Annotated in this window: 52 protein-coding genes and 4 tRNA genes (2 of these 56 only partly in view); 16 read left to right on the top strand and 40 right to left on the bottom strand. The window is 68.6% G+C overall.

The window, feature by feature from the left end:
• The 13 genes from fusA to PV679_RS11365 form a co-directional block, all read right to left on the bottom strand.
• Positions 1-1404: the 5' portion of an elongation factor G gene (gene fusA / locus PV679_RS11425; RefSeq protein WP_319680011.1), read on the bottom strand. It extends 723 nt beyond the left edge of the window; only the first 1404 of its 2127 coding nucleotides appear in the window; the start codon lies at positions 1402-1404; its stop codon lies beyond the left edge, outside the window.
• Between the two features lie 38 nt (positions 1405-1442).
• On the bottom strand, positions 1443-1913 hold the full coding sequence (gene rpsG, locus PV679_RS11420; protein WP_030742163.1) for a 30S ribosomal protein S7: 471 nt from the start codon (positions 1911-1913) through the stop codon (positions 1443-1445).
• 2 nt (positions 1914-1915) lie between these two features.
• Positions 1916-2287, bottom strand: coding sequence for a 30S ribosomal protein S12 (rpsL, locus tag PV679_RS11415; protein ID WP_003948652.1), 372 nt, complete (start codon positions 2285-2287; stop codon positions 1916-1918).
• Positions 2288-2792: 505 nt separating this feature from the next.
• Positions 2793-6710, bottom strand: coding sequence for a DNA-directed RNA polymerase subunit beta' (locus tag PV679_RS11410; RefSeq protein WP_319680010.1), 3918 nt, complete (start codon positions 6708-6710; stop codon positions 2793-2795).
• Positions 6711-6837: 127 nt separating this feature from the next.
• Positions 6838-10320, bottom strand: a complete 3483-nt coding sequence (rpoB, locus tag PV679_RS11405) for a DNA-directed RNA polymerase subunit beta (protein WP_319680009.1) — start codon at positions 10318-10320, stop codon at positions 6838-6840.
• Positions 10321-10898: 578 nt separating this feature from the next.
• Complete coding sequence (gene rplL, locus PV679_RS11400) at positions 10899-11282, bottom strand: 50S ribosomal protein L7/L12 (RefSeq protein ID WP_319680008.1); 384 nt, start codon at positions 11280-11282, stop codon at positions 10899-10901.
• A gap of 108 nt (positions 11283-11390) precedes the next feature.
• Positions 11391-11951: a 50S ribosomal protein L10 gene (rplJ, locus tag PV679_RS11395; protein ID WP_319680007.1), complete on the bottom strand. Its 561-nt coding sequence runs from the start codon at positions 11949-11951 to the stop codon at positions 11391-11393.
• Between the two features lie 260 nt (positions 11952-12211).
• Complete coding sequence (locus PV679_RS11390) at positions 12212-13096, bottom strand: DUF6612 family protein (RefSeq protein WP_319680006.1); 885 nt, start codon at positions 13094-13096, stop codon at positions 12212-12214.
• A 157-nt stretch (positions 13097-13253) separates the two neighbouring features.
• A complete protein-coding gene (gene rplA / locus PV679_RS11385) occupies positions 13254-13976 on the bottom strand; it encodes a 50S ribosomal protein L1 (RefSeq protein ID WP_319680005.1) in 723 nt (240 codons plus the stop codon).
• 83 nt (positions 13977-14059) lie between these two features.
• Positions 14060-14494 (bottom strand): 50S ribosomal protein L11, encoded by a 435-nt coding sequence (gene rplK, locus PV679_RS11380; protein WP_023539372.1) that lies wholly within the window; start codon positions 14492-14494, stop codon positions 14060-14062.
• A 174-nt stretch (positions 14495-14668) separates the two neighbouring features.
• Entirely contained in the window at positions 14669-15568 is a 900-nt protein-coding gene (nusG, locus tag PV679_RS11375; protein WP_319680004.1) for a transcription termination/antitermination protein NusG, read from the bottom strand.
• A 71-nt stretch (positions 15569-15639) separates the two neighbouring features.
• Positions 15640-15924 carry a preprotein translocase subunit SecE gene (secE, locus tag PV679_RS11370; RefSeq protein WP_319680003.1) on the bottom strand — a complete coding sequence of 95 codons (285 nt, stop codon included), beginning with the start codon at positions 15922-15924 and terminating at the stop codon, positions 15640-15642.
• A 108-nt stretch (positions 15925-16032) separates the two neighbouring features.
• Positions 16033-16105 (bottom strand) — tRNA-Trp (locus tag PV679_RS11365).
• 249 nt (positions 16106-16354) lie between these two features.
• Between PV679_RS11365 and PV679_RS11360 the strand changes: the two genes are divergently transcribed.
• Both PV679_RS11360 and PV679_RS11355 read left to right on the top strand, forming a co-directional pair.
• Entirely contained in the window at positions 16355-17581 is a 1227-nt protein-coding gene (locus PV679_RS11360) for a pyridoxal phosphate-dependent aminotransferase (RefSeq protein ID WP_319680002.1), read from the top strand.
• A gap of 131 nt (positions 17582-17712) precedes the next feature.
• The gene (locus tag PV679_RS11355; protein WP_319680001.1) at positions 17713-18756 is read left to right on the top strand and encodes an adenosine deaminase; all 1044 of its coding nucleotides are present in this window, start codon (positions 17713-17715) and stop codon (positions 18754-18756) included.
• Here PV679_RS11355 and PV679_RS11350 read toward each other — a convergent pair.
• The 8 genes from PV679_RS11350 to PV679_RS11315 form a co-directional block, all read right to left on the bottom strand.
• A complete protein-coding gene (locus PV679_RS11350) occupies positions 18734-19801 on the bottom strand; it encodes a UDP-N-acetylmuramate dehydrogenase (protein WP_319680000.1) in 1068 nt (355 codons plus the stop codon). The two genes, PV679_RS11355 and PV679_RS11350, sit on opposite strands and share 23 nt — an antisense overlap.
• 69 nt (positions 19802-19870) lie before the next feature.
• Positions 19871-21304, bottom strand: coding sequence for an MFS transporter (locus PV679_RS11345; RefSeq protein ID WP_319679999.1), 1434 nt, complete (start codon positions 21302-21304; stop codon positions 19871-19873).
• 100 nt (positions 21305-21404) lie between these two features.
• Positions 21405-21956: a TetR/AcrR family transcriptional regulator gene (locus PV679_RS11340; protein ID WP_416069698.1), complete on the bottom strand. Its 552-nt coding sequence runs from the start codon at positions 21954-21956 to the stop codon at positions 21405-21407.
• 195 nt (positions 21957-22151) lie between these two features.
• The gene (locus PV679_RS11335) at positions 22152-22580 is read right to left on the bottom strand and encodes a MaoC family dehydratase (protein ID WP_319679997.1); all 429 of its coding nucleotides are present in this window, start codon (positions 22578-22580) and stop codon (positions 22152-22154) included.
• Positions 22581-22585: 5 nt separating this feature from the next.
• The gene (locus PV679_RS11330; RefSeq protein ID WP_319679996.1) at positions 22586-23038 is read right to left on the bottom strand and encodes a MaoC family dehydratase N-terminal domain-containing protein; all 453 of its coding nucleotides are present in this window, start codon (positions 23036-23038) and stop codon (positions 22586-22588) included.
• An 86-nt stretch (positions 23039-23124) separates the two neighbouring features.
• On the bottom strand, positions 23125-23289 hold the full coding sequence (gene rpmG / locus PV679_RS11325) for a 50S ribosomal protein L33 (RefSeq protein ID WP_003956487.1): 165 nt from the start codon (positions 23287-23289) through the stop codon (positions 23125-23127).
• Between the two features lie 92 nt (positions 23290-23381).
• Positions 23382-23454 (bottom strand) — tRNA-Met (locus tag PV679_RS11320).
• Between the two features lie 47 nt (positions 23455-23501).
• Positions 23502-23574: transfer RNA gene (locus PV679_RS11315), tRNA-Thr, on the bottom strand.
• Between the two features lie 388 nt (positions 23575-23962).
• On the opposite strand from PV679_RS11315, the gene PV679_RS11310 reads away from it, so the two are divergent.
• Together PV679_RS11310 and PV679_RS11305 are read left to right on the top strand one after the other, a co-directional pair.
• Entirely contained in the window at positions 23963-25225 is a 1263-nt protein-coding gene (locus PV679_RS11310; protein WP_319679995.1) for an amidohydrolase family protein, read from the top strand.
• Between the two features lie 34 nt (positions 25226-25259).
• Positions 25260-25916, top strand: a complete 657-nt coding sequence (locus PV679_RS11305; protein WP_319679994.1) for an SDR family oxidoreductase — start codon at positions 25260-25262, stop codon at positions 25914-25916.
• A gap of 195 nt (positions 25917-26111) precedes the next feature.
• Here PV679_RS11305 and PV679_RS11300 read toward each other — a convergent pair.
• Positions 26112-26193 (bottom strand) — tRNA-Tyr (locus PV679_RS11300).
• Between the two features lie 238 nt (positions 26194-26431).
• On the opposite strand from PV679_RS11300, the gene PV679_RS11295 reads away from it, so the two are divergent.
• Together PV679_RS11295 and PV679_RS11290 are read left to right on the top strand one after the other, a co-directional pair.
• A complete protein-coding gene (locus PV679_RS11295) occupies positions 26432-26920 on the top strand; it encodes a YajQ family cyclic di-GMP-binding protein (protein ID WP_319679993.1) in 489 nt (162 codons plus the stop codon).
• Between the two features lie 262 nt (positions 26921-27182).
• Positions 27183-27842: an alpha-ketoglutarate-dependent dioxygenase AlkB gene (locus PV679_RS11290; RefSeq protein ID WP_319679992.1), complete on the top strand. Its 660-nt coding sequence runs from the start codon at positions 27183-27185 to the stop codon at positions 27840-27842.
• A 6-nt stretch (positions 27843-27848) separates the two neighbouring features.
• Here PV679_RS11290 and PV679_RS11285 read toward each other — a convergent pair whose 3' ends face one another.
• From PV679_RS11285 to PV679_RS11225, 13 genes are all read right to left on the bottom strand, one after another.
• The gene (locus PV679_RS11285) at positions 27849-28124 is read right to left on the bottom strand and encodes a GlsB/YeaQ/YmgE family stress response membrane protein (protein WP_319679991.1); all 276 of its coding nucleotides are present in this window, start codon (positions 28122-28124) and stop codon (positions 27849-27851) included.
• 178 nt (positions 28125-28302) lie between these two features.
• Complete coding sequence (locus PV679_RS11280) at positions 28303-28695, bottom strand: YccF domain-containing protein (RefSeq protein ID WP_319679990.1); 393 nt, start codon at positions 28693-28695, stop codon at positions 28303-28305.
• Positions 28692-29555, bottom strand: a complete 864-nt coding sequence (htpX, locus tag PV679_RS11275) for a zinc metalloprotease HtpX (protein WP_319679989.1) — start codon at positions 29553-29555, stop codon at positions 28692-28694. The genes PV679_RS11280 and htpX overlap by 4 nt, the downstream gene beginning before the upstream one ends.
• A 213-nt stretch (positions 29556-29768) precedes the next feature.
• A complete protein-coding gene (locus PV679_RS11270; protein ID WP_319679988.1) occupies positions 29769-31328 on the bottom strand; it encodes an NADH-quinone oxidoreductase subunit N in 1560 nt (519 codons plus the stop codon).
• Positions 31325-32905, bottom strand: a complete 1581-nt coding sequence (locus tag PV679_RS11265; protein WP_319680065.1) for an NADH-quinone oxidoreductase subunit M — start codon at positions 32903-32905, stop codon at positions 31325-31327. The genes PV679_RS11270 and PV679_RS11265 overlap by 4 nt, the downstream gene beginning before the upstream one ends.
• Positions 32906-32932: 27 nt before the next feature.
• The gene (locus tag PV679_RS11260; protein WP_319679987.1) at positions 32933-34939 is read right to left on the bottom strand and encodes an NADH-quinone oxidoreductase subunit L; all 2007 of its coding nucleotides are present in this window, start codon (positions 34937-34939) and stop codon (positions 32933-32935) included.
• Positions 34936-35349 (bottom strand): NADH-quinone oxidoreductase subunit NuoK, encoded by a 414-nt coding sequence (gene nuoK, locus PV679_RS11255; protein WP_319679986.1) that lies wholly within the window; start codon positions 35347-35349, stop codon positions 34936-34938. Before nuoK ends, PV679_RS11260 begins: the two co-directional genes overlap by 4 nt.
• Complete coding sequence (locus PV679_RS11250) at positions 35349-36005, bottom strand: NADH-quinone oxidoreductase subunit J (RefSeq protein WP_319679985.1); 657 nt, start codon at positions 36003-36005, stop codon at positions 35349-35351. The genes nuoK and PV679_RS11250 overlap by 1 nt, the downstream gene beginning before the upstream one ends.
• Positions 36002-36565: an NADH-quinone oxidoreductase subunit I gene (locus PV679_RS11245; RefSeq protein ID WP_319679984.1), complete on the bottom strand. Its 564-nt coding sequence runs from the start codon at positions 36563-36565 to the stop codon at positions 36002-36004. Before PV679_RS11245 ends, PV679_RS11250 begins: the two co-directional genes overlap by 4 nt.
• Entirely contained in the window at positions 36565-37533 is a 969-nt protein-coding gene (locus PV679_RS11240) for a complex I subunit 1 family protein (RefSeq protein ID WP_319679983.1), read from the bottom strand. The genes PV679_RS11245 and PV679_RS11240 overlap by 1 nt, the downstream gene beginning before the upstream one ends.
• The gene (locus tag PV679_RS11235; protein WP_319679982.1) at positions 37530-38714 is read right to left on the bottom strand and encodes an NADH-quinone oxidoreductase subunit C; all 1185 of its coding nucleotides are present in this window, start codon (positions 38712-38714) and stop codon (positions 37530-37532) included. The genes PV679_RS11240 and PV679_RS11235 overlap by 4 nt, the downstream gene beginning before the upstream one ends.
• Positions 38711-39322, bottom strand: a complete 612-nt coding sequence (locus PV679_RS11230) for an NADH-quinone oxidoreductase subunit B family protein (RefSeq protein ID WP_319679981.1) — start codon at positions 39320-39322, stop codon at positions 38711-38713. The genes PV679_RS11235 and PV679_RS11230 overlap by 4 nt, the downstream gene beginning before the upstream one ends.
• Complete coding sequence (locus tag PV679_RS11225) at positions 39313-39705, bottom strand: NADH-quinone oxidoreductase subunit A (RefSeq protein WP_319679980.1); 393 nt, start codon at positions 39703-39705, stop codon at positions 39313-39315. Before PV679_RS11225 ends, PV679_RS11230 begins: the two co-directional genes overlap by 10 nt.
• A gap of 174 nt (positions 39706-39879) precedes the next feature.
• Between PV679_RS11225 and PV679_RS11220 the strand changes: the two genes are divergently transcribed.
• The 5 genes from PV679_RS11220 (at position 39880) to PV679_RS11200 (ending at position 46636) form a co-directional block, all read left to right on the top strand.
• Positions 39880-41058, top strand: coding sequence for a sensor histidine kinase (locus PV679_RS11220; protein ID WP_319679979.1), 1179 nt, complete (start codon positions 39880-39882; stop codon positions 41056-41058).
• A gap of 160 nt (positions 41059-41218) precedes the next feature.
• A complete protein-coding gene (locus tag PV679_RS11215; RefSeq protein ID WP_319679978.1) occupies positions 41219-42532 on the top strand; it encodes a sensor histidine kinase in 1314 nt (437 codons plus the stop codon).
• Between the two features lie 168 nt (positions 42533-42700).
• Positions 42701-43360: a response regulator transcription factor gene (locus tag PV679_RS11210; RefSeq protein ID WP_319680064.1), complete on the top strand. Its 660-nt coding sequence runs from the start codon at positions 42701-42703 to the stop codon at positions 43358-43360.
• A gap of 260 nt (positions 43361-43620) precedes the next feature.
• Positions 43621-45585 (top strand): 2-oxoacid:acceptor oxidoreductase subunit alpha, encoded by a 1965-nt coding sequence (locus PV679_RS11205; protein ID WP_319679977.1) that lies wholly within the window; start codon positions 43621-43623, stop codon positions 45583-45585.
• Entirely contained in the window at positions 45578-46636 is a 1059-nt protein-coding gene (locus PV679_RS11200) for a 2-oxoacid:ferredoxin oxidoreductase subunit beta (protein ID WP_319679976.1), read from the top strand. The genes PV679_RS11205 and PV679_RS11200 overlap by 8 nt, the downstream gene beginning before the upstream one ends.
• A 32-nt stretch (positions 46637-46668) precedes the next feature.
• Here PV679_RS11200 and PV679_RS11195 read toward each other — a convergent pair whose 3' ends face one another.
• Complete coding sequence (locus PV679_RS11195; RefSeq protein ID WP_319679975.1) at positions 46669-47112, bottom strand: helix-turn-helix domain-containing protein; 444 nt, start codon at positions 47110-47112, stop codon at positions 46669-46671.
• Between the two features lie 103 nt (positions 47113-47215).
• Between PV679_RS11195 and PV679_RS11190 the strand changes: the two genes are divergently transcribed.
• From PV679_RS11190 to PV679_RS11175, 4 genes are all read left to right on the top strand, one after another.
• Positions 47216-48076, top strand: a complete 861-nt coding sequence (locus PV679_RS11190; protein ID WP_319679974.1) for an SDR family oxidoreductase — start codon at positions 47216-47218, stop codon at positions 48074-48076.
• Positions 48077-48337: 261 nt separating this feature from the next.
• Positions 48338-49294, top strand: coding sequence for an EamA family transporter RarD (gene rarD / locus PV679_RS11185; protein ID WP_416069697.1), 957 nt, complete (start codon positions 48338-48340; stop codon positions 49292-49294).
• 254 nt (positions 49295-49548) lie between these two features.
• Positions 49549-49773 (top strand): hypothetical protein, encoded by a 225-nt coding sequence (locus PV679_RS11180; RefSeq protein ID WP_319679973.1) that lies wholly within the window; start codon positions 49549-49551, stop codon positions 49771-49773.
• A 355-nt stretch (positions 49774-50128) separates the two neighbouring features.
• A complete protein-coding gene (locus PV679_RS11175) occupies positions 50129-51490 on the top strand; it encodes a M28 family metallopeptidase (protein ID WP_319679972.1) in 1362 nt (453 codons plus the stop codon).
• A gap of 290 nt (positions 51491-51780) precedes the next feature.
• On the opposite strand, the gene PV679_RS11170 is transcribed toward PV679_RS11175, so the two are convergent.
• From PV679_RS11170 to PV679_RS11155, 4 genes are all read right to left on the bottom strand, one after another.
• Positions 51781-52686, bottom strand: a complete 906-nt coding sequence (locus PV679_RS11170; RefSeq protein WP_319679971.1) for an ABC transporter permease — start codon at positions 52684-52686, stop codon at positions 51781-51783.
• Positions 52673-53632: an ABC transporter ATP-binding protein gene (locus PV679_RS11165; protein WP_319679970.1), complete on the bottom strand. Its 960-nt coding sequence runs from the start codon at positions 53630-53632 to the stop codon at positions 52673-52675. Before PV679_RS11165 ends, PV679_RS11170 begins: the two co-directional genes overlap by 14 nt.
• Before the next feature lie 115 nt (positions 53633-53747).
• Positions 53748-54977 (bottom strand): sigma-E factor regulatory protein RseB domain-containing protein, encoded by a 1230-nt coding sequence (locus PV679_RS11160; RefSeq protein ID WP_319679969.1) that lies wholly within the window; start codon positions 54975-54977, stop codon positions 53748-53750.
• A 295-nt stretch (positions 54978-55272) separates the two neighbouring features.
• On the bottom strand, positions 55273-56283 hold the full coding sequence (locus PV679_RS11155; RefSeq protein WP_319679968.1) for a polyprenyl synthetase family protein: 1011 nt from the start codon (positions 56281-56283) through the stop codon (positions 55273-55275).
• 422 nt (positions 56284-56705) lie between these two features.
• Here PV679_RS11155 and fahA point away from each other — a divergent pair, with 422 nt between their 5' ends.
• Positions 56706-57088, top strand: partial view of a fumarylacetoacetase gene (gene fahA / locus PV679_RS11150; RefSeq protein ID WP_319679967.1) — the start only. 841 nt of this gene lie beyond the right edge of the window; only the first 383 of its 1224 coding nucleotides appear in the window; the start codon lies at positions 56706-56708; its stop codon lies off the right edge, out of view.

Below are 57088 nucleotides of genomic sequence, written 5' to 3'. Positions count from 1 at the left end.
CTCGCCCATACCGCCGATGACGGTCTGGCCGGTCTCCTCGTTGGTGTGCACCTGGAAGGAGGGGTCCTCCTCCGCGAGACGCTGGATGGCGACACCCAGCTTCTCCTGGTCGCCCTTGGACTTGGGCTCGATCGCGACCTCGATGACCGGCGCCGGGAAGTCCATGGACTCCAGGATCACCGGGTTCTTCTCGTCGCTCAGCGTCTCACCGGTGGTGGTCTGCTTCAGGCCCATCACGGCGACGATGTCGCCGGCGCCCACGGCCTCGATCTCCTCACGCTTGTTCGCGTGCATACGGTAGATCTTGCCGATGCGCTCCTTGCGGCCCTTCACGGAGTTCAGCACCGCGGTGCCGGACTCCAGACGGCCGGAGTACACCCGGACGAACGTGAGCTTGCCGAGGTGCGGGTCGCTCATGATCTTGAACGCCAGCGCCGACAGCGGCTCGTCGTCGGAGGGCCTGCGCTTGACGACCAGCTCCGGGTCCTTCACGTCGCGGCCCTCGATGGCCTCGACGTCCAGGGGAGAAGGCAGGTAGCGCACGACCGCGTCGAGCAGGGGCTGGACGCCCTTGTTCTTGAACGCGGTGCCACAGAACACCGGGGTGACGGTGATGCCGTCGGACTTGCCGGACGCGATGGTGATACGGCGGATCGCCGCGTAGAGCTGCTCCACGGAAGGCTCCTGGCCCTCCAGGTACAGCTCCATCAGCTCGTCGTCGTTCTCGGCGACGGTCTCCAGCAGCTTGCCGCGCCACTCCTCGGCCGCCTCGGTGTGCGTCGCGGGGATGTCGACGACGTCGTACATCTCGCCCTTGGCAGCCTCGGCGGACCAGACAAAGGCCTTCATCGTCACGAGGTCGACGACGCCCTTGAAGTCCATCTCGGCACCGATCGGAAGCTGCATGACGATCGGGGTCGCGCCGAGGCGGTCCGAGATCATGTCGACGCAGCGGTGGAACTCCGCGCCGGTCCGGTCGAGCTTGTTGACGAAACAGATGCGGGGCACGCCGTAACGGTCGGCCTGACGCCACACCGTCTCGGACTGCGGCTCCACACCGGCGACACCGTCGAACACGGTGACGGCGCCGTCGAGCACGCGGAGCGAACGCTCCACCTCGACCGTGAAGTCCACGTGACCCGGGGTGTCGATGATGTTGATGGTGTGGTCGACGTCCTCGAGCGGCCAGTGACAGGTCGTCGCGGCGGACGTGATCGTGATGCCGCGCTCCTGCTCCTGCTCCATCCAGTCCATCGTGGCAGCGCCGTCGTGGACCTCACCGATCTTGTAGCTCACACCGGTGTAAAACAGGATGCGCTCGGTGGTCGTCGTCTTGCCCGCGTCGATGTGGGCCATGATCCCGATGTTGCGGACCCTGGCCAGGTCAAGCGAAGTGGTGGCCATTTGGCTCAGTCTTCTCTCGGTCTCGATGGGGGTAGCGACTACCAGCGGTAGTGCGCGAAGGCCTTGTTGGACTCGGCCATCTTGTGCGTGTCCTCACGCTTCTTGACCGAGGCGCCGAGACCGTTGGAGGCGTCGAGCAGCTCGTTCATGAGGCGTTCGGTCATGGTCTTCTCGCGACGGGCGCGGGAGTAACCCACGACCCAGCGCAGAGCGAGGGTGGCGGCGCGACCGGGCTTGACCTCGATCGGCACCTGGTAGGTGGCACCACCGACACGGCGGGACTTGACCTCAAGCGTGGGCTTGACGTTCTCAAGCGCGCGCTTCAGCGTGATGACCGGGTCGTTGCCGGTCTTCTCGCGGAGGCCTTCCATGGCGCCGTACACGATCCGCTCGGCGGTGGAACGCTTGCCGTTGAGCAGGATCTTGTTGATCAGCGACGTGACAAGAGGAGAACCGTAGACCGGGTCGATGATGACCGGGCGCTTCGGGGCAGGGCCCTTACGAGGCATTCTTACTTCTCCTTCTTGGCGCCGTAGCGGCTGCGGGCCTGCTTGCGGTTCTTGACACCCTGGGTGTCAAGGGAGCCGCGGATGATCTTGTAACGAACACCCGGCAGGTCCTTCACACGGCCACCACGCACGAGCACGATGGAGTGCTCCTGCAGGTTGTGTCCCTCACCCGGGATGTAGGCCGTGACCTCGATGCCGGAGGTCAGACGCACACGCGCGACCTTCCGCAGGGCCGAGTTCGGCTTCTTCGGGGTGGTCGTGAACACGCGCGTGCAGACGCCGCGACGCTGAGGCGAGCCTTCGAGCGCGGGCGTCTTGTTCTTCTCGACCTTGTCCTGCCGGCCCTTCCGGACCAGCTGCTGGATCGTAGGCACTACTTCTCCGGTTTCTGTGTGCCGTTCGTAAAACTAACCTGGAACGTCACCGACCCACGCGGTCGGGTGTGTCGAATGCTGCACGACCCCGCTCGAAAGCGGATAAGGCGCAGATCACGGTGGCCGATACTCGGACCCCTCGTGCGGCTGAAGACACGCACAGGAGCCCAGGCACACCCCAGGCACAAGGTCTGAGCGTACCTACCTCATCGACTCCGGTCAAAACAAATGCCGTGGACCAGACACGCCGTACGCGCTCGCCGCTGCGGAACCTCGCGACAGCCGCCCCGACGGCCGCCAGAAGCCCAGGGTGCCAGATGCGCTATGCCCCGGCCAGTCCCTTATCGAATCAAAGTACGGAACATCCCGGTTTGACAGTGCCCGTCCGCCGTGCTGGCCGCGCTGTGCCACTTACAGCAGCCACGCGGGACAGCAGCCACGCGGGCGCGCACGCCGGAGGGCGGCCACCCCTCGCGGGATGGCCGCCCTCCGGTTCGCTCACGCCTTACTGGTTGTACGGACCGTAGTCGTAGTCCTCCAGCGGGACGGCCTGGCCGGAGCCGGTGCCGAACGGCGAGTAATCGATGTCGTCGTAGCCGACGGCCGAGTACATCGCGGCCTTGGCCTCCTCGGTCGGCTCGACCCGGATGTTGCGGTAACGGGACAGACCCGTACCGGCCGGGATGAGCTTACCGATGATGACGTTCTCCTTGAGGCCGATCAGGGAGTCCGACTTGGCGTTGATCGCCGCGTCGGTGAGGACCCTGGTCGTCTCCTGGAAGGACGCCGCCGACAGCCACGACTCGGTGGCCAGCGACGCCTTGGTGATACCCATGAGCTGCGGACGGCCGGAGGCCGGGTGGCCGCCTTCCGTGACCACACGACGGTTCTCGGTCTCGAACTTCGAGCGCTCCACCAGCTCGCCCGGCAGCAGCTCCGCGTCGCCGGACTCGATGATCGTCACACGGCGCAGCATCTGCCGGATGATGATCTCGATGTGCTTGTCGTGGATCGACACACCCTGCGAGTTGTAGACCTTCTGGACTTCGCCGACCAGGTGGACCTGGACCGCGCGCTGACCGAGGATCCGCAGCACGTCGTGCGGGTTGGTGGCACCCACGGTGAGCTTCTGGCCCACCTCGACGTGGTCACCCTCACTCACGAGCAGACGGGCACGCTTCGAGATCGGGAACGGCGTCTCTTCGCTGCCGTCGTCCGGAGTGACAACGATCTTCTTGGTCTTCTCGGTCTCCTCGATACGGATGCGGCCGGCCGCCTCCGAGATCGGGGCGACACCCTTGGGCGTACGAGCCTCGAAGAGCTCGACGACACGGGGCAGACCCTGGGTGATGTCGTCACCGGCCACACCACCGGTGTGGAAGGTACGCATCGTGAGCTGGGTACCGGGCTCACCGATGGACTGCGCGGCGATGATGCCGACCGCCTCACCGATGTCGACCAGCTTGCCGGTGGCCAGCGAGCGGCCGTAGCAGAAGGCACAGGTGCCGACCGCGGACTCGCAGGTCAGGACCGAGCGGGTCTTGACCTCCTCGACCCCGGCCTTCACGACGGCGTCGATCAGGACATCGCCCAGGTCGACATTTGCCGGCGCGATGACCTTGCCGTCGACGACGACGTCCTCGGCGAGCATCCGCGCGTACACGGACGTCTCGACGTCCTCCGCCTTGCGCAGCACACCGTCGGCGCCGCGCTCGGCGATCCGCAGCTTCAGACCGCGGTCGGTGCCACAGTCCTCCTCGCGGATGATCACGTCCTGCGAGACGTCCACCAGACGACGGGTCAGATAACCCGAGTCGGCGGTACGCAGGGCGGTGTCGGCCAGACCCTTACGGGCACCGTGCGTGGAGATGAAGTACTCCAGCACGGACAGACCTTCACGGAAGGACGCCTTGATGGGACGCGGAATCGTCTCGTTCTTGGCGTTGGACACCAGACCACGCATACCGGCGATCTGACGCATCTGCATCATGTTTCCACGAGCACCCGAGTTCACCATCATGAAGATGGGGTTGGTCTTCGGGAAGTTCGCGTTCATCGCCTCGGCGACCTCGTTGGTCGCCTTGGTCCAGATCGCGATGAGCTCCTGGGTGCGCTCGTCCTTGGTGATCAGACCGCGCTCGTACTGCTTCTGGACCTTCTCGTCCTGCGCCTCGTAACCCTGGACGATCGCCTTCTTCGCCTCGGGCACGACGACGTCGGAGATGGCCACGGTGACACCGGAACGGGTCGCCCAGAAGAAGCCCGCCGCCTTCAGGTTGTCGAGCGTCGCCGCCACGATGACCTTGGGGTAGCGCTCGGCCAGGTCGTTGACGATCTCGGAGAGCTGCTTCTTGCCCACCGAGTAGTCGACGAACGGGTAGTCCTCGGGCAGCAGCTCGTTGAAGAGCGCGCGGCCCAGGGTCGTACGCAGCCGGAACGGGTCGCCCTGCTGCCACTCGGAGCCGTTGACGCCGTCGGTGTCCGCCTCGTCGCCGGCCGGCGGGGTCCAGCCGCGCGGCGGGATGGTGCCCACCGGGAAGCGGATGTCGACCTTCGCCTGGAGCGAGAGCTCACGGTTGTCGAAGGCCATGGTGGCCTCGGCGGACGAGCCGAAGGACCGGCCCACACCGATGACCTTGCGCTCCTCCTCGTCCGTGGTGAGGAAGAAGAGACCGAGCACCATGTCCTGGGTCGGCATGGTGACCGGACGGCCGTCGGCCGGCTTGAGGATGTTGTTCGAGGACAGCATCAGGATGCGGGCCTCGGCCTGCGCCTCCGCGGAGAGCGGCAGGTGGACGGCCATCTGGTCACCGTCGAAGTCCGCGTTGAACGCGGTGCAGACGAGCGGGTGGATCTGGATGGCCTTGCCCTCGACGAGCTGCGGCTCGAAGGCCTGGATGCCCAGGCGGTGCAGGGTCGGCGCACGGTTCAGCAGCACCGGGTGTTCGGCGATGACCTCTTCGAGCACGTCGTACACGACCGTACGGCCACGCTCGACCATGCGCTTCGCCGACTTGATGTTCTGCGCGTGGTTCAGGTCCACCAGGCGCTTCATCACGAACGGCTTGAAGAGCTCCAGCGCCATGGCCTTCGGCAGACCGCACTGGTGCAGCTTGAGCTGCGGGCCGACGACGATCACGGAACGGGCCGAGTAGTCGACTCGCTTGCCGAGCAGGTTCTGACGGAAACGACCCTGCTTGCCCTTGAGCATGTCGCTCAGGGACTTCAGCGGGCGGTTACCGGGACCGGTCACCGGGCGACCGCGGCGGCCGTTGTCGAACAGCGCGTCGACGGCCTCCTGCAGCATCCGCTTCTCGTTGTTCACGATGATCTCGGGAGCACCGAGGTCGAGGAGACGCTTGAGACGGTTGTTGCGGTTGATCACACGGCGGTACAGGTCGTTCAGGTCGGAGGTCGCGAAACGGCCACCGTCGAGCTGCACCATCGGACGCAGGTCCGGCGGGATCACCGGCACGCAGTCCAGCACCATGCCCTTGGGGCTGTTGCTGGTCTGCAGGAACGCGGAGACGACCTTGAGGCGCTTGAGCGCACGGGTCTTCTTCTGGCCCTTGCCGGTACGGATGATCTCGCGGAGGCGCTCGGCCTCCTCGTCCAGGTCGAAGGACTCCAGGCGCTTCTGCAGCGCCGCGGCACCCATCGAACCGTCGAAGTACGTGCCGAAGCGGTCACGCAGCTCGCGGTAGAGGAGCTCGTCGCCCTCCAGGTCCTGGACCTTGAGGTTCTTGAAGCGGTTCCACACCTCGTCGAGGCGGTCGATCTCGCGCTGCGCACGGTCGCGGAGCTGCTTCATCTCACGCTCGGCACCTTCGCGCACCTTGCGGCGCACGTCGGCCTTGGCGCCTTCGGCCTCCAGCTCGGCCAGGTCGGTCTCAAGCTTCTTGGCGCGGGCTTCGAGGTCGGCGTCGCGACGGTTCTCGACCTGCTGGCGCTCGACGGAGACATGGGCCTCCAGCGACGGCAGATCGCGCGTACGGCGCTCCTCGTCCACGAACGTGATCATGTACGCGGCGAAGTAGATGACCTTCTCAAGGTCCTTCGGCGCGAGGTCCAGCAGGTATCCCAGGCGCGACGGGACGCCCTTGAAGTACCAGATGTGCGTGACGGGAGCGGCAAGCTCGATGTGTCCCATGCGCTCACGGCGCACCTTGGCGCGCGTGACTTCCACGCCACAGCGCTCACAGATGATGCCCTTGAAGCGGACACGCTTGTACTTGCCGCAGTAGCACTCCCAGTCCCGGGTCGGACCGAAGATCTTCTCGCAGAAGAGTCCGTCCTTTTCGGGCTTGAGCGTGCGGTAGTTGATGGTCTCCGGCTTCTTCACTTCGCCGTGGGACCAGGTCCGGATGTCGTCCGCGGTGGCAAGGCCGATCCGCAGCTCGTCGAAGAAGTTGACGTCGAGCACTTGTCGTCAATCCCTCTTTCGGGGGTTCGAGCCCCTCGCCGTCAAGCGAGAAAATGGGGCACTTCAGCAATGGTCTGAACGGGTCCGGGGAGAGCCGGCCGGATACGGGATCCGGCCGGCCAACCCGTCAGACCTCTTCGACGCTGCTCGGCTCTCGCCGGGACAGGTCGATACCGAGCTCCTCCGCCGCGCGGAAGACATCCTCGTCCGTGTCGCGCATCTCGATGGACATGCCGTCCGAGGACAGCACCTCCACGTTGAGGCAGAGCGACTGCATTTCCTTGATGAGCACCTTGAAGGACTCGGGAATGCCGGGCTCGGGGATGTTTTCGCCCTTGACGATGGCCTCGTAGACCTTCACGCGGCCGGTCACGTCGTCGGACTTGATCGTCAGCAGCTCCTGGAGGGCGTACGCGGCGCCATAAGCCTCCAGCGCCCACACCTCCATCTCACCGAAGCGCTGACCGCCGAACTGGGCCTTACCACCCAGCGGCTGCTGGGTGATCATCGAGTACGGACCGGTCGAGCGGGCGTGCAGCTTGTCGTCGACCAGGTGGTGGAGCTTGAGGATGTACATGTACCCGATCGAGATCGGGTCCGGGAACGGCTCACCGGAGCGGCCGTCGAACAGGTGCGCCTTACCGGACGGCTGGACCATGCGGTTGCCGTCGCGGTTCGGGATCGTGGCCTCGAAGAGACCGGAGATCTCGTCCTCGCGGGCGCCGTCGAAGACCGGCGTGGCGACGTTGGTACCGGCGGCGACCTCGTCGGCGCCGATCGCCTTCAGCCGCTCCATCCACTCCTCGCTGCCCTCGACCTTCCAGCCCTGGCTGGCGAGCCAGCCGAGGTGGATTTCGAGGACCTGTCCCGGGTTCATCCGGGACGGCACACCCAGCGGGTTGAGGATGATGTCGACCGGGGTGCCGTCCTCCAGGAACGGCATGTCCTCGATCGGCAGGATCTTCGAGATGACGCCCTTGTTGCCGTGACGGCCGGCGAGCTTGTCACCATCGGTGATCTTGCGCTTCTGCGCGACGTACACGCGGACGAGCTGGTTCACGCCCGGCGGCAGCTCGTCGCCCTCCTCGCGGTCGAAGACGCGCACACCGATGACCTTGCCGGTCTCGCCGTGCGGCACCTTCAGCGAGGTGTCACGGACCTCACGGGCCTTCTCACCGAAGATCGCGCGGAGCAGGCGCTCCTCCGGCGTCAGCTCGGTCTCACCCTTGGGCGTGACCTTGCCGACGAGGATGTCTCCGGCGACGACCTCGGCACCGATACGGATGATGCCGCGCTCGTCGAGGTCCGCGAGGACCTCTTCGGAGACGTTCGGGATGTCCCGGGTGATCTCCTCGGGGCCGAGCTTGGTGTCACGGGCGTCGACCTCGTGCTCCTCGATGTGGATCGAGGAGAGGACGTCGTCCTGCACCAGACGCTGGCTGAGGATGATCGCGTCTTCGTAGTTGTGGCCCTCCCACGGCATGAACGCCACGAGGAGGTTCTTGCCGAGCGCCATCTCACCCTGCTGGGTGGCCGGACCGTCGGCGAGAACCTGGTTCTCGACGACCCGGTCGCCCTCGTCCACGACAACCTTCTGGTTGACCGAGGTGCCCTGGTTCGAGCGGGAGAACTTGGCGATGCGGTACGTGGTGTACGTGCCGTCGTCGTTGGCGACGGTGATGTAGTCCGCGGATACCTCCTGGACCACACCCTCCTTCTCCGCCTTGATGACGTCACCGGCGTCGACCGCGCAGCGGTACTCCATGCCGGTGCCGACGAGCGGCGCCTCGGACGTGATCAGCGGCACGGCCTGACGCATCATGTTCGCGCCCATCAGGGCACGGTTGGCGTCGTCGTGCTCCAGGAACGGGATCATGGCGGTCGCGACCGACACCATCTGGCGCGGCGAGACGTCCATGTAGTCGACGTCCGTGCCGGGCACGTAGTCGACCTCTCCGCCACGGCGGCGGACCAGGACGCGGGGCTCGGTGAAGCGCAGGTCGTCGGAGAGGAGCGCGTTCGCCTGGGCGATGACGAACCTGTCCTCCTCGTCGGCGGTCAGGTAGTCGACCTCGTCGGTGACCTGGCCGTCGGTGACCTTGCGGTACGGAGTCTCGACGAAACCGAACGCGTTGACCCGGCCGTACGAGGCGAGCGAGCCGATCAGGCCGATGTTCGGGCCTTCAGGGGTCTCGATCGGACACATGCGGCCGTAGTGCGACGGGTGCACGTCACGGACTTCGAAGCCGGCCCGCTCACGGGACAGACCACCGGGGCCCAGCGCCGACAGACGGCGCTTGTGGGTCAGACCCGACAGCGGGTTGTTCTGGTCCATGAACTGGGAGAGCTGGCTGGTGCCGAAGAACTCCTTGATGGAGGCGACGACCGGCCGGATGTTGATCAGTGTCTGCGGCGTGATCGCCTCGACGTCCTGAGTCGTCATGCGCTCACGCACGACGCGCTCCATCCTCGCCAGACCCGTACGGACCTGGTTCTGGATGAGCTCGCCCACATTGCGCAGACGGCGGTTGCCGAAGTGGTCGATGTCGTCGGTCTCGACGACGATCTGGGTGCCGCTCTCGCCGACCGTCTCGGTCTCGCCGGCGTGCAGCTTGACCAGGTACTTGATGGTCGCGATGACATCGTCGGTGGTGAGCACGCCGGCGTCCAGCGGCTCTTCAGCGCCGAGCTTCTTGTTCACCTTGTAGCGGCCGACCTTGGCGAGGTCGTAGCGCTTCGGGTTGAAGTAGAGGTTCTCCAGCAGCGTCTGAGCCGCCTCGCGCGTCGGGGGCTCGCCCGGGCGCAGCTTGCGGTAGATGTCGAGCAGTGCGTCGTCCTGGCCCTGGGTGTGGTCCTTCTCCAGGGTGGCGCGCATCGACTCGTACTCGCCGAACTCCTCCAGGATCTGCTCGGTCGTCCAGCCGAGAGCCTTGAGGAGGACGGTCACGGACTGCTTGCGCTTGCGGTCGATGCGGACACCGACCATGTCGCGCTTGTCGATCTCCATCTCCAGCCAGGCACCCCGGGACGGGATGATCTTGGCAGAGAAGATGTCCTTGTCGGACGTCTTGTCGATGGAGGAGTCGAAGTAGACACCCGGCGAGCGGACGAGCTGGGACACCACGACACGCTCGGTGCCGTTGATGACGAAGGTGCCCTTGTTGGTCATGAGCGGGAAGTCGCCCATGAAGACCGTCTGGGACTTGATCTCGCCGGTCTCGTTGTTGGTGAACTCGGCGGTGACGAAGAGCGGGGCGGCGAACGTGAAGTCGCGCTCCTTGCACTCGTCGATGGAGTTCTTGGAGGGCTCGAAGCGGTGGTCGCGGAAGGTCAGCGACATCGACCCGGAGAAGTCCTCGATCGGAGAGATCTCCTCGAAGATCTCCTCCAGACCGGACTTCCTGGGGACGTCCTGCCCGTTCTCGAGAGCCGCCTCGACACGAGCCTTCCAAGCGGCGTTGCCGAGCAGCCAGTCAAAGCTCTCGGTCTGCAGCGCAAGGAGGTTCGGAACCTCGAGGGGCTCCTTGATCTTTGCAAAGGAGATGCGCAGCGGGGCGGTGCTGGCGCCGTTGTTCGTATTCGCGGTCGAGGCGTTGCGCGAGGCGGCCAAGAGGGGGTCCTTCCGAGGGCTCGGACTCACTACGCGCGTACCGGTCCCAAGCGGGGCACGGAGAGGGAAAGCCCAGATCGGGGCCGTTCAATCACCGATGCTCGTGCGAGGGGGTGCCCCTGGTGACGGGCAGGGAGCAGCTAACAGGCAGCGCAAAGGGTCAGTGTAGCCACTTGGCACACTGATGTCCAGAGCGGGTTTTCCGACACCCTCGTTGTTCTCAACACCCTTGTCTCAACTGCGGCAAAACCTCGCGCCGTAGGCGCACATCGATACTGCCCTCTTCGCGCTCGATCCATGCCTCGGATCCGGATCGATTGTGACGACGCGTCCTGAGAATTGCGCGCTGCGTGCGGTTCGTCAAGGCCCCCCACCCCATGCGAAACGTCACTGGGCGTACGGAGGGCACGGCGATGATCACGATACCCGGCGGCGGCCCGGCGGCAAGGCACCCCCCACGCGAACGCAAAGAGGCGACCACCCGACTGGGTGATCGCCCTTCGCGTCAACACCGCGCCTCGCGGCGCCGAGACTGCCTCCGGGCGCCTAGCGGCGCGCGGCGGCGGACTCGCGTGAGGTCACTTGACCTCGACGGAGGCGCCGGCGCCCTTGAGGGACTCGGCGGCCTTCTCGGCCTGCTCCTTGGCGACCTTCTCAAGAACGGGCTTCGGGGCGCCGTCCACGAGGTCCTTGGCCTCCTTGAGGCCCAGGGAGGTCAGCTCACGCACGACCTTGATGACCTGGATCTTCTTCTCGCCGGCACCCGTGAGGATGACGTCGAACTCGTCCTGCTCGGCCTCGGCCTCGGCGGCCGGGGCACCCGGGCCCGCGACGGCGGCGGCGACCGGGGCGGCGGCCGTGACGTCGAACTTCTCCTCGAACGCCTTCACGAACTCGGAGAGCTCGATGAGGGTCATCTCTTCGAACTGCGCGAGCAGGTCGTCCTGGCTGAGCTTCGCCATGATGGCGGTCCTTCCACTAATTCGGCTGGTGCCGTATGTACAGTTCCGCGGGCGTGTGCCTAACGGCATTACTGCGTAGACCGGCCCGCTGCGACCGAGCGAGCGTGATTACTCGGAGTCGGCCTCGACGGGAGCCGGCGTACCGGCACCGTCCTGCTCTTCCTTCTTGGCACGAAGCGCTTCCGCGGTGCGGACGAACTTCGACGGAAGCGCCTGGAAGAGCGCGGCAGCCTGAGACTGCTTGCCCTTCATGGCACCGGCCAGCTTGGAAAGCAGAACCTCGCGGGACTCGAGGTCCGCAAGCTTCTTGATCTCATCGGCGCTCAGCGCCTTACCGTCAAGGACACCGCCCTTGATGATGAGATTGGGGTTGTCCTTGGCGAAGTCACGAAGACCCTTCGCCGACTCCACCGGGTCACCGGTGACGAAGGCAACCGCCGTCGGACCCGCGAACAGGTCGTCCAGCGTGTTGATCCCGGCCTCGTTGGCCGCGATCTTGGTCAGCGTGTTCTTCACCACGGCGTACTGGGCGTTCTCACCGAGAGAACGGCGCAGCTCCTTGAGCTGCGCCACGGTGAGACCCCGGTACTCGGTCAGCACGGCGGCGTTCGAGCTGCGGAACTTGTCCGTCAGCTCGGCCACCGCGGCAGCCTTGTCGGGCCTTGCCATGAGCGTCGGCCTCCTTCCGGGTGATGAGGACCGCTCAGAAGGGGCTGGGCAAAACGAAACGCCCCGGCGCAGGCGCACGGGGCGTAGCTCGACCGAATGGGATCCGGGAGCTGTCCACAGTCACCTGCGCAGGTCGTCCGCAGCTAGCGGATCCTTCGGCCACCGCACGCTCTTCCGAGAGCACGGCAACGACCAGCGGTCTTTGGCTTCCTGCGAAGAGTACGTGAACGGATCCGCGGCAGGCAAATCGGGTGTACGCGTCAGCTCGCGTCGGCCCCGGCGCCCTGCATCAACTCGGCGAGGTCCTCCGTCTCCGCGGCCGGCGGGGCCTTGACGGCCACGGGCTTGTTGTAGTCATAGAACTTGATCATGAGGTCCAGCGGGCCCTTCTTCGAGGTGCCCTGCGTACGGAACTGCTTGGTGCGGTCGTCCTTGTCGACCCAGATGTCCATGGTCAGCTTGTCGAGGCCCATGTCCTCGTAGGACTTGATGGTCTTCTCCCGGCGCTTCTCCGCCTCCGCGTCCTCGCCCTTCGCGCTCTCGCGCATGGCGGCGAGCGTCACCGTGCCGGTGTAGTGCGTGGTGCTGACCCCGTCGACGGTCTCCTCACCGACCTTCTTGAGGTCCTTGGCCTCGGTCAGGGAGGCGGATTCGTCGGCCGGGTTCTCGCTGACCTGACTGGGAAGCTGGTCGAGCGGGCTGCCCTTGCCCAGCGTGTCCATCGGGAACTTCAGCCAGGTCTTGCCGCCCAGCTCGGCGGCGGCTTCCTTGCCGCCGTTGATGTACATGCCGTCGTCGATGATCCGGATCTCAAGCTTCTCCAGCTTTCCGTCCAGCTCGGCGTTCATCTTCATCTGAATGCCCAGCGGCTTCAGACTCATCGACGCGCTGCCCTCGACGGGGCCTTCGCCCGGGACCTTGCCGCTCATCGAGTAGCTCAGTGAGGTCAGCTTCTGACCGTTGTCCACGGCACGCTTGACGGCGGCGGCAGGCGTCACCGCGACCGGCTTCTCCGCCGCCTTGCTGTCGGCGGCGGGCTTGCTGTCGGAGGCGGGCTTGCCGCTGTCCGCCGAACAGGCCACGGAGCCGCACAGCAGCGCACCGGTGAGCGCGGCTCCGGCGAAGTTGCGGTACATCGTTTTCATGATTCCCCCCACGGGTAAACACAAGATCTTTCCAGTTCCCGTACGATACCGCGCCCCACTGACAGCTCCGTACGGGATAAAAAAGGCCGGTCTCCTCACCTCCGGAGAGATGAGGAGACCGGCCCTGCGTACGCGTGATCCGCGGCTGCCGTCAGTGTCAGACGGCGGCCGGGTCCTCCTCGACGAGGAGGTTACGAGTGCGGTTGGAGTCCAGCGGGATGCCGGGGCCCATCGTCGTCGCCAGGGTCGCCTTCTTGATGTAGCGGCCCTTCGCCGCGGACGGCTTCAGACGGAGGATCTCCTCCAGCGCCGCGGCGTAGTTCTCGACCAGCTTCGTCTCGTCGAAGGAGACCTTGCCGATGATGAAGTGCAGGTTCGAGTGCTTGTCGACACGGAACTCGATCTTGCCGCCCTTGATGTCGGTGACAGCCTTGGTGACATCCGGGGTGACCGTGCCGGTCTTCGGGTTCGGCATCAGACCACGCGGGCCGAGGACGCGGCCGAGGCGGCCGACCTTGCCCATGAGGTCCGGTGTGGCGACGACGGCGTCGAAGTCCAGACGGCCCTTCGCGACCTCGTCGATGAGCTCGTCGGCGCCGACGATGTCGGCGCCCGCGGCACGCGCGGCCTCGGCACGGTCACCGGTCGCGAAGACCAGGACCCGGGCGGTCTTGCCGGTGCCGTGCGGAAGGTTCACGGTGCCACGGACCATCTGGTCGGCCTTGCGCGGGTCGACGCCCAGACGCATGGCCACCTCGACGGTGCCGTCGAACTTGGTGCTGGTGGTGTCCTTGGCGAGACGGACGGCCTCAAGCGGGGCGTAGTTGCGCTCCCGGTCGATCTTGGCGTCCGCGCCACGGAGAGCCTTGCTGCGCTTCACTTCTTCTCCTGGTGGTTCATCAGGTGTGGAGTTCGTGGTCCGGGCCGCGCATGGCCCTGCCACTGGGACTGCCCGAGCTGGAATCAGCCCTCGACCGTGATGCCCATGGAACGGGCGGTGCCGGCGATGATCTTCTCGGCGGCGTCGAGGTCGTTGGCGTTCAGGTCGGGCATCTTGGTCGTGGCGATGTCACGCACCTGGTCGCGCGTCAGCTTCGCGACCTTCTTGACGTGCGGCTCGCCGGAGCCCTTGTCCACACCAGCGGCCTTGAGGATCAGCTTGGCGGCCGGCGGAGTCTTGGTGATGAAGGTGAAGGAACGGTCCTCGTAGACCGTGATCTCCACCGGCACGACCATGCCACGCTGCGACTCGGTCGCGGCGTTGTAGGCCTTGCAGAACTCCATGATGTTGACGCCGTGCTGACCGAGTGCGGGGCCGACCGGCGGAGCCGGGTTGGCCGCACCGGCACTGATCTGGAGCTTGATAAGCCCCGTGACCTTCTTCTTCTTGGGAGGCATTGCTCTCTCCGGGTCCTAGTGAGAGTTTTCAGCCGGCCATCCGGTCATCCGGACGGAGGCATACCGCACAACGATAACGGGTATAGTCGCGCGGCCAAAAACCGACAGGTCAGACAGCTAAGGAAGCCTGTCTGACCTGGTCGGAAGCTGCTGTTCCAGAAGTGGCCCGGAGGCTCAGTTCTTCTGGATCTGGTCGAAGCTCAGCTCGACCGGGGTCTCTCGGCCGAAGATCTCGACAAGGCCCTTGACCTTCTTCGAGTCGGCGTTGATCTCGTTGATGGTCGCCTGGAGCGTGGCGAACGGGCCGTCGGTGACGGTGACCGAGTCGCCGACCTCGAAGTCCAGCACCTGGACCTCGACCTTGCGGGACGGGACCGGCTTGCCCTCGGCCTCTGCGGCCTCACGGGCGGCCTTCTCCTCGGCCTCCGGCGCGAGCATCTTGAGGATCTCGTCCAGGGTCAGCGGGTACGGGTCGTAGGCGTTGCCCACGAAGCCGGTGACACCGGGAGTGTTACGGACGACGCCCCACGACTCGTTCGTCAGATCCATCCGCACCAGGACATAGCCCGGGAGCTTGTTCTGGCGGACGTTCTTACGCTCGCCGTTCTTGATCTGGACGATCTCTTCTTCCGGGACCTCGGCCTGATAGATGAAGTCCTCGACGTTCAGCGAGACGGCACGCTGCTCCAGGTTCGCCTTCACGCGCTTCTCGTAGCCCGCGTAGGTGTGGATGACGTACCACTCGCCGGGCAGACCACGGAGCTCCTCGCGGAGAGCCTCGACCGGATCGACGGCCACCGCGGCGGCCTCGTCCTCGACGTCACTCGCGGCTTCGTTCTCATCGGCCTCGTCCGCGAAATCGTCGCCGACGTCCTCAGCGTCCTCGTCGGCGTCCTCGGCGTTCGCGGCTTCGTCCTCGACGGTGAGCGCGGCCTCTTCGGCCGGCTCGCCCGCGGCTTCATCAGCGGCTTCGGCCTGGTCTGGCTCGACAGCGTCCGCCGCCTCGACGATGTCGGTTTCGTCCTCTACGGACTCCACCGACTCGCTGGCGTCGTTCAGTTTCGGGTCAGACACGGTGGCTGCTTCTTCCTGGCTCAATGGGTGGAACACGCGAAAGGGGCGCCGCGCGGGGCGCCCTCGCGGGATCAGCCGAAGACGTACTTGATCGCTTGGTTGAATCCATAGTCAATCACGGTCACCAGACCGATCATGATGACAACGAAGACAATCACCACTGTGGTGTACGTCGTCAGCTGGTTGCGAGTCGGCCAGACGACCTTGCGCAGCTCGGCGACGATCTGACGGTAGAAGAGCGCGAGACGGCCCAGTGGGCCCTTCTTGCCGCGCTTGCCACCTTTACGGGGCTTCTTCGACTCAGCGGCCTCATCGTCGGCATCAGGCTTGTCGATGGAGCCCACGGCGTCCGTCACGCTCTCTCACCTGATTCCGGGTCGTGGCCGTGCCGCGCCCGGGGGAGCCGCACGGCGAAGCATTGAATGTACGTACATGCGCACACATCCTGGCGGAGGAGTGTGTAGCAGGGCCGGAGGGACTTGAACCCCCAACCGCTGGTTTTGGAGACCAGTGCTCTACCAATTGAGCTACGACCCTTTGCGTTTTCCCCAACCTACCGCATCCGACCGGATGCACGGAGTGCCCGGTACGGACTTGGCTGCTGAGGGCCAACGACGAGTGAGTGTACGTGGTCGCGGCCCCCGCGTCGAACAGCTTCACCGGGAACGATTCCCGTCAGCATCGCGCGCACCCCGTCCTCTTGTGCGCCGACTCCGCCTTCCCGCTTCTGTCCGCTCCGTGAAACCTGTGTGCCGGCGAGGTTTCAGGTCTGGGACCATGGCCCGTATGAGCGCTGCAATCCCTCCCACCGAGCGCCGGGTCTCCGCCCGAATCGGCGCGATCTCCGAGTCCGCGACCCTCGCCGTGGACGCCAAGGCCAAGGCCCTGAAGGCCGCCGGGCGTCCGGTGATCGGTTTCGGCGCCGGCGAGCCCGACTTCCCGACTCCCGGCTATATCGTCGACGCCGCGGTCGAGGCCTGCCGCAATCCCAAGTACCACCGCTACACGCCGGCCGGCGGGCTTCCCGAGCTGAAGGCCGCCATCGTCGCGAAGACGCTGCGTGATTCCGGTTACGAGATCGAGCCTTCCCAGGTCCTGGTGACCAACGGCGGCAAGCAGGCGATCTACGAGGCGTTCGCGGCCGTCCTCGATCCGGGCGACGAGGTCATCGTCCCGGCTCCCTACTGGACGACGTACCCCGAGTCGATCCGGCTGGCCGGCGGTGTCCCGGTAGAGGTCGTGGCCGACGAGACCACCGGCTACCGGGTCTCCGTCGAACAGTTGGAGGCGGCCCGCACCGAGCGCACGAAGATGGTGCTCTTCGTGTCGCCGTCCAATCCCACGGGAGCGGTCTACAGCGCGGCCGACACCGAGGCGATCGGCCGCTGGGCCGTCGAGCACGGGCTGTGGGTGATGACGGACGAGATCTACGAACACCTCGTCTACGGCGACGCCGCGTTCACCTCGCTGCCGGCCGTCGTGCCGGAGCTGCGCGACAAGTGCGTCGTGGTCAACGGTGTGGCCAAGACCTACGCGATGACCGGCTGGCGCGTGGGATGGGTCGTCGGCCCCAAGGATGTCGTGAAGGCCGCGACCAACCTCCAGTCGCACGCCACCTCCAATGTCGCCAACGTCTCGCAGGCCGCGGCGATCGCCGCCGTCTCCGGCGACCTGACCGCGGTCGCCGAGATGCGGTCGGCCTTCGACCGCCGCCGCCAGACCATCGTGCGGATGCTCAACGAGATCGAAGGCGTGCTCTGCCCGGTGCCGGAAGGCGCCTTCTATGTGTATCCGTCGGTGAAGGGCCTGCTCGGCAAGGAGATCCGCGGCAGGCGGCCGCGGTCGTCCGTCGAGCTGGCCGCGCTGATCCTCGACGAGGCCGAGGTCGCGGTCGTCCCCGGTGAGGCCTTCGGCACTCCGGGATATCTGCGGCTGTCGTACGCGCTCGGCGACGAGGACCTGGCCGAGGGCATCGCGCGGATCCAGAAGCTGCTCGCGGAGGCCCGGGACTGATCCGACGGCGCACCGGCCCGAACGAAGAAACGGGCTCCCGGCCGAGGCCGGGAGCCCGTTTCTTCGTTCGGGCCGAACTCATTGGAGGAAAGGGGCTGGCAGGGCCGGTTCCGGTGCGGCAGGATCTTCAAATGGAGAGCACCACCCGACCGCGCGATCTGAGTCAGTTGCCCAAGGCCCATCTGCATCTGCACTTCACCGGATCCATGCGGCCCACGACGCTGATCGAGCTCGCCGACAAGTACGGCGTTCATCTCCCCGAGGCCCTGACCGGCGGCGAACCGCCCAGACTGCGCGCCACCGACGAGCGCGGCTGGTTCCGCTTCCAGCGGCTGTACGACATCGCCCGGTCCTGCCTGCGTACGCCGGAGGACATCCAGCGGCTGGTGCGCGAGGCGGCCGAGGAGGATGTCCGGGACGGCTCGGGCTGGCTGGAGATCCAGGTAGATCCCACCTCGTACGCTCCGCATCTCGGCGGACTGATCCCGGCGCTGGAGATAATTCTGGACGCCGTGGACAGCGCGTCGCGGGACACGGGTCTCGGCATGCGCGTGCTGGTCGCGGCGAACCGGATGAAACATCCGCTGGAGGCCAGGACCCTGGCCAGGCTCGCGGTGCGGTACGCGGACCGGGGAGTCGTCGGCTTCGGGCTCTCGAACGACGAGCGCCGCGGGATGGCCAGGGACTTCGACCGGGCGTTCGCCATCGCCAGGGACGGCGGGCTGCTGGCCGCGCCGCACGGCGGAGAGCTGACCGGTCCCGCGTCCGTGCGGGACTGCCTGGACGATCTGCGCGCCGCCAGGATCGGGCACGGCGTACGGGCGGCCGAGGACCCGAAGCTGCTGCGCAGGCTCGCGGAGCGCGGTGTGACCTGCGAGGTCTGCCCGTCCTCGAATGTCGCGCTGGGCGTCTACGAGAAGCCGGAGGACGTGCCGCTGCGCACTCTGTTCGACGCCGGTGTGCCGATGGCGCTGGGCGCGGACGACCCACTGCTGTTCGGCTCACGCCTGGTGGCGCAGTACGAGCTGGCGCGCCGCCACCACGGCTTCAGCGACAGCGAGCTGGCCGAGCTGGCCCGTCAGTCCGTGCGCGGGTCCGCGGCGGAGGTGCCGATGCGGGAGAAGCTGCTCGCGGGAATCGAGAGCTGGCTGGTCAGCCCGCCGCCCGGAGGCTGACGCCGACCGTCACCGGCTCGTTGACCAGAGTGATTCCGAAGGCCTCGTGCACGCCGGCCACCACTTCGCGCGCGAGTGCGAGCAGGTCCTCGGTGGTCGCCGCGCCCCGGTTGGTGAGGGCGAGCGTGTGCTTGGTGGAGATACGGGCCGGTCCCGTGCCGTATCCCTTGGCGAATCCCGCCTTGTCGATCAGCCAGGCCGCGGAGGTCTTGGTGCTCCCCTCCCCCGCGGGGAAGGCGGGCGGGCTCACATCGTCGCCGAGGCGGGTCCGGGCGCGGACGAGGAAGTCCGCGTACTCCTCGTCGGTCAGGACCGGGTTGGTGAAGAAGGAACCGGCCGACCAGGTGTCGTGGTCCTCCGGGTCGAGCACCATGCCCTTGCCGGCCCGCAGCCTGAGGACGGTGTCCCGGGCGGTCACGGCGGGGACGCGATCGCCCGGCTCGACTCCTAGGGCGCGGGCCGTCTCGGCGTACTTGAGAGGGGCGGAGAGGCCGCCGGCGTCCTCCAGGGCGAAGCGGACCCGCAGGACGACATAGCGTCCGGGATGCTCCTTGAAACGGCTGTGGCGGTACGAGAAGGCGCAGTCGGCGTTGGCGAGCGTGACGCTCTCGCGGATGTGGCGGTCGTAGGCGACGACCTCGGTGATGGTGCTGGACACCTCCTGGCCGTACGCGCCGACGTTCTGGATCGGAGTGGCGCCGGCCGAGCCGGGGATACCGGCGAGACATTCGATACCCGCGAGGCCCGCCTCGACGGTGCGGGCGACGGCGTCGCTCCAGATCTCGCCGGCGGCCAGCTCCAGTGCGGTGCCGTCGAGCGCGAAGCCTCGGGTCGCGATGCGCAGTGCGGTGCCGTCGAAGCCCTTGTCCCCGATGACCAGGTTGCTGCCGCCTCCGATGATCAGGAGCGGCGTGCCGGTGGCGTCCGCCTCGCGTACGGCGGCGATCACCTCGTCATCGGTGGTGGCCGTGACCAGACGGGCCGCCGGGCCGCCGAGCCGGAAGGTGGTCAGTGGGGCGAGGGGCGCGTCGTGGAGTTCCTGCACGGGGACAAGAGTACGGTCCGTGGCGCCTCCGTCCGGGAGGGGCCACGGACCGTACGCGTACGCCGTCGGTCAGACGGTCACAAGCTCGGGCTCGGCCGGCTCGCCCGTGGGCTCGGACATCCGTACGGCCCGGCGGCCCGGGATGAGCAGCGCGGTCAGCGCCGCGAGGGCCACCGCCGCGGCGCCGATCCAGAGCGCGGGGACCGTGCCGTCGGTGAAGGTGTCGGGGCTGTCGTAGCCGCCTCGCGCGGAGAAGACCGCGCCGAGGATCGCGATGCCGAGCGCTCCGCCGACCTCGCGGAGAGCGTTGTTGGCCCCGGAGGCGATGCCCTGTTCGGCGGGCCGGACGCTGGACATGACAAGGCTGGCGGCCGGAGCGAAGTACAGCCCCATGCCGACTCCGCCGAGGATCAGTGCGGGCAGTTGCGCCGCGTACGACACGTCGGGTCCGAGGACCACCGCGAACAGGCCGAGCCCGACGGCCTGGAGCGCCAGTCCCGTGGCCACGACGGGACGGCCGCCGACGCGGTCGGAGAGAAGACCGGCGATCGGCGAGACGAGCAGTGGCATCGCGGTCCACGGGAGCATCCGCAGGCCGGCCTCGGTGGGTGAGTAACCGGAGACACCCTGGAGGAACTGGCTGAGCAGGAAGATCGAGCCGAACATGCCCAGGAACATCAGCAGGCTCGCGCCGTTGATCCCGGCGAAGGCGCGGTCCTTGAACAGCCGCATCGGCAGCATCGCGTCCGGGCGGCGCAGTCCGTGGCGCACGAAGGCGACGAGCAGCGCGCCGCCGGCGATCAGGCCCAGCAGGACGGAGGTGCTGGTCCAGCCGTCGGCGTTCGCGTTGACCAGGGCGTAGACGATGCCGAAGAGGCCGCCGCTGATGAGGACGGTGCCGGGTATGTCGAGGCGGGCGCCGGGAGCGTACGACTCGGCCAGGCGCAGCCGGGCCAGCGGCAGCAGCAGGAGACCGACCGGGACGTTCAGCCAGAAGATCCACTGCCAGGAGAAGTGCTCGGTGAGGCTGCCGCCGACGAGCGGGCCGCTGGCGACGGCGAGGCCGGTGACGGCGCTGAAGACGCCGAGCGCGGCGCCGCGCCGTTCGGCGGGGACGGCGGCGGTGAGCAGGGTCAGCGTGAGCGGCATCATGATCGCCGCACCGACGCCCTGGACGGCGCGGGCGGCGATCAGGGCGTCGATGCCCGGTGAGAGCGCCGCGGCGGCGGAGGCGCCGGTGAAGATCGTGAGTCCGACGAGGAAGAGCCTGCGCCGGCCGAACCGGTCACCGAGGGACGCGCCGAACATGAGGAGTACGGCGAAGGTGAGCGTGTACGCGTTCACCGTCCACTCCAGGTCCTCCAGCGCGCCGCCGAGGTCCTCGCGGAGCGACGGCAGTGCGGTGGTGACGACAAGGTTGTCCAGGGCCGCCATGAAGCCGGCGGCGCCGGTGATGACAAGGGCCCAGGCGGCCTGCGAGCCGCGTGCTGCTGCTTGGTTCATTTCACTCTCCTAGTTAGTAATTGATGACTAACTTTCATGGACAGAAAGCGGTGTGGACGGAGAACGCCCGGGAAGGCGCGCGCCGTGGCCTCCCGGCAACTCACTCGACAGGCGGTCGCGCCGACTCGTAGAGGCTGTCCCAGGCGCGGTGCCCGGCCGGGAAACCCAGCGCCGCGAGGGTGTTGATCAGCATCCCGTACGCCAGGAACGTCTTGGTCTCGTCGACGTCCGCGCCGAGGGCCAGATGGACCGCGTCCATGAGCCCGAGCCAGGCGGTCCGCACCGAATCACCGAAGGCGTGGTCGCCCGCGGCGGCGGCGGACGCGACCGCGACATACATCTGCAACTGCATCAGCAGCTTGTCCGGGTCCTCCGTAATGAGCCGCTGGTACGCCTCGGCCATGGCATGCAGGGCCGCTTCGCCCTCCAGCCCCTCCGACGCCTCCGCGAAGACCCGCGTGGTGTCCGCCAGACAGCGCTCCGCCGCGGCGAGAAAGATGGCCTGCTTGTTCGGGAAGAGGCGGAAGAGATACGGCTGCGAGACACCGACACGGCGGGCGATCGCCTCCGTGGAGGTGCCGTTGTAGCCGCCGCGCGCGAATTCCGTGACCGCCGCGCGGATGACGCTCTCGCGTCGCTCCTCTGCGCTCATCCTGACCATGAGGCAAAGTTATTGACCAATCACTACCATGTCAAGCGGCAAAAAGGGGCACTCCGCCGTGGCGGGTGCCCCTTCTTGGCAGGAATCGGCGGGAAGCAGTAGGAATCGGTAGGAATCGCCGGGCCCGTCTGGCACTCACTAAGACGCCCGGGCACCGGGCCGCTCGGATCGCGCGCGAGGTGCGGCTCAGCCGAGGCGGACGACGGCGCGGGACATCCCCAGCACCTTCTGTCCCGCGCTGGTGGCCGTCAGATCCACTCGCACCCGCTTGTCGTCCAGCTTGGCCGCGACCTTGGCGCTGACCTCGATCACGGCGCCCTGGTCGTCGTTGGGCACCACGACGGGCTTGGTGAAGCGGACGCCGTACTCGACGACGGATCCCGGGTCACCCGCCCAGTCGGTCACCACACGGATCGCCTCCGCCATGGTGAACATGCCGTGCGCGATGACGTCCGGCAGTCCGACCTCCTTGGCGAACTTCTCGTTCCAGTGGATCGGGTTGAAGTCTCCGGAGGCGCCCGCGTACCGCACCAGCGTCGCGCGTGTGACCGGGAAGCTCCGCGCGGGCAGCTCCGTACCGACCTCGACCTCGTCGTAACCGATCTTCGCGGTCATCAGCCTCACGCCTTCTCGGCGGCGCGCGCCACCAGCTTGGTCCAGGCGGTCACGACATGTTCGCCGGCCTCGTCGTGCACCTCGCCGCGGACGTCGATGATGTCGTTTCCGGCGAGCGACTTGATGGCCTCGATGGTCGAGGTGACGGACAGCCGGTCACCGGCCCGCACCGGACGGGAGTACGCGAACTTCTGGTCGCCGTGCACCACCCGGCTGTAGTCCAGACCGAGCTGCGGATCGGCGACGACCTCGCCGGCGGCCTTGAAGGTGATCGCGAACACAAACGTCGGCGGGGCGATCAGATCGAAGTGCCCGAGCGCCTTGGCGGCCTCCGGGTCGGTGTACGCCGGATTGGTGTCGCCCACCGCCTCGGCGAACTCACGGATCTTTTCCCGGCCGACCTCGTACGGCTCGGTGGGCGGATAGGTCCGCCCCACGAAGGACTGATCGAGCGCCATGAACCCGCTCCCTCCTGCTGGATGTGACCACTACAAACGACACGAGGCCGTCCCCAGACGGGGACGGCCTCGCATACGAGCCTGTTTCAGCGCGTTTCGCGGTGCGCGGTGTGCGAGTTGCAGCGCGGGCAGTGCTTCTTCATCTCAAGACGGTCCGGGTTGTTACGCCGGTTCTTCTTGGTGATGTAGTTCCGCTCCTTGCACTCCACGCAGGCCAGCGTGATCTTCGGGCGGACGTCGGTGGCAGCCACGTGAGTGCTCCTTGGACGGACAACGGATGAACAGATGAACGCATAAAAGAGTAGCCGATCGAAGGACCGACCCCACAATCGGCTACCGTGTGTAGCGGTGACCGGACTTGAACCGGTGACACAGCGATTATGAGCCGCTTGCTCTACCGACTGAGCTACACCGCTTCGATGCTGGATCTCCTCGCCCGAAGGCGAGGATCACCGAACATCTGAGCCCCAATACGGAATCGAACCGTAGACCTTCTCCTTACCATGGAGACGCTCTACCGACTGAGCTATTGGGGCGAGCGATGAAGACATTACACGGTCGGTCGCCGATCGCCCAAATCCGTTTCTTGGCCGCTCACCCCACCTGCCACACGCGCCACCAGCGGCCGCTCCGGTACGACTGTCGGACTCCTCTTCGAAGGCTCGCGGCGGCGAGATCCAGCCCGCTTCGTGACAGAACCGCGTGGCAGAACCCATGGCCTTCAGTGCGGTACATCACACACCGGCGAATCGTTCTCCTCCTGGACGTACTCGAACGATCCGACCACGCGGCGAGGCGTCGCGACGGGACAAACCTCGCCGAAAGGGGCACTAGTCTCGAACCCGCGCTGCGTGATCTTGTCCGCCAGAGCCCCGGAGTCCGCGCGGCCCCGGAGCCCGACCAGGAAGCCCCACCAGGAGCGTGATGTCCGACAGCCAGCCGCAGCCGCCCGACGACGGCGCCCCGGCCGACACCACCGCGCTCGTCCTCTGCGGCGCTCTTCTCAGCGACGGCCGCACCGTCGACGTACGGCTCGGCGCGGGCCGGATCGAGGCCGTCGGCACGGCGGGCAGCCTCACCTCGCCCGGCACCCGGCTGGACCTCGCCGGCTATCTGCTGCTGACCGCTCCGGCCGAGCCGCACGCCCACAACGACACCGCGCTCACCGCGCTGACTCTCGACGAGCCCGTCTCCTACGCGTCCGAGGACGTGCAGCGCCGGGCCACCGAGGCCGCTCTGCTGCAGCTCGGGCACGGCGCGACCGCGGTGCGCTCCCATGTACGGATCGGAGACGCGCAGGAGCTGGGACGGATGGCGGCGGTGCTCCGCGCGCGGCGTTCGCTGCGCGGGCTGGCCGATCTGACCGCCGTCGCCGTACCGCGGCTGCTGACGGGTGTCGCGGGCGCCGACGGGCTCGCGATGCTGCGCGACGCGGTGAAGATGGGCGCGGGTGTGGTGGGCGGCTGCCCCGACCTCGACCCGGATCCGGCCGGCTATGCGGAGGCGGTGCTGGAGGTCGCGGCCGAGCACGGCTGTCCGGTCGATCTGCACACGGATGGTGACGATCCGGCCCGGCTCGGGCGCCTCGCGGCGATGGCGGGCGGTATGCGGCCCGGAGTGACGCTCGGACCGTGCGCGGGTCTGGCCCGGCTGCCGGCCGGTGTGGCGGCGCGCGCCGCGGACCAGCTCGCGGCGGCCGGTGTGACGGTGGTCTGTCTGCCGCAGGGCGGCTGCGGCGGGATGGAGCGCGGAGGTCCGGCCCAGCGTGCCGTCGCACCTGTGCGCTTGCTGCGGGCCGCCGGCGTACGGGTGGCGGCGGGCAGCGGAGCGCTGCGCGATGTGTCGAATCCGGTGGGACGCGGTGATCCGCTGGAGGCCGCGTATCTGCTGGCTTCGCAGAGCGGGATGCGGGCGGCGGACGCGTACGACACGGTGAGTACGGCGGCGCGGGCGGCGATGGGACTGCCGGAGGTACGGGTGGAGGCGGGCTTTCCCGCCGAACTGCTGGCGGTGCGCGGCGATCGGATCGAGGGCGCGCTGTCCCTCGCGTACAGCAGGATCGTCATCCACAAGGGGCGGGTGGTGGCGCGTACGAGCGCGGTGCGGGAGTACTGCGACTCGGCCGCCGCCGCCGCGCTGGAACTGCCGCGGCAGGGACGGTCCGACTTCGGTCATCCCGGTCCCTGAGCGCGAACGGCTCGGCGGACGTACGGTCGTGAGCATGCGAATTGTTATCGCCGGAGGACATGGTCAGATCGCGCTGCGGCTTGAGCGGTTGCTCGCCACGCGCGGACACGGGGTCGCGGGCATCATCCGCAAACCGGAGCAGGCGGAGGACTTGAGGGCGGTCGGTGCCGAACCGGTCGTCCTGGACCTGGAGTCGGCCTCGGTCGGAGATGTCGCGGCCGTGCTGGAGGGCGCGGACGCGGCGGTGTTCGCGGCGGGCGCGGGCCCGGGCAGCGGTACGGCGCGCAAGGAGACCGTGGACCGCGACGCCGCGGTGCTCTTCGCGGACGCCGCCGAGCGCGCGGGCGTACGGCGCCATCTCCTCGTCTCCTCGACAGGCGCGGACCCGGATCACCCGGGTGACGATGTCTTCGACGTGTATCTGCGCGCCAAGGGCGAGGCGGAGGTGCACGTACGGTCCACCTCGGCGCTCGACTGGACGATCCTGCGGCCGGGGATGCTGACGAACGATCCCGGTACCGGTCTTGTGCTGCTGGCGGAGTCGACGGGGCGCGGTCCGGTGCCGCGCGACGATGTGGCGGCGGTGCTGCTGGAGCTGCTGAACACTCCGGGGACAGCGGGACTGACGCTGAATTTGATCAGCGGGAGCGTTCCGGTGGCGGAGGCGGTCAAGGCGGTCGCGGCCGGCTGAGCTCCGGGCCGCGTACGAGGCCGGCGGCACACGGCGAAGACCGTCCGGAGGCACCGGGAACAACCGGCTCCGTCCCGCGCGGAGTTGACGGTGCGCGGCCGCCGGCCGGTCCGTCTCCTGCGCACAAAGGATGGGTCCCGCTTACACAGATGGCCCTTGATCCGCTTTCGGGGATCAAGGGCCATCGTTATCGCGTGGCGGCGCCAGGATTCGAACCTGGGTAGGCTAAGCCGACGGATTTACAGTCCGCTCCCATTGGCCACTCGGGCACACCGCCATGGGATGTCGCTGCCAGTCGGAGGGGCCGCTGTGGGCGGTGCTCCTTGGCAACGACGTAAACGATACCCGATGCCCAGGGGTGCTCCGCCACCGGATTGATCAGCGCTCGGGGCGGGTGTGGGTGACTAGGCTTTGCGGCAGCGGTCGGCGGTTTTCCCGTCACGCATCGGGACCCGGCCGACAGGCGCCAACCACCGATAAATACCGTCAAGCACCGATACAAGGAGCCACAGGACATGGCCGACTCCAGTTTCGACATCGTCTCGAAGGTCGAGCGGCAGGAGGTCGACAACGCCCTCAACCAGGCCGCCAAGGAAATCTCCCAGCGTTACGACTTCAAGAACGTCGGGGCTTCGATCGACTGGTCCGGCGAGAAGATCTTGATGCAGGCGAACTCCGAGGAACGGGTCAAGGCGATCCTCGACGTCTTCCAGTCCAAGCTGATCAAGCGCGGCATCTCGCTGAAGGCGCTGGACGCCGGCGAGCCGCAGCTTTCCGGCAAGGAGTACAAGATCTTCGCGTCGATCGAGGAGGGCATCTCCCAGGACAACGCGAAGAAGGTCGCGAAGATCATCCGTGATGAGGGCCCCAAGGGCATCAAGGCGCAGGTGCAGGGCGACGAGCTGCGGGTCAGCTCGAAGAGCCGTGACGATCTGCAGACCGTGATCGCGCTGCTGAAGGGGCACGACTTCGACTTCGCACTGCAATTCGTGAACTACCGGTGATGAGGGCGGTACGGAGGCGAGGCGGACGAACAGCTTCCGCCTCCGTGCCCTTCCCGAGGACGCTCCGCCGGGATACCGCCGGGCCGTGGCGGCTCGGCGGACACGGACTCGGCGCTCCGGGGCCTCCTCACTCGCCGGCGGCGGAAGCGCCGCGCGGAGAGGAACGAGCGATGACCGTGTACACGACGATCGACGGACCGCTGATGGCCGGCGGGCCTGAGCACCAGGAGCGGCTTCCCGGGCCAGGAGGTGCGCCGGTGTCATGACCGGAGAACTCTTCCCGAGGCCACGGACGGTCATCACGCCCGGGGCCGTGCATGTACCGGCCTGGCTGTCCGAGGAGCGGCAGCGGGAGCTGGTCGAGGCGTGCCGGGGCTGGGCACGCGGCCCGGTGCCGATCCGGCACACCGTGCTGCCGAGCGGCGGTGTCATGTCCGTACAGACGGTCTGCGTCGGCTGGCACTGGCAGCCCTACCGGTACACCAGGACCGCCGGGGATGTGAACGGCGCCACCGTCGCGGCCTTCCCCGACTGGCTCGTGCGACTGGGCCGCGCGGCGGTGACCGAGGCGTACGGCGACGCGGCGGCCGGTGCCGCGTACAGCCCGGACACCGCGCTGATCAATTTCTATGACAGCGGCGCGAAGATGGGGATGCACCAGGACAAGGACGAGAAGTCCGGTGCGCCGGTGGTGTCGCTGAGCATCGGCGACGACTGTGTCTTCCGCTTCGGCAATACGGAGCACCGGGGACGGCCGTACACGGATGTCGCGCTCTCCTCCGGCGACCTCTTCGTCTTCGGCGGGCCGGCCCGCCTCGCGTACCACGGCGTGCCCAGGATCCGTCCCGGGACCGCCGGTCCCGGGACGGGGATCAGCGGCGGACGGCTGAACATCACTCTGCGCGAGACCGGCCTCGGCTGAGCCGCGTCAGCGCTCCCGCGACCGGGAGTGACCGAAGAGGATCCGGTAGACGATGAGCAGGACGAGCGCTCCGCCGATGGCCGCGACCCAGGTGGCACCGTCGTAGAACTGCTTGTTGATGGGGTGGTCGAGCCAGCGGGCCGATATCCAGCCGCCGATGAAGGCTCCCGCGACACCGATGATCGTGGTGCCGATCAGCCCGCCGGGATCGCGGCCGGGAAGGAGAATTTTGGCGACGGCTCCGGCGAGCAGTCCGAGAATGATCCAACTGATGATGCCCATGCCATGCACCTGCCTTTCGTACCGTGTTGCCCCATAAGACGCCGCGAGAGCGGGGAACGGTTGCGGACGTCGATGGGTCGCGGCACACGGCGCAGGGCCTGACCTGGCGCTCGGGGCTCCGATCCGCCGCGGCGAGACCGGAGGGCCGTCGTACCGGGCCGGTGGAGGTGTGGCGAGGTCAGCGGGCCGCGAACGGACGGTCGGTGGGCACGATTTCCTTGCCGAGCGGCATCAGCGAGACCGGGATCAGCTTGAAATTGGCGAAGCCGAGCGGGATACCGATGATCGTGAGGCAGAGCGCGATGCCGGTGAAGACATGACCGAGAGCGAGCCACCAGCCCGCGAGGACCAGCCACAGCACATTGCCGACACAGGAGGGCGCGCCCGCGTCCGGGCGGTCGACGGCCGTGTAACCGAAGGGCCACAAGGCGTAGACGCCTATGCGGAAGGCGGCCACGCCGAAGGGAATTCCGATAATCGTGAGGCACAGGAGCGCGCCCGCCAGCAGATATCCGAGGCACATCCAGAACCCGCACAGGACGAGCCATATGACGTTCAGGATTGTCTTCATGGTCGAGGACCTGCCATCTGCTCCAGCCGGGCGACGCGCTCCGCGGTCGGCGGATGCGTGGAGAACAGCTTCGCGAACCCCTGCCCGGGCCTGAAGGGATTCACAATCATCATGTGACTGGCGGTCTCGATGCGCGGCTCGGGCGGCAGCGGAAGCTGCTTCGTCCCGGCTTCGAGCTTGCGCAGCGCGCTCGCCAGCGCGAGCGGGTCACCGGTGATCTGCGCGCCGGAGGCATCCGCCGCGTACTCCCGTGAGCGGCTCACCGCGAGCTGGATGACGGAGGCCGCGAGAGGGCCCAGGATCATGATCAGCAGCAGGCCGAAGACACCGGGGCCGTCATCGTCGTCGGAACGGCCGACCGGGATCAGCCAGGCGAAGTTGACCAGGAACATCACGACCGACGCGAGGGCCCCGGCGACCGAGGAGATCAGGATGTCCCGGTTGTAGACATGGCTGAGCTCGTGCCCGAGGACACCGCGCAGCTCGCGCCGGTCGAGGATCTGCAGGATCCCCTCCGTGCAGCAGACGGCGGCATTGCGCGGGTTACGGCCGGTGGCGAACGCGTTGGGAGCCTGGGTGGGCGAGATGTACAGCCGCGGCATGGGCTGGCGGGCGGCGGTCGAGAGCTCGCGGACGATGCGGTACAGCTCCGGCGCCTCGAATTCGCTGACGGGCCGGGCGCGCATGGCGCGCAGCGCCAGCTTGTCGCTGTTCCAGTAGGCGTACGCGTTGGTACCGACCGCCACGAGAACGGCGACGACCAGCCCCGTACGGCCGAAGAAACTGCCGATCGCGATGATGAGGGCGGACAGGCCCCCGAGGAGTAGGGCAGTCCTGAGTCCGTTGTGCCGGCGGTGCACGGTACGCCCTCCAAGTGGTGCGGCAGGGGAACCCTTTTCCTGATGCTGCCTGATGCGCTCCACTCTTCAGTGGACCCTTGCGTACAGGTGAACGCCAGGCGGGCGGCGCGGGTTCCCTTGTGCCGTCCGGGCAGGGCGTGCGCCGAACGAGTGGCGCGGCCGGCGGCGACGCCCGGCGTTCGCGGAAGCCGGCTGACTCAGAAGCCGGCGGACTCAGAAGAGGCTGATGTCCGCGAAGCGCAGGACGAGCTGTGGCGCCACGGACAGGACGATGCCGACGACGGCGGTCATGACAATGGCCACCGTGAGCGCCGCCGGGGCCTCCAGCACCGCCTGCCCGCCCTGTCCGGCCCGGACGCCCGCACCGGCCGGCTCCTGCCGGCCCGGCTCCTGCCGGCCCTCGGGGGCCCGGAAGAGGATCGCCGTCCACTGGAGGTAGTAAGAGAGAGCGATGACCACATTGACGGCCATGACGACGGCGAGCCAGCCGAGGCCCGCGTCGACGGCCGCCGAGAAGACGGTGACCTTCGCGAACAGGCCGATGATGCCGGGCGGCAGCCCGGCCAGGCAGAGCAGGAAGAAACCCATCGCGAGGGCGACGAGGGGCCGCCGCGCGTAGAGGCCGCGGTAGTCCGAGACACGGTTCAGCGGTTTCGTCCGGGCCACGAGCGCGGCGACGGCGAAGGCGCCGAGGTTCACGACGGCGTACATCAGGGCGTACGCGACGGTGGATCCGATCCGGTTGTCGTCCGCGTACGCGGCGGCGGCGATCGGCACCAGGAAGTAGCCCGCCTGGGCCACCGACGACCAGGCGAGCAGCCGTACCGCGCTCCAGGTGCGGGTGGCCGACTGCCGCAGCGCCGCGACATTGCCGACGGTCATGGTGAGCGCGGCGAGGACCGCGATGACCGGCCCCCACACGTCCGCGTACGAAGGGAAAGCGACGACGGTCACCAGGATGAGGCCCGAGAAGCCGACCGCCTTGCCGACGACGGAGAGATACGCGGCGACGGGCAGGGGCGCGCCGACATAGGTGTCGGGCACCCAGAAGTGGAAGGGCGCCGCGGCCGTCTTGAAGGCGAAGCCGACGAGCGTGAGCGCGACGCCCGCCTTGGCGAGGGTGTCCAGTTGGCCCGGGACGTGATCGAGCCGTTCGGCGATCCGGGTGAGGTGCAGGGTGCCGGTCGTGGCGTACACGAAGCTGACACCGAGCAGCATCACGGCGGTCGCGGTGACGGAGGAGAGGAAGAACTTCAGCGCGGCCTCGGCGGAGAGCCGGTCGCCGCGCCGGAGTCCGACCAGGGCGAAGGCGGGGAGGGAGGCGACTTCGAGGGCCACCACCAGGGTCGCGAGATCACGGGCGGCGGGCAGCAGGGCCGCGCCGGCCGCCGAGGAGAGCAGCAGGAACCAGAACTCGCCCATGGGAAGCTTCCGGTTCCCGGTGAGCGACAGCAGCGCCGTGAGCAGCGCCCCGCCGAGCACCAGAAGCTGGATGACCAGCGCGAAGCGGTCGACCGTGTAACTGCAGGCCGTCGCGTCCGTCGTGAGGCAGAACGTCGAACGGCCGCCGGCGCGCAGCGGTACGAGAGTGATGATCGCGGCGACCAGGCCGGTGATCGCGACACCGCCGAGGAGCGGCTTGCGGTGCTCCGGTACGAAGAGGTCGGCGACCAGGACGATCAGAGCGACCACGGCGGTGATGGTGGGAGGCGCGATCGCGAGCCAGTCGATGGACTGGACGAGGCTGGCGGCGCTCTCGGCGGCCACGGTCACGACTTGCCTCCTGCGAGGAGCTTCTGCACGGCCGGGTCGGTGAGGCCGAGGAGGACCGCGGGCCAGAGTCCGGCGAGGACGGTCAGGGCGACGAGCGGGGTCCAGGCGGCGAATTCGTACGGCTGGACATCGGCGAGTGGCTGCGCCTCCGGGACCTTCGCGCCCATGCAGACGCGGCGCACGACGATCAGGAGATACGCCGCGGTGAGCAGGGTGCCGAAGCCGGCGATCGCCATGAAGGTGAGGAAGGCGGGGCGGCTCAGCCCGTCCGCCGGGTCGAAGGCGCCGAACATCGTGAGCATCTCGCCCCAGAACCCGGCGAGACCTGGCAGGCCGAGGGAGGCGACGGCCGCGAAGGCGAGCAGTCCGCCGAGGCGCGGGGCGCGGCCGTAGAGCGCGGCTCCGGCGGCCCCGGAGAGGGTGTCGAGGTCGGCGGTGCCGTAGCGGTCCTTGACCGCTCCGACCAGGAAGAACAGCAGGCCGGTGACTAGGCCGTGGGCGATGTTGGCGAAGAGCGCGCCATTGACGCCGGTGGGCGTCATGGTCGCGATGCCGAGCAGGACGAAGCCCATGTGGCCGACGGAGGAGTAGGCGATCAGCCGTTTGAGGTCGCCGCCCGCGCCCTGTCTGGCGAGTGCGAGACAGGCGAGGGATCCGTAGATGATGCCGACGACGGCCAGAGCACCGAGCCAGGGCGCGAAGGTCCGCATCCCGTCCGGCGCGATGGGCAGCACGATACGGACGAAACCGTACGTACCCATCTTGAGCAGAACACCGGCGAGCAGTACGGAGCCGACGGTCGGTGCGGCGGTGTGGGCGTCCGGCAGCCAACTGTGCAGGGGCCACATCGGAGTCTTCACCGCGAGGCCGAGACCGATCGCGAGAACGGCGATGACCTGCACCGATGTGCTGAGGCCCCGGCCGTTGTCAGTGGCGAGTGCCACCATGTCGAAAGTGCCCGCGTTAAGTCCGATGAGCAGCAGGCCGAGCAGCATGACCACGGAACCGAGCAGCGTGTAGAGGATGAATTTCGAGGCGGCGGCCTGCCTGCCGCCGGTGACGCCTTCCGAACCGCCCCAGCGGGCGATCAGGAAGTACATCGGGATCAGCACCATCTCGAAGGCGAGAAAGAAGAGCACCAGGTCGAGGACGGCGAAGGTCGCGAGGGTGCCGGATTCGAGGAGGAGCAGCAGGGCGACGAACGCCTTGGGTGAGGGACCGGCGCCGCCGGGCGCCCGCTGCTGCTTGACGTAGCTGTGGAGCGCGCAGAGGAAGGTCAGCAGCGCGGTCAGGAGCAGAAGGGGGAGCGAAATGCCGTCGATGCCGAGATGGATCCGGACGTCCAGGGCCGCGATCCATCTGATGTCCGTCGTGGCCTGCATGCTCGACGGCTGGTCGTGGTCGAAGCCGAGGGCCAGCACGATCGCGGCGACCAGGATCGCGCCGGTCACGGTCACTCCATGGCGGAGCACGGCCTGGTCGGGGCTTTTGCCACGCAGTCCGGGAGGGGCCGGGAGGAGCGCGCCCACGGCGCCGACGAGCGGCCCCGCGACGATCAACGCGAGAAGGGCCTGCATCACGGATTCACTGATATCGATCACGGCTCACGCTCCGGCGGCGACGAGTACGGCGGCGATCGCCAGGAGGACGGAGCCGGCGAGCAGGGCGCTGAGATAGGTCTGCACATTGCCGGTCTGCGCGCGCCGTACGGCGTCGCCGAGCCGGCGGCTGCCGGCGCCCGCGGCGCGTACGTACGCGTCGATGACCTCCCGGTCGAGGAAGCGGACGAGCTGGGCCGCTGCCAGGACGGGACGTACGAAGAGGGTGTGGTGGACGGCGTCGAGATGGAAGCCGGACGCCGCGTGGCGATGGAGCGGGCCCAGCAGGATACGGGCGGGGTCGGCCGGGTCCGGGGCCGCCGCGATATCGCCGTAGACGGGAACGTGGGTCGCGATGGCTTCCGCCTCGGAGACGGCGGGTTCGCCGCCGGGGTGGGCGGTCACGGCGCCGATCGGTGTGCGCGCGGCCAGGGCCGTGGTGTGGCGCCAGCTCCCGTAGGTGACCAGACCGCCGACGAGCGCGACTCCGGTACTCAGGATGGAGGTGGTGAGGTTCGGAGCGAGGCTGTGTCCGTCGAACCAGCGGGGCAGTTGTCCGACGGTCAGTCCGAGGGCGAGCGAAGGGATGGCCAGCACCCACAGGACGGCGTTCATGACGACGGGCCCGCCGCCGTGGTCGGGCGCGTCCACGCCATGGCCGCGGAAGGCCAGCAGCCAGAGGCGGGTGGCGTACGCGGCGGTGAGGAGCGCGGTGGCCAGACCGGCGATCAGCACGGTCCAGCCGGCGGCGCCCGGAGCGACGCCGGACTCTCCGAGGGCTGAGTGCTCGGCGGCGACAAGGACGGATTCCTTGGAGAAGAAGCCCGCGAACGGAGGGATCGCGGCGAGCGCGAGCAGTCCGATCGTCATCGTCCAGTAGGCGTCCGGGATGCGCTTGGGCAGGCCGCGCATCCGGGACATGGTGGCGAGCGAGTTGGTGCCGGCGCCATGGATGATCACGCCGGCGCCGAGGAAGAGAAGAGCCTTGAAGGCGCCGTGCGAGAGGAGATGGAAGACCGCCGCGCCCCGGTCGCCGACGGCCAGGGCTCCTGACATATAGCCGAGTTGGCCGATCGTCGAGTAGGCGAGCACGCGCTTGATGTCGTCCTGGGCGAGGGCCGCGAGGGCCGAGCCGACCATCGTGACGGCGGCCATCACGGCCAGGACGACCAGTGCGGCCCTCGACGCGGCGAAGACGGGCAGCAGCCGGGCCACGAAGTAGATACCGGCGGCGACCATGGTCGCGGCGTGGATGAGCGCGGAGACGGGCGTGGGGCCTGCCATCGCGTCGGGCAGCCAGGTGTGCAGCGGGAACTGCGCGGACTTGCCCGCCACTCCGGCGAGCAGCAGCAGCGCGATCAGGGTCGGGTGGTCGAGGCCGCCGTTGGCGACCGTCTCCAGCACACCGGTGATTCGGAAGGTGCCGGCGTCGGCGGCCAGCGCGAACAGCCCGAACAGAAACGGGACATCGCCGAGCTTGGTGACCAGGAACGCCTTCAGTGAGGCGGCGCGCGCCTCGGGCGTCTCCCAGTAGTGGCCGACGAGGAAGTACGAGCAGATGCCCATGATCTCCCAGCCGACCAGCAGCACCATCAGATCGCCGGAGTAGACGACGAGCAGCATCGCGGAGGTGAAGAGGGAGACAAGAGCCGCGTACGACGGATAGCGCGCGTCGCCGCGCAGATAGCCGGTCGAGTAGAGCTGCACGCACGACGCGACCACGGCGACGAGTACGGCGACCAGGGCCGCGAAGCCGTCGATGTGCAGGGCCAGGTCGACGGGGACGGAGCCGGTGGGTGTGAGCCGGGTCGCGGCGTCCAGTGGCGGCGTTCCGTCACCGGCGCCGCCGCCCAGGCGTACGGCCACGACGACGGCGAGCGCGGCCGACGCGAGAGGCGGCAGGACGGCCAGCGGACGGACGAAACCGGGTGAGGTACGGCCGAGCAGCAGTCCGCCGACGGCTCCGAGGAACGGAAGGAGAGGGACAAGGACGGCGAGGGTCGTGGTGGTCACGCGGTGGCCTCAGCCTTCTGTGCCGGGGCGGTGGTTTCTTCCGGTTCGGCGCCCTCGGTGCCGTCTGAGCCGTCGGTGCCGTCCGGGCCGTCCGGGCCGTCCGGATGCTCGGCGGTGTCCCGGAGCTTGTCCACGTCCGGGGTGCCGCGGGTGCGGTAGACCATCAGGACGATCGCCAGTCCGATGCCGATCTCCGCGGCGGCGATGGCGATGACGAAGAGCGTGAGCGCCTGGCCGGTGTGGAGGGTGTCGCGCAGCCAGACGTCGAAGGCGACCAGATTGAGGTTGACGGCGTTGAGCATCAGCTCGACCGACATCAGGACGAGGATCGCGTTCCGGCGCGCGAGCACTCCGTACACACCGGTGCAGAACAGCAGCGCCGCGAGCACGGCGGGATAGGCGAGATGCATCAGCGCTGCTCCTTGCCGCTGCCGTTGGCGGCGCCGCTGCCCGCGCCGCCGCGATCCGGTGCGCCGCTGGTGTCGGACGCGCCGTCGTCGGTCGCGCCGCTGTGCTTGCGGGACAGGACGATCGCGCCGACGAGCGCGGCCAGCAGAAGGACGGACAGCGCCTCGAAGGGCAGCACCCAGTACCGGAACAGGATCCGGCCCGACACCTCGGTGGAGCCCTGTGCCGGTCCGTCCAGGTCGATCCAGGTCGTACGGAACGCGTCGACGACCACCCAGACCAGTGCGGCCGCCGCGGCGACGGCCACCGCCAGCGCGACGGGCCGGTTCTCCGAATCGGCGTCCGGAGAACGGCCGATGGGCGCCCTGGTGAGCATCAGACCGAACAGCAGGAGGACCACCACGGAACCGACATAGATCAGGACCTGCACCCAGGCGATGAACTCCGCCGTCAGCAGCAGGTATTCGACAGCCAGGCCACCGAGCGCCACGACCAGCCAGAGCGCGGCGTGGACCAGTTGTCTGGTCCTGACGGTGACCAGGGCCGCGCCGAAGGTGACAAGGCCGACGAGGACAAAGGCTATTTCGACGCCGCTCGGTGACAGAAAGCCGTGTCCGGCCGCGGCGGACACGGTCGAGGCGGTTGCCGCGAGGGTCACTCGCCTTCCTCCTGTTCCCGTGCCTGCTCCTGCCGGCGTGCCGCCGCCTGTTTCTCGGCCGTCTTGCGGGCGGCGGCGATCTCCTTCGGCTCTTCCGCTCCCGGGTCGAGCGCGGGCGGCGCGGGCACCGTCCACATCCACTCGCGGAGCTTGTCCCGCTCGTGGGTGAGTTCACGGATGTCCGTCTCCGCGTACTCGAACTCCGGCGACCAGAAAAGCGCGTCGAAAGGACAGACCTCGATGCAGATACCGCAGTACATGCAGAGCGCGAAGTCGATGGCGAACCGGTCGAGGACGTTACGGCTCCGCTCGCGGCCACCGGGGACCGCGGCCGGGACCGTCTCCTTGTGGGAGTCGATATAGATGCACCAGTCGGGGCACTCACGGGCGCAGAGCATGCAGACCGTGCAGTTCTCCTCGAACAGCCCGATCACCCCGCGGCTGCGGGGCGGGAGTTCGGGCTGGGCGTCCGGATACTGCGCGGTGACGGACTTCTTCGTCATGGTCCGCAGGGTGACTGCCAGGCCCTTGGCCAGGCCGGAGCCGGGGATCGGGGGCATCAGTTGATCGCCACCTTCACGATGCCGGTGAGCGCGATCTGCGCGAGAGCGAGGGGGATGAGTCCGGTCCAGGCGAGTTTCTGGAGCTGGTCCTCCCGCAGCCGTGGATAACTCACCCGCAGCCAGATGACGACAAAGGCGAGGACGGCCGTCTTGAGGAGTGTCCAGACCCAGCCGAGTCCGTCGGCTCCGAGCGGTCCGTGCCAGCCGCCGAGGAAGAGGACGGTGGTCAGCCCGCAGAGGACGACGATGCCCGCATACTCCGCGAGCAGGAACAGCGCGAAGCGCAGCCCGGTGTATTCGGTGTAGGCGCCGAAGATGATCTCGGAGTCGGCCACCGGCATGTCGAAGGGCGGGCGCTGGAGTTCGGCGAGGCCGGCGGTGAAGAAGACGAGTGCGCCGATGATCTGCCACGGCAGCCACCACCACTGGAAGGCGTTGAGGATGCCGGGCAGGGAGACCGTGCCGGCCGCCATCGCGACGGAGGCGGCGGCGAGCAGCATCGGCAGCTCGTACGCGAGGAGCTGCGCGGCGGTGCGCAGACCGCCGAGCAGAGAGAACTTGTTGGCCGAGGCCCAGCCCGCCATGAGCGAGCCGAGCACTCCGACGCCCATCACGGCGAGCACGAAGAAGATGCCCGCGTCGACGACCTGGCCGACCGCGCCGGAGCTCGGGCCGACCGGAATGACCACCAGGACGAGCAGATACGGAAGGAGTGCGACGGCCGGAGCGAGCTGGAAGACGCGCCGGTCGGCGTTGGCCGGGACCACGTCCTCCTTCTGCGCGAACTTCACACCGTCGGCGACGAGCTGGGCCCAGCCGTGGAAGCCGCCCGCGTACATGGGACCGAGGCGGCCCTGCATATGGGCCATCACCTTGTGTTCGGTCTGCCCGACGACAAGCGGGAGGACCAGGAACACGGCGAAGACGACGATCAGCCGGAGGGCGACGTCGAGTACGTCGTTCACGCGTCTCCTTCTGGGCGGTCGCTCTCGGGAGCCTCGGTGGGAGCGGCTTTCTCCGGCTCGCCGGGGCCGGCCTTGTCCGCCTTATCCGCCTTGTCGGGCCGGTCCTCCGCGTCGGAGGCTTCTTCGGCGTCGGCGTCGGAGGCTTCTTCGGCGTCGGCGTCGGAGGCTTCTTCGCCTTCGGCGGCGGCGTCGTCGCCGAAGGCCTGGCGGGGCTTGTGCCACGGAGCGTCCGGTGCGGACGGCTCGCGCCGCTGGGACGCCGAGCCCTCCGAGGCGCTCCGCGACCGCCGGCCCGGTGTGGCGCCGGACGCGGTCTCGCCGGCGGCGTCCGCGGCGGTGGTGCCTTCCTCACGCGGCGGTTCCGGTGCTACCGGCGACGCCGGCCTGCTGTCCTCCGGCGACGCTTCGTCACCGCCGGTCCGTGCCGGCGCGGGCCGGCTCGCCGAGCCCTCCGACGCGCCGCGCGTCCGGCGCGGAGGCGCCGAGCCCTCCGGGACACCGCGGGCCGCACGGACCGGCCGGTCACCGGCGGCGCGGGCCGTCCGGGCGGGGCGGCTGGGCGCCGGAGGGAGCTGGCCCTTGAGCGGACCCCATTCGTTCGGGTCGGGAACACCGGGCGGAAGCATCTGGCGGCGCCGGGGTCCGCTGTGTTCCGCGCCCGCCGCGGGCTCTCCCGGTTCCTTGGCGCCCGGCCATGCCTTGGCGACGCGGGCGGCGAGGACGAAGTCCTTGCGCAGCGGATGGCCTTCGAAGGTCTCGGGCAGAAGGAGGTGGGCCAGGTTCGGATGGCCGGTGAAGGCGATGCCGAACATCTCGTGCGTCTCCCGCTCGTGCCAGCCGGCTCCCGCGTAGACCTCGACGGCCGTGGGCAGGACGGCCGCCGCGTGCGGGACGGTCGTACGGACCAGGAGCCGGCGGACCGTACCGCCTTCCAGCGCGGCCACATGGGCGCAGACACGGAAGCCCGCGCCCGGCTCGTCGACCGCGCTCAGCCAGTCGAAGTAGCTGCAGCGCAGCCGGTCACGGGCGGTTTCGAGAGCACCGATCCATGCCTCGGGCGGGACGTCGACCGTCAGGAGGTCATAGGCGCGCTCGGCCGTGGCGTCCGCGCCGAAGATCTCGGTGACGGCGTCCGGCAGCCGGTCGTAGTCGTTCGGACCGGGCGCGTCGTGGGCGTTCACGAGGTGCTCTCCCCGGGCGTCGGCGGGGCTTCGACCAGGCCGCTGCGCAGCGCGGCGGCCGAGGGCCGGCCTCCCGAGCCGTAGCGCTCGCCGAGCGATTCCCTGGCGATCTTCTCCTGGAGCTTCAGGATGCCCTGGAGCAGCGCCTCGGGACGCGGCGGGCAGCCCGGTACATAGACGTCGACGGGGATGATCTGGTCGACGCCCTTGGTCACGGAGTACGAGTCCCAGTAGGGGCCGCCGCAGTTGGAGCAGGCGCCGAAGGAGATCACGTACTTGGGCTCGGGCATCTGCTCGTACAGCCGCTTCACCGCGGGCGCCATCTTGTCCGTGACCGTGCCGGACACCACCATCAGGTCCGCCTGGCGCGGTCCCGGCGCGAAGGGGATCACACCGAGCCGGATGAAGTCGTGCCGGGCCATGGAGGCGGCGATGAACTCGATCGCGCAGCAGGCCAGCCCGAAGTTGAAGACCCAGAGGCTGTAGCGGCGGCCCCAGTTGAGGACCACCTTCATCGGCTCGGGGGCCAGGCGGGAGAGCACGCCGAGACGTTTCACCGCAGGGCCGCTCTCGGGCACTACCGGCAGCGATTCCGGGGTCACGTCCATTCGAGGACGCCCTTCTTCCATGCGTAGAGCAGTCCCACGGCCAGGAAGCCGAGGAAGATGAACATCTCGACCAGTGTCGTGGCACCGTAACCGGGAGCGGCGAAAACGGTCGCCCACGGGAACAGGAAGATCGAGTCGACCGCGAAGATCACATACAGGAACGCATAGACGTAGTAGCGGACCTGGGTGTGCGCCCAGCCCTCGCCGACGGGGTCGACACCGCATTCGTATGTGAGCAGCTTCTCCGGCGTCGGCACCACCGGCCGCAGCAGCCGGCCCGCTCCGAAGGCCACGGCGACGAACAGCGCACCGACGACCGCGAGCAGTCCGACCACCGAATAGCTCTGGAAGTAGTCCGACGCGAGAACGGTCGGTTCCGACACGTCCGTCCCTCGCTCCCTGACCCGTAGCGTCTTCGACGATCTGTACGGACGGGAGTCTAGGCCCTGTTAAAGAGACGGTAAGCAGGTGCGTCCCGCACAGGGGGGCTACCCCTACTCCAGGCCCCCCAGCAACCCCATGGCGTACGGCCTCCGGGCCCGGCAGGCTTAGTGGCTATGACCGCGATCAGCAGCCTTCCCGACAATGACCGGCCGCCGCCTGTGCGTTTCGCGTACGACCGGCACACATGGAAGGAGATCGCCCATCTCCTCGCGAATCTTCCGGTCGCTCTGATCGGATTTGTCTATGTGGTGTTCACGATCTCCACGGGTGTCGGGCTGTCGGTGACGGTGATCGGGCTGCCGTGGCTCGTCGGCGGGCTCACGGGCGCACGGCTGCTCGGCCGGGCGGAGCGCGCGCGGGCGCGTGCGCTGCTGGGTGTACGGATCGAGGAGCCGAGTCCGCTGTACGCGCGCGGGCGCCGTCCCGAGGGCGTCCTGGGCTGGGTGTGGGCGGGGCTGAAGGATCCGGTGGCCTGGCGGACGGTGCTGTACGAATTCATCCGGCTGCCCTGGGCCGTGGTGACGTTCAGTGTCACTCTGGTGGGTCTGTTCGTGCTCTGGCCGGTCCTTCCGTTCGTGGCACGCGGTCTGACCAACGCCGACCGGGCGATGGTGCGAGGGCTGCTCTCCCCGTCGGACGAGCTGGAGCGGCGGATCGCCGAGCTGGAGTCGGACCGCGGCGTGGTCGTGGACACGGCGGCGGCCGATCTGCGCCGGATCGAGCGCGATCTCCACGACGGCGCACAGGCCCGTCTGGTGGCCCTGGCCATGGGTCTCGGCCTCGCCAAGGAGAAGCTGACGGAGGACCCGGAGGGGGCCGCCATCATGGTCGACGAGGCGCACGGAGAGGTGAAGCTGGCCCTCCAGGAGCTGCGCGACCTGGCTCGCGGCATCCATCCGGCGGTCCTCACCGACCGCGGACTGGACGCGGCGCTGTCCGCGATCGCCTCCCGCTGCACGGTGCCGGTGAAGGTGACGGTGGATCTGAGCGAGCGGCCGGCCGAGGCGATCGAGGGCATCGCCTACTTCACGGTCTCCGAGCTGCTCCAGAACGTCAGCAAGCACAGCGCGGCGCGGACCGCGGCCGTCGATGTGTGGCGGGCGGACGACCGGCTGCTGGTCCAGGTCCAGGACGACGGACGCGGCGGCGCGCGGCTGGACGGCGGTACGGGCATGTCCGGGCTGGCCGAGCGGCTGGGCGCGGTCGACGGACTGTTCGTCCTCGATTCCCCGGTCGGCGGGCCGACGGTCGTCACGGCGGAGCTGCCCTGGCGCCCACGCGGCAAGGCCTGACGTCTCCGCGAGGGCGGAACCACACCTCCGAGGTGGGGAAAACCCCAGGGTGAAAACGGAGACCGTCCTCATGGTGCGGAGGTCCCGGCCCCAGCAGCATGGAGTACCCGGGAGCACACAGCCCGCTCCCACCGGACGGCGCTCAGAACGGACAACACCGATGGCCATCGATGACGGATCGCAGTCGCGGCCCCACATCCTTCCGCCCGCGCTGCGCGCGCCGGTGGAGGGACGCACCTGGCGCGAGTTCGGCTATCTGCTGCTCAGCCTGCCGATCGCCGCCGTGCTGTTCAGCTACGCGATAGCGACGATCTCAGTCGGCGCGGGACTGCTCGTCACCTTCCTCGGGGTGCCGGTGCTCGCGATGGGACTCGCCGGCTGCCGTGCCTTCGGCGCCATGGAGCGCGCGCGGGCCCGAGGGCTGCTGGGGCTGAAGGTGGCGGATCCGGAGCCGGTCCGCGGCCAGAAGCACGGGCTGATGTCGTGGGTCGGCGCGGTCCTGAAGAGCGGGGCGTCCTGGCGGCATCTGCTGTACGCGGTGCTGCACTTCCCGTGGGCGGTGTTCGCCTTCGTGGTCGCGGTGACCTTCTGGACGACGGGCTGGGCGCTGTTCCTCTATCCGCTCTGGCAGTGGGTGTTCCCGAACCATCTCGGCCAGTCGGGTATCGCGGTCTACGGCGACGGCAGCGGCAATGGCCTCTATCTCGACACACCGTTCGAGATAGGTGTCACCAGTGCGGTCGGACTGGTGCTGGTCCTCGCCTCGCCCTGGCTGATACGCGGCCTGACGAGCGTGGACCGGCTGATGGTCGCCGGGCTGCTCGGGCCCTCCCGGCTGGCCACTCGGGTCTCGGAGCTGGAGTCGGACCGAGGCGTGGTCGTGGACACGGCGGCGGCCGATCTGCGCCGGATCGAGCGCGATCTCCACGACGGCGCGCAGGCCCGTCTGGTGGCCCTGGCCATGGACCTGGGGCTGGCGAAGGAGAAGCTGACAGAGGACCCGGAGGCCGCGGCGCGCATGGTCGCCGAGGCGCACGGAGAAGTGAAGACGGCTCTGCAGGAGCTGCGCGACCTGGCTCGCGGCATCCATCCGGCGGTCCTCACCGACCGCGGACTGGACGCGGCGCTGTCCGCGATCGCCTCCCGCTGCACGGTGCCGGTGAATGTGGAGGTCGATCTGCCTTCCAGGCCGGCCGCCGCGATCGAGGGCATCGCCTACTTCACGGTCTCCGAGCTGCTGCAGAACGTCAGCAAGCACGCACGGGCGAGGCGGTCGTCGGTGGATGTGTGGCAGACGCACGACCGGCTGATGCTTCAGGTCACGGACGACGGCCAGGGAGGAGCGGACGCGTCGACGGGCAGCGGCCTGGCCGGACTGGCGGAGCGGCTGGACGCGGTGGACGGGATCCTGGTCATCGACTCACCGGCCGGCGGTCCGACGTCGGTGACGGCGGAGCTGCCCTGGCGTGGCTGACCGTACGAAGAGAGGGGGCCCGGCCCCACCCGCCGGACGGAGCCGCCCGCGAGCGGCGCTGTCCTGTTTCCTCCCAGGCGGGCGCGGACCGATCCGAATACTGGGATGCTGGAGGGCACAGGGGCGGGCAAACATCGACAGTGGGGCTGCGAAGTCGTGGAGGACAGGGTGCGGGTGGTCATCGCCGAGGACTCAGTGCTGCTTCGGGAGGGCCTGACCCGGCTGCTGACCGACCGCGGGCACGACGTGGTCGCCGGTGTCGGAGACGGCGAAGCGCTGATCAAGACCGTGGGCGAGCTGGCGGACCAGGACGCGCTGCCGGATGTGGTGGTCGCGGACGTACGGATGCCGCCGACCCACACCGACGAGGGAGTGCGGGCGGCCGTGCGGCTGCGGCGGGACCATCCCGCGATCGGGGTCCTGGTGCTGTCGCAGTACGTCGAGGAGCAGTACGCCACCGAGCTGCTGGCCGGCAGCAGCCGGGGCGTGGGATATCTGCTCAAGGACCGGGTGGCCGACGTCAGGGAATTCGTGGACGCCGTGGTACGGGTGGCCAGGGGCGGGACGGCGCTGGACCCCGAGGTGGTGGCCCAGCTTCTGGGCCGCAGCCGGAAGCAGGACGTGCTGGCCGGGCTGACGCCTCGCGAGCGGGAGGTCCTCGGTCTGATGGCCGAGGGACGGACGAATTCGGCGATCGCCAAGCAGCTTGTCGTGAGCGACGGCGCGGTGGAGAAGCACGTCAGCAATATCTTCCTGAAGCTCGGCCTCTCCCCCAGTGACGGGGATCACCGCCGGGTCCTGGCCGTGCTGACCTATCTGAAGACCTGACAGCCGGGACCGCGCCTGCCACTCCGTCAGATGTGTGGTGGAGCGAGAGTCCTAGAACCAAAGGACGAGGCCGGAGCACCTTTCACGGAAGAATCCAGGGGCGGGCAAAGTATGACAAATCGGTACGCCATGGCGTTTCGCGATGACGTCCACCATGCGACCGGTCCAGGGAAGGCGACCCTTACCGACGTAGGGTGGCCTCCGGGACTGCCGGGTGGCCGGTCAGTCCCGAGCCGCCGCCTCGAAGGAGGTCCAGTTCAGTGACCAGCCAGGTCAGTAGCCCAGCCGAGCGTGCCGATGAGGCCGACGACGCCAGCGAAGGCGCCGTCGGGGAACAGCGAGTCCCTCTGTCCGGACAGGAAGGTGCCGGCGAGAAGGAAGTCCGCCGTCTGGACCGGGTCATCATCCGCTTCGCGGGTGACTCGGGCGACGGGATGCAACTGACGGGTGACCGGTTCACCTCGGAGACGGCGTCGTTCGGGAACGACCTGTCGACGCTGCCGAACTTCCCCGCCGAGATCAGGGCGCCCGCCGGGACGCTGCCGGGCGTCTCCTCGTTCCAGCTCCACTTCGCCGATCACGACATCCTCACTCCGGGTGACGCACCCAATGTCCTGGTCGCGATGAACCCGGCCGCGCTGAAGGCGAACATCGGCGATGTGCCGCGCGGCGCGGAAATCATCGTGAACACCGACGAGTTCACCAAGCGCCCGATGGCCAAGGTCGGTTATCTGACCTCGCCGCTCGAAGACGGCTCGCTGGACGGCTACCAGGTCCACCCGGTGCCGCTGACCACACTGACGATCGAGGCCCTCAAGGAGTTCGGTCTCTCCCGCAAGGAGGCCGAGCGCTCGAAGAACATGTTCGCGCTCGGACTGCTGTCGTGGATGTACAACCGGCCGACGGAGGGAACCGAGAAGTTCCTGCGGACCAAGTTCGCCAAGAAGCCGCAGATCGCCGAGGCGAACGTGGCCGCGTTCCGCGCCGGCTGGAACTTCGGCGAGACGACCGAGGACTTCGCCGTCTCGTACGAGGTCGCACCGGCCGGCGCCGCGTTCCCGCCCGGTACGTACCGCAACATCTCCGGGAATCTGGCGCTGTCGTACGGCTTGATCGCCGCCGGCCACCAGGCGGAGCTGCCGCTCTATCTGGGCTCGTACCCGATCACACCGGCCTCCGACATCCTGCACGAGCTGTCGCGGCACAAGAACTTCGGCGTCCGGACCTTCCAGGCCGAGGACGAGATCGCCGCCATCGGCGCGGCGCTGGGCGCGGCCTTCGGCGGCTCACTGGCCGTCACCACCACCTCGGGGCCCGGAGTGGCCCTCAAGTCGGAGACGATCGGCCTGGCGGTCTCGCTGGAACTGCCACTGCTGGTCGTCGCCATCCAGCGCGGCGGCCCCTCCACCGGCCTGCCCACCAAAACCGAACAGGCCGATCTGCTCCAGGCGATGTACGGACGCAACGGCGAGGCGCCCGTCCCGGTGGTCGCGCCGCGTACTCCGGCGGACTGCTTCGACGCCGCGCTGGAAGCGGCCCGGATCGCACTGACCTACCGGACGCCGGTCTTCCTGCTCTCCGACGGCTATCTCGCCAACGGCTCCGAGCCCTGGCGCATCCCGGAGCCGGAGGAACTCCCCGACCTGCGCGTGCGGTTCGCGACCGGACCCAACCATGAACTGGCGGACGGGACCGAGGTGTTCTGGCCGTACAAGCGTGACCCGGAGACCCTCGCCCGTCCCTGGGCGGTGCCCGGCACACCGGGCCTCGAACACCGCATCGGCGGAATCGAGAAGCAGGACGGCACGGGCAACATCTCGTACGACCCGGCCAACCACGACTTCATGGTGCGTACCCGCCAGGCCAAGATCGACGGCATCGAGGTGCCCGATCTGACCGTCGACGACCCGGACGGCGCCCGCACGCTGGTGCTGGGCTGGGGCTCCACCTACGGGCCCATCACCGCCGCCGTCCGCAGGCTGCGGAAGGAAGGCACGCCGATCGCGCAGGCGCATCTGCGCCATATCAATCCGTTCCCGCGCAACCTCGGCGAGATCCTGGGGCGTTACGACAAGGTCGTGGTGCCGGAGATGAACCTCGGCCAGCTCGCCACGCTGCTGCGAGCGAAGTACCTCGTCGACGCCCACTCGTACAACCAGGTCAACGGCATGCCGTTCAAGGCCGAGCAGCTCGCCACGGCACTCAAGGAGGCCATCGATGTCTGATACGAACGAGTTGCTGACGCTGGTCCCCAAGGCCGAGGCCAAGCAGTCCATGAAGGACTTCAAGTCGGACCAGGAGGTCCGCTGGTGCCCCGGCTGCGGTGACTACGCCGTTCTCGCGGCGGTCCAGGGCTTCATGCCCGAGCTGGGCCTCGCCAAGGAGAACATCGTCTTTGTCTCCGGCATCGGCTGCTCCTCCCGCTTCCCGTACTACATGAACACCTACGGGATGCACTCCATCCACGGCCGGGCCCCGGCCATCGCCACCGGTCTGGCCACCTCGCGCCGCGATCTGTCCGTCTGGGTCGTCACCGGCGACGGCGACGCGCTCTCCATCGGCGGCAACCACCTCATCCACGCGCTGCGCCGGAACGTCAACCTCAAGATCCTGCTGTTCAACAACCGGATCTACGGTCTGACCAAGGGGCAGTACTCCCCCACCTCCGAGGTCGGGAAGATCACCAAGTCGACACCGATGGGCTCGCTCGACGCGCCTTTCAATCCGGTGTCGCTGGCGATCGGCGCGGAGGCGTCGTTCGTGGCCCGGACGGTCGACTCCGACCGCAAGCACCTCACCGAGGTGCTGCGCCAGGCCGCCGACCATCCCGGTACCGCGCTGGTGGAGATCTACCAGAACTGCAATATCTTCAACGACGGCGCCTTCGACGTCCTCAAGGACAAGCAGCAGGCCGAAGAGGCCGTGATCCGGCTGGAGCACGGCCGGCCGATCCGCTTCGGCGCCGAGGGCTCGAAGGGCGTGGTCCGGAATCCGGCCACCGGCGACCTGGAGGTGGTGGCCGTCACCTCCGAGAACGAGTCACGGATTCTCGTCCATGACGCCCACGCGGCGAGCCCCACCACCGCGTTCGCCCTGTCCCGCCTCGCGGACCCGGACACGCTGCACCACACGCCCATCGGCGTGCTGCGCAGTGTCGAAAGGCCCGTCTACGACACCTTGATGTCGGACCAGCTCGACACGGCCGTCGAGCGGCACGGCAAGGGTGATCTGTCCTCGATGCTCGCCGGTGGCGACACCTGGACCGTCGTCGGCTGACCAGAGCGCCGCCGCGCCCGGGCCCGGATCTCTCAGGAGGTCCGGGCCTCGTCATGCGCCGGGATCGAGGCCGGTCCACTCTCCGAGACCCGGGCCGCGTCGTAGGACTCGCGCGCCGTGAACACCTCGTCCAGCCGCCGTTCCGTCCAGCGCGCCAGGCCCCACACCTGCTCCGCGGCCTCCCGTCCCAGCTCCGTGAGCGAGTAGTCCACGCGCGGCGGGATCACGGGCTTGGCATCACGGTGGACAAAGCCGTCGCGCTCCAGTGTCCGGAGGGTCTGGGCGAGCATCTTCTCGCTGACACCGCCCACCTCGCGCCGCAGTTCACTGAAGCGGTACGAGCGCTCCAGCAGGCTGGCCAGCACAAGCACGCCCCAGCGACTGGTGACGTGTTCCAGGACGAGCCGGGAGGGACACAGGGGCAGATTGACATTGGGCGGCTTGATCTCCGGCCGGGACTCGCTGGTTACATCCACACCAGTACCTTACTTGAAGGTGGGTACTTTCCCTCGGTAAGTGCCCATCGTAGGGTGAGTGGCGGAGCGCCACGCAACCACAGGAACTGGAGAAATACCCCCCATGAGCATCGTTGTCACAGCAGCAACCGGACACCTCGGCCGTCTTGTCGTCGAGTCCCTGCTGGCCGCCGATGTCCCGGCCTCGGAGATCGCCGCCGCCGTACGGAGCAAGGAGAAGGCGGCGGATCTCGCGGCGCGCGGTGTCGAGCTGCGCCTCGCCGACTACGACCGGCCCGAGACGCTGGCCGATGCCTTCCACGCCGGCGACCGCGTGCTGCTGATCTCGGGCAGCGAGGTCGGCCGGCGCGTAGCGCAGCACACCGCCGCCATCGACGCGGCGCGGGCCGCCGGTGTGGCGCAGCTCGCGTACACGGGCGTACTGGGCGGCCCGGAGGCCGACTTCGAACTGGCCGCCGAGCACAAGGCCACCGAACAGGCCATCCTCGACTCCGGACTGCCGTACACCTTCCTGCGCAATGGCTGGTACACGGAGAACTACACCGAGAACCTCGCTCCCGTGCTGGAGAACGGAGCCGTGGTGGCCAACGCGGGCGAGGGCCGTATCGCCTCCGCCGCCCGCGCGGACTACGCGGCGGCGGCTGCCGCCGTGCTGACCGGTGACGGGCATGTCGGCGTCGCCTACGAGCTGAGCGGCGACGCGGCGTGGTCCTTCGCCGAGTACGCGGCGGAACTGTCGCGGCAGACGGGCCGGACCATCACCTACACCGAGGTCACTCCCGGAGAGCGGCTTGAGATCCTCACCGGCGCGGGCGTGCCTGAGCCGGTGGCCGCGGTGTTCGTCGGCGTGGACACCGCGATCGGCCAGGGACTGCTCAGCCGCCGGACGGGCGACCTGGGCCGGCTCATCGGCCGCCCGACCACACCGCTCGCCGACTCGATCGCGGAGGCACTCAAGGCCTGAGACCCGAGCCCGGAATCCGGCCCGAGGCCCAAGACCTCGGACCGGAGCCCGGGATCCAAGGCCGCCTGCCCCTCCCTCTCTCCCACCCACGCGTCATGACCGTATGACGATACGAACATGACATCGCGGCCCGCGCGGCGCTACCTTCGACAGGATGTCGAGACGGTGCGGCGCCGTGACGGCGTGCGGAGTGCGGGAGGGCCAGTGAAGGCGGACGGCAATCAGCGGACAGGACTGCTGTACGGGATCGGCGCCTACGGGATGTGGGGACTGGTCCCGCTCTTCTGGCCGCTGCTCAAACCGGCCGGAGCGATGGAGATCCTCGCCCACCGGATGGCCTGGTCGCTGGTCTTCGTGGCGATCGGGCTGCTCGCGCTGCGCCGCTGGGGATGGATTCGGGAGTTGGTACGGCAGCCGCGCAAGCTGGGGCTCATCGCCGTGGCCGCCGTCGTGATCACCGTCAACTGGGGCTTCTACATCTGGGCCGTCAACACCGGCCGGGTCGTCGAGGCGTCCCTGGGCTACTTCATCAACCCGCTGGTGACCATCGCCATGGGCGTCCTCCTGCTCAAGGAGCGGCTGCGGCCAGCCCAGTGGACGGCGGTCCTCGTCGGTCTGGCAGCCGTACTGGTACTCGCGATCGGATACGGTCAGCCGCCCTGGGTCTCGCTGACGCTGGCCTTCTCGTTCGCGACATACGGCCTGGTCAAGAAGAAGATCAATATCGGCGGTCTGGAATCGCTGGCGGCGGAGACCGCCGTCCTGTTCCTGCCTGCGCTGGGCTATCTGGTGTGGCTGAGCGCGTCCGGATCGTCCACCTTCGCCACCGAGGGCGCGGGCCATTCCGCTCTGCTCGCCGCGACAGGCGTGGTCACCGCCGTGCCGCTGATCTGCTTCGGCGCGGCGGCGATACGGGTACCGCTGTCGACGCTGGGGCTGTTGCAGTATCTCGCCCCGGTCTTCCAGTTCCTGCTGGGCGTCGCGTACTTCCACGAGGCGATGCCGGCGGAGCGGTGGGCGGGCTTCTCGCTGGTCTGGCTTGCGCTGACGATTCTCACCTGGGACGCGCTGCGCACGGCCCACCGTACGAGAGCCGAGGCCCAGCGGCTGTCCGCGATCGCGGCGGCGGACCCGTCCGGCGGCCCGGCCGCGCCGCTCACTCCGGCCCCGGACGGATCGCCGGATCCGGTTCCCGGCACCCGGGAACCAGCGAGCTGACGCGCCCGCCGCGCGGCGGCTGCCGCCGCCGAACGGCCGATCACAGAAACGTTTCAGCAGCACCTATCCGTGTCATGGGCGTGTGCTCCCGCGCTCCGGCGCGGGCATTGCTGATTCCGTTTCAACCGACCCGTGCGCCGAGGACATCTCTGCGCGGGCCGCGACAAGTCGAAACGCCACCACCGCGTGCGTCCTTGATGACCATTCACTCCCAATGTCGCGCCATGGGTCATCACACGATCAGGAGTTGAACCATGCAATACGAAATGCGCGCGGAGTACGCGGAAGGCGACTCGCCCCAGGACCGGAACGCTCGACTTGAGGTGTGGCACATGACCAGAGTCAACGAGTCGACGGCCCTGTGCGGACGCGACCTGGATCCGGCCGCCCTCACACAGTCGTCCGACGCCTGGGGCACACCTGCCGGGCAGCCCCTCTGCCACGCGTGCGGCGCCCTCTACATCCACCAGGTTCCCTGACCACATTCACCAGGCTCGCTGAACACATCCACCAGGTCCACCGCGCGCATCCACCAGATTCGCCGCGCGCGTTCACCGGTTTGGCCGAGCGCCGTCCTGTGGCTGAACCGGCGTCACGGCGACGAGACGGACGTACCGAGGACCGGGCCGGGGACAGCGGAGGTCCGGTCAGCGAACTCCCATGACCGGTTCGCGCCCTTGACGGTGAGTCAGCCTTTCACTCACCATTCAGCACGCACAGCGCACGCACCATTCACGCGCAGCGCGCCAGCAGCTCCAAACGCCTCACGTCGCAGCCGTCGTGGGGCGTCTCGCACGTTCCGTCCTGTCCCCGTACGGAATCCGGAGCCCCCACATGAAAATCTCCGTTCCCGGAGCACGCCGAATATCCACGCGTACGGCCACGGCCGCCGGGCTCGCTCTCGCCGGGCTGCTCGTCACCGCCGCGCCGGCCGCGACAGCGGCGCCCATGGCCGCGCCGCCCACACTCAGATCCGCGCCGTCCGCCGTCCTCGCCGCACCCGACATCCCGCTCGCCAACGTCAAGGCGCATCTGACGCAGTTGTCGTCGATCGCCGCCGCCAACGGCGGCAACCGCGCTCATGGCCGGGCCGGCTATCTGGCGTCGGTCAATTATGTGAAGGGCAAGCTGGACGCGGCCGGATTCACCACCTCCGTCCAGCAGTTCACCTCCAGCGGCGCCACCGGCTACAACCTGATAGCCGACTGGCCCGGCGGCGATCCGAACCAGGTCGTCATGTCCGGCGCTCACCTCGACTCGGTCACCTCGGGCGCCGGTATCAACGACAACGGCTCCGGGTCCGCCGCCACCCTCGAAGCCGCGCTCGCCGTCTCCAGGGCGCAGCTCCAGCCGGCGAAGCATCTGCGTTTCGCCTGGTGGGGCGCGGAAGAGCTGGGTCTGATCGGCTCGAAGTACTACGTCAACAACTTGCCGTCCGCCGAGCGTGCGAAGATCAGCGGCTATCTGAACTTCGACATGATCGGATCTCCGAACCCCGGCTACTTCGTCTACGACGACGATCCGGAGATCGAGCAGACCTTCAAGGACTACTACGCGGGTATCGGCATCCCGACGGAGATCGAGACCGAGGGCGACGGCCGCTCCGACCATGCCCCGTTCCAGAACGTGGGCATCCCGGTCGGCGGCCTCTTCAGCGGCGCGGACTACATCAAGACCGCCGCGCAGGCGCAGAAGTGGGGCGGCACTTCCGGCCAGGCGTTCGACCGCTGCTACCACGCCTCCTGCGACACCACCGCCAACATCAACGACACGGTGCTCGACCGCAACAGCGACGCCATCGCCTACGCGGTCTGGACACTCTCGGCGGCCACCACCGTCCCGCCGGCCGGCACGGTCTTCGAGAACCTCGCCGATGTCACCGTCCCGGACAACGGCGCCGCCATCACCTCGTCGGTGACCGTCTCCGGCCTCACGGGCAACGCGCCTCCGGCGCTCAAGGTGGGCGTGGACATCAAGCACACCTGGCGCGGTGATCTGGTCATCGACCTGCTCGCGCCGGACGGCACCGCCTACCGGCTGAAGAACTCCAGCGGCAGCGACTCGGCGGACAACGTGATCGCCACCTACACGGTGAACGCGTCGAGCGAGGTCGCCAACGGTGTCTGGAAGCTCCGGGTGCAGGACATCGCGTCCTCGGACACGGGCTACATCGATAGCTGGCGGCTGACCTTCTAGGCCGTGTCTGACACATAGCGCCGTCCGCCCGGAGGGCGGGGCCTGCGACGTCTGGTGCGTGCGATCCCAAGGCGGAGGATCATCCGTGTACTGGACGTACTCGGATGACTCCGACAACGCGGTGAGCGTGCGTGCCAGACGTCGCAGGCCAGGCGGGATGTGTCAGACAGGGCCTAGGACGTGTTTCGGACGACCGCGTGTGCGTGCGGACAGCGCGCGTACGCGGCCGTCCGGGCCGCCGCGACCGGGATGGCCGCCGCGCGGGCGCGTACGCGGAACGGCGCGCCGCCTCAGACCGTGATGTCCTTCGAGGTGAATCTGGCCCAGGCCGCGGAGCCGAACACCGCCGCGTACAGCGCCTGGAGTCCCAGATTCCTGACCAGCTCGTCCCAGTAGACCGGCTCGCGCAGCACATCCGCGAACGACAGCCAGTAGTGCGAGAAGAGATACGGCTGGATCGCGTGAAGCTGCGGAATCGTGTCCAGGATCTGCACGGTGATCAGCAGCCCTACCGTCGCCGCCATGGCCGCGATCCCGCTGTTGGTCACGGTCGAGATGAACAGGCCGAGCGCCGCGAGTCCGATCAGCGACGCGGCGACGATCACCGCGATCAGCGCGGCCCGGCCCAGCCCCTCGCCGAAGGAGATCCGGGTGCCGGAGATCGTGGTGACCTCACCGAGCGGGAAGAGCAGCGCGCCGACGGCGAGCGCCGAGGCCGCCACGGCCGCCGTGGCGGCCAGGCAGAACACCAGGACGGACGCGTACTTGGCGAGCAGCAGCCGGGTGCGTCCGGCCGGCGCGACCAGCAGATAGCGCAGTGTCCCGCTGTTGGCCTCGCCGGCGATCGCGTCGCCCGCGACGACTCCGACCGCCATCGGCAGGAAGACGGGCAGCGTCACGGCGAGCGCGGCGAAGACCAGGAACAGTCCGTTGTTGGTGACCTGCGTGAGAAAGGCGGGACCGCCTCCCTGGCCGCGGCCGATCCCACCGCCGTCGCTCGTCTCTATCTTCACGGCGATACCGATCAGGACGGGAACGGCGCCCAGTACGGCCAGGAGCGCCAGGGTGCGCCAGCGTCTGAAGGTGATGACCAGCTCGGAGCGGAAGAGACCGAGTGTCCACCACAGCCGGGTCTCCCGGCCTCCCGGCCGGCCCGGCGGGATGTCCGCCGTATCCAGCGCCTCAGCCGACGACATCGAAGCCCTCGCCGGTCAGCGCGACAAAGGCGTCCTCCAGTGAGACCCGCTCCACGCCGAAGGACCGGACCCGTACTCCGGCCCGCACGAGCGCCGCGTTGAGATCCGCCGGCTCCGTCTCGCCCGCCGGGAGCTCACCGCTCACGCGTTCCTCCGCCACGGCCACGTCGGTGACTCCCCGTTCCTTCAGTACGCGGGCGGCCTCGCCGGGATCGGGAGTGGTGACGGCCAGCCGGCCCCGGGAGCCGGCCGCCAGATCGGCGACCGGTCCCTGGACGAGCAGCCGGCCCCGGGCCATCACCGCGGCATGCGTGCACACCTGCTCGATCTCGTCGAGGAGATGCGAGGAGAGAAAGACGGTCGTGCCGTCCGCCGTCAGCTCCCGCACCAGCGTCCTGATCTCCCGCATGCCCTGCGGATCGAGACCGTTCGTCGGCTCGTCGAGCACCAGCAGACGGCGCGGCTGGAGCAGTGCCGCCGCCAGCCCGAGCCGCTGCTTCATACCGAGGGAGTACGCCTTCGCCTTCTTGCCACCGGCGGCGGTCAGCCCGACCCGGTCCAGCGCCTGCGCGACCCGGGCGCGCCGGGTGCGCGGATCGGCCGTGGGATCGGCGGAGTCGTACCGTACGAGATTGTCCCGGCCGCTCAGGAACCCGTACAGCGCGGGACCCTCGATCAGCGCGCCCACCTGCGGCAGGACGCCTCGGGCGGCGCGCGGCACGGGCCGTCCGAGGAGTGTGGCCGAGCCGGCGGTCGGCTCTATCAGGCCCATCAGCATCCGGATGGTGGTGGTCTTGCCCGAGCCGTTGGGGCCGAGGAAGCCGAAGACGCTGCCGGCGGGTACGGACAGGTCGAGACGGTCGACGGCGAGCTGTCCGCCGCGGTAGCGCTTGGTGAGTCCGCGTGTCTCGATGACTGTCCCGCTATCGGTGCTGACGGCTGTCATCTCGCTTCCCCATTCTCCCGGTCGGGGCCGTGGTCTCTCCCGGCGGAACGGACCGGTCCCGGTCAGCGTTCCGCCCCGCCGTACGGAGCGTACGACGGGGCGGGCCGCTGTCGCGTCAGCCGGCCTGGTTGGCGGCCTTGACCAGCGCGTCCTTTGTCACCGCGCCGACGTAGACCTTGCCGTCCTCCGTCATCAGCGCGTTGACCAGACGGGTCTGGAAGACCCGGCCCGTGCCGAATTTCCCGGAGACCTTGTCGCCCAGCGCGTCCACGAACTTCTGCGCGTCGTGCGGCATCTCACCGGCCTTGGACGGTCCGGGCGAGCCCTTCACGTCCGGCGACGCCAGCTCGTAGACCACGTTCCAGCCCTCGCCGATGACCTTCGGTTCACTGGCGCTCCGGAATCCCTTGGCGTCGTCCGTCCCCGGAATCTCCGGCGCCTTGTGGTCGGCGCCACGCGTCACCTTCGCGCCCCTGGGCGGCTCGAAGTCGAACGTGGCGGCGGCCGGCTTGGCGAAGCTGATCCTGGTGAAGCCCACGTCGACGACGGCCTTGCCGCCGCTGCTCGGCGAGAGAGTGAACTTGAGCGGAGTGCCGGTCTTCACATCGACCGCGATCCTGATCGAGCCGACCGTGGAATCGGCGGCCTGCTTGGGCTTGATGAGAAGCTGGTACGCGTCACGTCCGGCGACCCGCGACGTACCGTCGACACTCACCGAGGTGGTGTCACCGGCGGCCTTGATCGCCTGTGCGGCGAACTCCTGCGGCGTGGCCGGCACGTCCCTCGGAAGCCGCTGCTTTTCGTTCTGGGACGCGTCCTTCGGCGCGGTGGCGTGATAGGCCTCGTTGGAGGCGCTGTCGTACGCCCAGACCTCGTCGCCGTTGTGGACGAGGCTGTACTCGGCCGCGTCCTCCAGGATCGACACGCGCTGCTTGCCGGGGCCGTCCGCCGCGACCCGCAGCGTGTGCGTGCCGGAGCTGAGCTCCATCAGCTTGGCGTTCGGGTCGGCCGACGAGCCGCGGGCGCCTTCGCCGCCTCCGGACGCGAACGCGCTTCCGGCCGCACCGTCGAGGCCGCCCAGTGACGGGAGACCGAGATCCGTGGTGATCTTCACCGAGCCGGAGAGCTGTTCGGTGCCCGACGCGGCGATCTTCTCGATGAGCTGCTGTGCGCTGATCTTCGGCAGCTCGGGTTCGCCCTGCGCCGCGAGTGCCGGAACGAGCCCGATGGTCGCCGCGGCCACTCCGGCCACCGCGACCGGGACCGCGTAGCGCGCCGCCTTGCGACGGCCCGCGCCCGGGCCCATGTCGTCATCGGTGGTCTGTGCGCTGTCCTTCGGTGCCATGTGTGCCCTACCTCCGTGGTCGGCGGCCTTCCGTCCGTTGCGCTCGTCCACTCCTTGCCGCCATTCTCACCCGAATTGGTCAGGAGTGGTGTTGTCCATCTGACCAAATCGGCCGTCCCCAAGCGTCAGACCGCGGGAGCAACTTCGCGTACTGCTCTGGGATGACAAACCGATGAGATACCTGCCCCGTCCAGTAGGGGTTGGCGGAAAAACGAGCGGTCGCCTCCACCACCTGGGTGATGCCGGTCCGCTCCGCGCGCACGGCGGAACCGCGCGGTGGAGCACATCGCGCGGGTCAGCCCGCGCGGTGGACCACCGCGTCGCACAGCTCGATCAGCGCGGACTTCGCATAGCCCTCCGGCAGCGGCGTCAGCGTGGCCCGCGCCGCCTCCGCGTACCGCACCGTGTCACGCCGCGCCCGCTCCAGGGCCGGGTGCGCGCGCAGCAGAGCCAGCGCCTTCGCGTGCAGGGCGTCGTCCGCCAGATCGCCGTCCAGCAGCTCGACCAGCTCCAGGTCTTCCTGCTTGCCGTGCGCCTCGGCCTGCGCGCGCAGCAGCAGCACCGGCAGCGTGGGGATGCCCTCACGCAGATCGGTGCCGGGCGTCTTGCCCGACTCGTGGGAGTCGCTGGCGATGTCGAGGACGTCGTCGGCGAGCTGGAAGGCGACGCCGAGCCGCTCGCCGTACTGGGTGAGGATGTCGACGACCGACTCGTCCGCGCCGGACATCATCGCGCCGAACCGCACCGAAACGGCGATCAGCGAGCCGGTCTTGCCCGAGATGACATCGAGGTAGTGGTCGACAGGATCGCGGCCGTCACGCGGCCCCGCCGTCTCCAGGATCTGACCCGTGACCAGCCGTTCGAATGCCTCCGCCTGGATACGGACGGCCTCGGGGCCGAGGTCGGCCAGGATGTGCGAGGCGCGCGCGAAGAGAAAATCACCCGTGAGGACGGCGACCGAGTTGCCCCAGCGGGCGTTGGCGCTGTCGACTCCGCGGCGGACCTCCGCCTCGTCCATCACGTCGTCGTGGTACAGCGTCGCGAGATGGGTCAGCTCGACGACCACGGCCGCCGGGACGACACCGGGCGCGTACGGGTCACCGAACTGCGCGGCGAGCATCACCAGCAGCGGACGGAACCGTTTGCCACCGGCCCGCACCAGGTGCTGCGCGGCCTCGGTGATGAACGGCACCTCGCTCTTGGTGGCTTCGAGCAACCCCGCCTCGACACCCGCCAATCCGGTCTGGACATCGGCCTCAAGAGCCTGGTCCCGCACGCTCAGCCCGAACGGCCCGACGACGGTCACGAGAGGTACTCCTGTCTACTGACGCTCACACGGATTGTCGATGTGTCGTTGTCTTCACTCAAGTCAGCGTATCCGGTCGCCTTTCGATCACCATGGGCGCCTTCCCGGCACCGCCGGTATGTTCGGGATCAGCCATACGACCAGTGCTAGAACTTTTGTCCGGTAACGGCGGCCGGAACGGAAGCGAACGGCGAGCGGCCGGACCCGGCGACGATCATGCCCGCTCCGGCCGCTCCGAAGCTCCGGGCCCTTCGGCCCGTCAGGTCACGTCGAGGGCCCATTGAGGGCTACCGCCGGTACATCCTCCAACCGGGCCGGTATGCTTGCCTCTTTTCGGTCAATGCGGACTTTTCACCACTGCCGCCGCTGGGCAACAGCGACGTAACGTGTCCTGCACCGATCCGGAAAGCGAGGCAGCACCGATGCCCGAGCAGAGCCCGCTCGAACCGGCCGAGGGCGATCCCTTCGGTCCGCACAATCTGCCGTACGGAGTCTTCTCCACCGCCGACGAGCCCGACCGCCGCCGGCTCGGGGTCCGCATCGGCGATCAGGTGCTCGACGCGGGAGCGGCGGCGCACGTCCTGGGCTCTCCATATGCCGCGCTGCTGGACCGGCCGAGTCTCAACCCGCTGATGGCGGCCGGTCGCACGGCCTGGCGCGATGTCCGCCGCGCTCTCACCGCCTGGGTCACCGTCCCCGCGCACCGGGCGGACATAGAGCCGCTCCTCCATCCGCTCGGATCCGTCACGCTGCATCTGCCGTACGAGGTCGCCGACTATGTCGACTTCTATTCGAGCGAGCACCA

This window comes from Streptomyces sp. AK02-01A, assembly GCF_033795305.1.
GTDB lineage: Bacteria > Actinomycetota > Actinomycetes > Streptomycetales > Streptomycetaceae > Streptomyces.
This window is presented reverse-complemented; position numbering and strand designations above follow the sequence as displayed.

What these genes read in the sequence shown, in the direction of transcription:
- PV679_RS11230 (WP_319679981.1), bottom strand. Translation starts at nt 39,322, where the DNA reads ATGGACGTGACCCCGGAATCGCTGCCGGTAGTGCCCGAGAGCGGCCCT.
- PV679_RS11265 (WP_319680065.1), bottom strand. Translation starts at nt 32,905, where the DNA reads ATGCAGGCCCTTCTCGCGTTGATCGTCGCGGGGCCGCTCGTCGGCGCC.
- nuoK (WP_319679986.1), bottom strand. Translation starts at nt 35,349, where the DNA reads ATGCATCTCGCCTATCCCGCCGTGCTCGCGGCGCTGCTGTTCTGCACC.
- PV679_RS11360 (WP_319680002.1), top strand. Translation starts at nt 16,355, where the DNA reads ATGAGCGCTGCAATCCCTCCCACCGAGCGCCGGGTCTCCGCCCGAATC.
- PV679_RS11180 (WP_319679973.1), top strand. Translation starts at nt 49,549, where the DNA reads ATGCAATACGAAATGCGCGCGGAGTACGCGGAAGGCGACTCGCCCCAG.
- PV679_RS11170 (WP_319679971.1), bottom strand. Translation starts at nt 52,686, where the DNA reads ATGTCGTCGGCTGAGGCGCTGGATACGGCGGACATCCCGCCGGGCCGG.
- rpsG (WP_030742163.1), bottom strand. Translation starts at nt 1,913, where the DNA reads ATGCCTCGTAAGGGCCCTGCCCCGAAGCGCCCGGTCATCATCGACCCG.
- PV679_RS11215 (WP_319679978.1), top strand. Translation starts at nt 41,219, where the DNA reads ATGGCCATCGATGACGGATCGCAGTCGCGGCCCCACATCCTTCCGCCC.
- PV679_RS11330 (WP_319679996.1), bottom strand. Translation starts at nt 23,038, where the DNA reads ATGGCGCTCGATCAGTCCTTCGTGGGGCGGACCTATCCGCCCACCGAG.
- PV679_RS11305 (WP_319679994.1), top strand. Translation starts at nt 25,260, where the DNA reads ATGCGAATTGTTATCGCCGGAGGACATGGTCAGATCGCGCTGCGGCTT.
- rarD (WP_416069697.1), top strand. Translation starts at nt 48,338, where the DNA reads ATGTGGGGACTGGTCCCGCTCTTCTGGCCGCTGCTCAAACCGGCCGGA.
- PV679_RS11175 (WP_319679972.1), top strand. Translation starts at nt 50,129, where the DNA reads ATGAAAATCTCCGTTCCCGGAGCACGCCGAATATCCACGCGTACGGCC.
- PV679_RS11245 (WP_319679984.1), bottom strand. Translation starts at nt 36,565, where the DNA reads ATGCCCCCGATCCCCGGCTCCGGCCTGGCCAAGGGCCTGGCAGTCACC.
- PV679_RS11340 (WP_416069698.1), bottom strand. Translation starts at nt 21,956, where the DNA reads ATGAGCGCAGAGGAGCGACGCGAGAGCGTCATCCGCGCGGCGGTCACG.
- PV679_RS11220 (WP_319679979.1), top strand. Translation starts at nt 39,880, where the DNA reads ATGACCGCGATCAGCAGCCTTCCCGACAATGACCGGCCGCCGCCTGTG.
- PV679_RS11285 (WP_319679991.1), bottom strand. Translation starts at nt 28,124, where the DNA reads ATGGGCATCATCAGTTGGATCATTCTCGGACTGCTCGCCGGAGCCGTC.
- PV679_RS11335 (WP_319679997.1), bottom strand. Translation starts at nt 22,580, where the DNA reads ATGACCGCGAAGATCGGTTACGACGAGGTCGAGGTCGGTACGGAGCTG.
- PV679_RS11390 (WP_319680006.1), bottom strand. Translation starts at nt 13,096, where the DNA reads ATGAAAACGATGTACCGCAACTTCGCCGGAGCCGCGCTCACCGGTGCG.
- PV679_RS11310 (WP_319679995.1), top strand. Translation starts at nt 23,963, where the DNA reads ATGTCCGACAGCCAGCCGCAGCCGCCCGACGACGGCGCCCCGGCCGAC.
- PV679_RS11345 (WP_319679999.1), bottom strand. Translation starts at nt 21,304, where the DNA reads ATGAACCAAGCAGCAGCACGCGGCTCGCAGGCCGCCTGGGCCCTTGTC.
- PV679_RS11200 (WP_319679976.1), top strand. Translation starts at nt 45,578, where the DNA reads ATGTCTGATACGAACGAGTTGCTGACGCTGGTCCCCAAGGCCGAGGCC.
- PV679_RS11295 (WP_319679993.1), top strand. Translation starts at nt 26,432, where the DNA reads ATGGCCGACTCCAGTTTCGACATCGTCTCGAAGGTCGAGCGGCAGGAG.
- rplK (WP_023539372.1), bottom strand. Translation starts at nt 14,494, where the DNA reads ATGCCTCCCAAGAAGAAGAAGGTCACGGGGCTTATCAAGCTCCAGATC.
- PV679_RS11290 (WP_319679992.1), top strand. Translation starts at nt 27,183, where the DNA reads ATGACCGGAGAACTCTTCCCGAGGCCACGGACGGTCATCACGCCCGGG.
- PV679_RS11280 (WP_319679990.1), bottom strand. Translation starts at nt 28,695, where the DNA reads ATGAAGACAATCCTGAACGTCATATGGCTCGTCCTGTGCGGGTTCTGG.
- PV679_RS11165 (WP_319679970.1), bottom strand. Translation starts at nt 53,632, where the DNA reads ATGACAGCCGTCAGCACCGATAGCGGGACAGTCATCGAGACACGCGGA.
- PV679_RS11355 (WP_319680001.1), top strand. Translation starts at nt 17,713, where the DNA reads ATGGAGAGCACCACCCGACCGCGCGATCTGAGTCAGTTGCCCAAGGCC.
- rplJ (WP_319680007.1), bottom strand. Translation starts at nt 11,951, where the DNA reads ATGGCAAGGCCCGACAAGGCTGCCGCGGTGGCCGAGCTGACGGACAAG.
- rplL (WP_319680008.1), bottom strand. Translation starts at nt 11,282, where the DNA reads ATGGCGAAGCTCAGCCAGGACGACCTGCTCGCGCAGTTCGAAGAGATG.
- PV679_RS11190 (WP_319679974.1), top strand. Translation starts at nt 47,216, where the DNA reads ATGAGCATCGTTGTCACAGCAGCAACCGGACACCTCGGCCGTCTTGTC.
- PV679_RS11160 (WP_319679969.1), bottom strand. Translation starts at nt 54,977, where the DNA reads ATGGCACCGAAGGACAGCGCACAGACCACCGATGACGACATGGGCCCG.